The 57,671-nt window shown below is 68.2% G+C and carries 46 protein-coding genes and 1 pseudogene (1 of these 47 cut by a window edge); 21 read left to right on the top strand and 26 right to left on the bottom strand.

The genetic code is table 11. The features are described 5' to 3' along the window. Positions 1-151 precede the first annotated feature (151 nt). From G4X40_RS05200 to G4X40_RS05190, 3 genes are all read left to right on the top strand, one after another. Entirely contained in the window at positions 152-1,288 is a 1,137-nt protein-coding gene (locus tag G4X40_RS05200) for an alkane 1-monooxygenase (RefSeq protein WP_277830615.1), read from the top strand. A gap of 85 nt (positions 1,289-1,373) precedes the next feature. Continuing rightward, complete coding sequence (locus tag G4X40_RS05195) at positions 1,374-4,319, top strand: protein kinase domain-containing protein (RefSeq protein WP_277830613.1); 2,946 nt, start codon at positions 1,374-1,376, stop codon at positions 4,317-4,319. 173 nt (positions 4,320-4,492) lie between these two features. Next, the gene (locus G4X40_RS05190) at positions 4,493-7,699 is read left to right on the top strand and encodes a protein kinase domain-containing protein (RefSeq protein ID WP_277830612.1); all 3,207 of its coding nucleotides are present in this window, start codon (positions 4,493-4,495) and stop codon (positions 7,697-7,699) included. A 46-nt stretch (positions 7,700-7,745) separates the two neighbouring features. Here G4X40_RS05190 and G4X40_RS05185 read toward each other — a convergent pair whose 3' ends face one another. Next, positions 7,746-8,342: a class I SAM-dependent methyltransferase gene (locus tag G4X40_RS05185; protein WP_408642116.1), complete on the bottom strand. Its 597-nt coding sequence runs from the start codon at positions 8,340-8,342 to the stop codon at positions 7,746-7,748. 225 nt (positions 8,343-8,567) lie between these two features. Between G4X40_RS05185 and G4X40_RS05180 the strand changes: the two genes are divergently transcribed. After that, positions 8,568-9,359 carry a metallophosphoesterase gene (locus G4X40_RS05180; protein WP_277830610.1) on the top strand — a complete coding sequence of 264 codons (792 nt, stop codon included), beginning with the start codon at positions 8,568-8,570 and terminating at the stop codon, positions 9,357-9,359. Between the two features lie 43 nt (positions 9,360-9,402). Here the strand turns inward: G4X40_RS05180 and G4X40_RS05175 are convergent, their stop codons facing one another. The 5 genes from G4X40_RS05175 to G4X40_RS05155 all read right to left on the bottom strand — a co-directional run bounded on the left by G4X40_RS05175 (position 9,403) and on the right by G4X40_RS05155 (position 18,020). Then, positions 9,403-10,641, bottom strand: a complete 1,239-nt coding sequence (locus G4X40_RS05175; RefSeq protein ID WP_277830609.1) for an ABC transporter substrate-binding protein — start codon at positions 10,639-10,641, stop codon at positions 9,403-9,405. Between the two features lie 41 nt (positions 10,642-10,682). Further along, complete coding sequence (locus G4X40_RS05170; protein ID WP_277830608.1) at positions 10,683-13,025, bottom strand: arylsulfatase; 2,343 nt, start codon at positions 13,023-13,025, stop codon at positions 10,683-10,685. A gap of 173 nt (positions 13,026-13,198) precedes the next feature. Further along, the gene (locus G4X40_RS05165) at positions 13,199-14,689 is read right to left on the bottom strand and encodes an MFS transporter (RefSeq protein WP_277830606.1); all 1,491 of its coding nucleotides are present in this window, start codon (positions 14,687-14,689) and stop codon (positions 13,199-13,201) included. Between the two features lie 148 nt (positions 14,690-14,837). Next, positions 14,838-16,484, bottom strand: coding sequence for a glycoside hydrolase family 13 protein (locus G4X40_RS05160; RefSeq protein ID WP_277830604.1), 1,647 nt, complete (start codon positions 16,482-16,484; stop codon positions 14,838-14,840). Positions 16,485-16,517: 33 nt separating this feature from the next. Beyond that, on the bottom strand, positions 16,518-18,020 hold the full coding sequence (locus tag G4X40_RS05155; protein ID WP_277830602.1) for an MFS transporter: 1,503 nt from the start codon (positions 18,018-18,020) through the stop codon (positions 16,518-16,520). A 251-nt stretch (positions 18,021-18,271) separates the two neighbouring features. Between G4X40_RS05155 and G4X40_RS05150 the strand changes: the two genes are divergently transcribed. The 4 genes from G4X40_RS05150 to G4X40_RS05135 all read left to right on the top strand — a co-directional run bounded on the left by G4X40_RS05150 (position 18,272) and on the right by G4X40_RS05135 (position 22,662). Beyond that, complete coding sequence (locus tag G4X40_RS05150) at positions 18,272-18,922, top strand: TetR/AcrR family transcriptional regulator (protein ID WP_277830600.1); 651 nt, start codon at positions 18,272-18,274, stop codon at positions 18,920-18,922. A 22-nt stretch (positions 18,923-18,944) separates the two neighbouring features. After that, the gene (locus G4X40_RS05145; RefSeq protein ID WP_277830599.1) at positions 18,945-19,862 is read left to right on the top strand and encodes a TauD/TfdA dioxygenase family protein; all 918 of its coding nucleotides are present in this window, start codon (positions 18,945-18,947) and stop codon (positions 19,860-19,862) included. Between the two features lie 46 nt (positions 19,863-19,908). Further along, positions 19,909-22,164, top strand: coding sequence for a DNA polymerase III subunit gamma and tau (locus G4X40_RS05140; protein ID WP_277830598.1), 2,256 nt, complete (start codon positions 19,909-19,911; stop codon positions 22,162-22,164). 90 nt (positions 22,165-22,254) lie between these two features. Next, a complete protein-coding gene (locus G4X40_RS05135; protein ID WP_277830596.1) occupies positions 22,255-22,662 on the top strand; it encodes a YbjQ family protein in 408 nt (135 codons plus the stop codon). 10 nt (positions 22,663-22,672) lie between these two features. Here G4X40_RS05135 and G4X40_RS05130 read toward each other — a convergent pair whose 3' ends face one another. The 4 genes from G4X40_RS05130 to G4X40_RS05115 form a co-directional block, all read right to left on the bottom strand. Beyond that, positions 22,673-22,813 (bottom strand): hypothetical protein, encoded by a 141-nt coding sequence (locus tag G4X40_RS05130; protein ID WP_277830594.1) that lies wholly within the window; start codon positions 22,811-22,813, stop codon positions 22,673-22,675. Between the two features lie 139 nt (positions 22,814-22,952). Beyond that, a complete protein-coding gene (locus tag G4X40_RS05125; protein WP_408642139.1) occupies positions 22,953-23,966 on the bottom strand; it encodes an alpha/beta hydrolase in 1,014 nt (337 codons plus the stop codon). 117 nt (positions 23,967-24,083) lie between these two features. Further along, positions 24,084-24,761, bottom strand: coding sequence for a phosphatase PAP2 family protein (locus G4X40_RS05120; RefSeq protein ID WP_277830592.1), 678 nt, complete (start codon positions 24,759-24,761; stop codon positions 24,084-24,086). Positions 24,762-24,867: 106 nt separating this feature from the next. After that, positions 24,868-26,196 carry a family 1 glycosylhydrolase gene (locus G4X40_RS05115; protein WP_408642115.1) on the bottom strand — a complete coding sequence of 443 codons (1,329 nt, stop codon included), beginning with the start codon at positions 26,194-26,196 and terminating at the stop codon, positions 24,868-24,870. Positions 26,197-26,311: 115 nt separating this feature from the next. Between G4X40_RS05115 and G4X40_RS05110 the strand changes: the two genes are divergently transcribed. Together G4X40_RS05110 and G4X40_RS05105 are read left to right on the top strand one after the other, a co-directional pair. Next, positions 26,312-26,617 carry a hypothetical protein gene (locus G4X40_RS05110; protein ID WP_277830591.1) on the top strand — a complete coding sequence of 102 codons (306 nt, stop codon included), beginning with the start codon at positions 26,312-26,314 and terminating at the stop codon, positions 26,615-26,617. 96 nt (positions 26,618-26,713) lie between these two features. Continuing rightward, the gene (locus tag G4X40_RS05105; RefSeq protein WP_277830590.1) at positions 26,714-29,029 is read left to right on the top strand and encodes a TPR repeat region-containing protein; all 2,316 of its coding nucleotides are present in this window, start codon (positions 26,714-26,716) and stop codon (positions 29,027-29,029) included. An 807-nt stretch (positions 29,030-29,836) separates the two neighbouring features. Here the strand turns inward: G4X40_RS05105 and G4X40_RS05100 are convergent. From G4X40_RS05100 to G4X40_RS05090, 3 genes are all read right to left on the bottom strand, one after another. Beyond that, a complete protein-coding gene (locus tag G4X40_RS05100; protein ID WP_277830588.1) occupies positions 29,837-30,538 on the bottom strand; it encodes a dienelactone hydrolase family protein in 702 nt (233 codons plus the stop codon). Positions 30,539-30,637: 99 nt separating this feature from the next. After that, positions 30,638-31,936, bottom strand: coding sequence for a class I SAM-dependent methyltransferase (locus tag G4X40_RS05095; RefSeq protein WP_277830586.1), 1,299 nt, complete (start codon positions 31,934-31,936; stop codon positions 30,638-30,640). Between the two features lie 20 nt (positions 31,937-31,956). Continuing rightward, a complete protein-coding gene (locus tag G4X40_RS05090; protein ID WP_277831293.1) occupies positions 31,957-33,393 on the bottom strand; it encodes an FAD-binding protein in 1,437 nt (478 codons plus the stop codon). 279 nt (positions 33,394-33,672) lie between these two features. Between G4X40_RS05090 and G4X40_RS05085 the strand changes: the two genes are divergently transcribed. From G4X40_RS05085 to G4X40_RS05070, 4 genes are all read left to right on the top strand, one after another. Next, positions 33,673-34,110 carry an SRPBCC family protein gene (locus G4X40_RS05085; RefSeq protein ID WP_277830585.1) on the top strand — a complete coding sequence of 146 codons (438 nt, stop codon included), beginning with the start codon at positions 33,673-33,675 and terminating at the stop codon, positions 34,108-34,110. A 165-nt stretch (positions 34,111-34,275) separates the two neighbouring features. Continuing rightward, positions 34,276-34,611 (top strand): YbaB/EbfC family nucleoid-associated protein, encoded by a 336-nt coding sequence (locus tag G4X40_RS05080; RefSeq protein ID WP_277830583.1) that lies wholly within the window; start codon positions 34,276-34,278, stop codon positions 34,609-34,611. Between the two features lie 28 nt (positions 34,612-34,639). Next, the gene (gene recR / locus G4X40_RS05075; protein WP_277830580.1) at positions 34,640-35,251 is read left to right on the top strand and encodes a recombination mediator RecR; all 612 of its coding nucleotides are present in this window, start codon (positions 34,640-34,642) and stop codon (positions 35,249-35,251) included. Between the two features lie 208 nt (positions 35,252-35,459). Beyond that, positions 35,460-36,434, top strand: a complete 975-nt coding sequence (locus tag G4X40_RS05070; protein WP_277830578.1) for a phosphotriesterase family protein — start codon at positions 35,460-35,462, stop codon at positions 36,432-36,434. Between the two features lie 5 nt (positions 36,435-36,439). On the opposite strand, the gene G4X40_RS05065 is transcribed toward G4X40_RS05070, so the two are convergent. Then, the gene (locus G4X40_RS05065) at positions 36,440-37,144 is read right to left on the bottom strand and encodes a TetR/AcrR family transcriptional regulator (protein WP_277830577.1); all 705 of its coding nucleotides are present in this window, start codon (positions 37,142-37,144) and stop codon (positions 36,440-36,442) included. 52 nt (positions 37,145-37,196) lie between these two features. Between G4X40_RS05065 and G4X40_RS05060 the strand changes: the two genes are divergently transcribed. Continuing rightward, positions 37,197-38,993, top strand: coding sequence for an acyl-CoA dehydrogenase (locus G4X40_RS05060; protein WP_277830575.1), 1,797 nt, complete (start codon positions 37,197-37,199; stop codon positions 38,991-38,993). Positions 38,994-39,129: 136 nt separating this feature from the next. Here the strand turns inward: G4X40_RS05060 and G4X40_RS05055 are convergent, their stop codons facing one another. The 6 genes from G4X40_RS05055 to G4X40_RS05030 form a co-directional block, all read right to left on the bottom strand. Beyond that, positions 39,130-39,396 (bottom strand): type II toxin-antitoxin system Phd/YefM family antitoxin, encoded by a 267-nt coding sequence (locus tag G4X40_RS05055; RefSeq protein WP_277830574.1) that lies wholly within the window; start codon positions 39,394-39,396, stop codon positions 39,130-39,132. Positions 39,397-39,467: 71 nt separating this feature from the next. Next, positions 39,468-40,040, bottom strand: a complete 573-nt coding sequence (locus G4X40_RS05050; RefSeq protein ID WP_277830573.1) for a DUF4190 domain-containing protein — start codon at positions 40,038-40,040, stop codon at positions 39,468-39,470. A 109-nt stretch (positions 40,041-40,149) separates the two neighbouring features. After that, on the bottom strand, positions 40,150-40,653 hold the full coding sequence (locus tag G4X40_RS05045; protein ID WP_277830572.1) for a DUF4190 domain-containing protein: 504 nt from the start codon (positions 40,651-40,653) through the stop codon (positions 40,150-40,152). After that, positions 40,650-41,363, bottom strand: coding sequence for a type 1 glutamine amidotransferase (locus G4X40_RS05040; protein ID WP_277830571.1), 714 nt, complete (start codon positions 41,361-41,363; stop codon positions 40,650-40,652). Before G4X40_RS05040 ends, G4X40_RS05045 begins: the two co-directional genes overlap by 4 nt. After that, positions 41,356-42,633, bottom strand: coding sequence for a Mur ligase family protein (locus tag G4X40_RS05035; RefSeq protein WP_277830570.1), 1,278 nt, complete (start codon positions 42,631-42,633; stop codon positions 41,356-41,358). The genes G4X40_RS05040 and G4X40_RS05035 overlap by 8 nt, the downstream gene beginning before the upstream one ends. An 83-nt stretch (positions 42,634-42,716) precedes the next feature. Further along, on the bottom strand, positions 42,717-43,103 hold the full coding sequence (locus tag G4X40_RS05030; protein WP_277830569.1) for an SHOCT domain-containing protein: 387 nt from the start codon (positions 43,101-43,103) through the stop codon (positions 42,717-42,719). 184 nt (positions 43,104-43,287) lie between these two features. Here G4X40_RS05030 and G4X40_RS05025 point away from each other — a divergent pair, with 184 nt between their 5' ends. After that, the gene (locus tag G4X40_RS05025; protein WP_277830568.1) at positions 43,288-43,617 is read left to right on the top strand and encodes an SHOCT domain-containing protein; all 330 of its coding nucleotides are present in this window, start codon (positions 43,288-43,290) and stop codon (positions 43,615-43,617) included. A 9-nt stretch (positions 43,618-43,626) separates the two neighbouring features. Here the strand turns inward: G4X40_RS05025 and G4X40_RS05020 are convergent, their stop codons facing one another. The 5 genes from G4X40_RS05020 to G4X40_RS05000 all read right to left on the bottom strand — a co-directional run bounded on the left by G4X40_RS05020 (position 43,627) and on the right by G4X40_RS05000 (position 51,673). Further along, on the bottom strand, positions 43,627-44,502 hold the full coding sequence (locus G4X40_RS05020) for a universal stress protein (RefSeq protein WP_277830567.1): 876 nt from the start codon (positions 44,500-44,502) through the stop codon (positions 43,627-43,629). A 98-nt stretch (positions 44,503-44,600) separates the two neighbouring features. Continuing rightward, positions 44,601-46,952 (bottom strand): arylsulfatase, encoded by a 2,352-nt coding sequence (locus G4X40_RS05015; protein WP_277830566.1) that lies wholly within the window; start codon positions 46,950-46,952, stop codon positions 44,601-44,603. Positions 46,953-47,127: 175 nt separating this feature from the next. Next, entirely contained in the window at positions 47,128-49,512 is a 2,385-nt protein-coding gene (locus G4X40_RS05010; protein WP_277830564.1) for an arylsulfatase, read from the bottom strand. 83 nt (positions 49,513-49,595) lie between these two features. Then, positions 49,596-50,387, bottom strand: coding sequence for a trimeric intracellular cation channel family protein (locus G4X40_RS05005; RefSeq protein WP_277830563.1), 792 nt, complete (start codon positions 50,385-50,387; stop codon positions 49,596-49,598). After that, complete coding sequence (locus G4X40_RS05000; protein ID WP_277830562.1) at positions 50,384-51,673, bottom strand: ion channel protein; 1,290 nt, start codon at positions 51,671-51,673, stop codon at positions 50,384-50,386. The genes G4X40_RS05005 and G4X40_RS05000 overlap by 4 nt, the downstream gene beginning before the upstream one ends. Before the next feature lie 287 nt (positions 51,674-51,960). Between G4X40_RS05000 and G4X40_RS04995 the strand changes: the two genes are divergently transcribed. The 4 genes from G4X40_RS04995 to G4X40_RS04980 all read left to right on the top strand — a co-directional run bounded on the left by G4X40_RS04995 (position 51,961) and on the right by G4X40_RS04980 (position 56,614). Next, the gene (locus tag G4X40_RS04995) at positions 51,961-52,230 is read left to right on the top strand and encodes a hypothetical protein (protein ID WP_277830560.1); all 270 of its coding nucleotides are present in this window, start codon (positions 51,961-51,963) and stop codon (positions 52,228-52,230) included. Between the two features lie 70 nt (positions 52,231-52,300). Further along, a complete protein-coding gene (locus G4X40_RS04990; RefSeq protein WP_277830558.1) occupies positions 52,301-53,998 on the top strand; it encodes a SulP family inorganic anion transporter in 1,698 nt (565 codons plus the stop codon). A 53-nt stretch (positions 53,999-54,051) separates the two neighbouring features. After that, the gene (locus G4X40_RS04985) at positions 54,052-54,900 is read left to right on the top strand and encodes an HAD family hydrolase (protein ID WP_277830556.1); all 849 of its coding nucleotides are present in this window, start codon (positions 54,052-54,054) and stop codon (positions 54,898-54,900) included. 7 nt (positions 54,901-54,907) lie between these two features. Further along, positions 54,908-56,614: a SulP family inorganic anion transporter gene (locus G4X40_RS04980; protein ID WP_277830555.1), complete on the top strand. Its 1,707-nt coding sequence runs from the start codon at positions 54,908-54,910 to the stop codon at positions 56,612-56,614. 230 nt (positions 56,615-56,844) lie between these two features. Here the strand turns inward: G4X40_RS04980 and G4X40_RS04975 are convergent. Beyond that, positions 56,845-57,411: pseudogene (locus G4X40_RS04975) on the bottom strand (pirin family protein); the annotation flags it as partial. Positions 57,412-57,528: 117 nt separating this feature from the next. On the opposite strand from G4X40_RS04975, the gene G4X40_RS04970 reads away from it, so the two are divergent. Next, positions 57,529-57,671, top strand: the start of a protein-coding gene (locus G4X40_RS04970; protein WP_277830554.1) for an acyl-CoA dehydrogenase family protein. 1,492 nt of this gene lie beyond the right edge of the window; 143 of the gene's 1,635 nt are visible here — the first part of the coding sequence; it begins with the start codon at positions 57,529-57,531; the stop codon falls past the right edge of the window.

Here is a 57,671-nt window from a genome sequence, read left to right as displayed (position 1 = left end):
ATGGATTCGGTCGGTAACCCTGACCATGGCATACGCAAGCGGAACCGGGGGCTTGCGGTGGTGACGATCGAGGGCCTGTGATCTGGGCTGATGCGTACCTTCGATGTTCAGGAGGGCGTCGGGTAGCCGATACGTGGCTGGGAGCACCGCCATGGCGTCATCCGCACCCGCCCGATGGCGGGACAACAAACGTTATCTGTGGCCGTTGAGCCTGGTCGCGCCGTTGAGCCCATTCCTCGGATGGGGCGCGGTGAGGGAATTCCGGCTCGGCCTGTTCTGGGCCGCGGGGGCCATCGTGATCGGTGTGCTGGTGCCACTGGTCGACCTGCTCACCCGCGCGGACAAGACGAACCCGCCCGAGGCGATGGTCGAGGCGCTGGAGAACGATCGCTACTACCGGTACTGCGTCTACGCGTACTTGCCGCTGCAATACGCGGGCCTGGTGTTCGCCTGCTTTCTGTGGGTGCACGCCCCGATGGGCATCCCCGAACGCCTCGCGCTGGCCTCGACCGTCGGCGTCGTCGGGGGCATCGGTATCAATGCCGCTCACGAGTTGGGGCACAAGCGCACCAAGCTGGAGCGGCGGCTGTCCAAGATCGCGTTGGCGCAAACCTTTTACGGCCACTTCTATGTGGAACACAACCACGGCCACCACCTTCGGGTCGCGACGCCCGAGGATCCGGCCAGCGCCCGCTACGGCGAGTCCTACTGGTTCTTCCTGCCGCGCAGTGTGATCGGCTCGCTTCGGTCGGCGTGGCGGATCGAGTCCGGACGACTGCGCCGCCGAGGCCAGCGGATCATCGGCCGGCACAACAACATCCTCAATGCCTGGGCGCTCAGTGTCGTGCTGTTCACCGTGCTGATCGCGGGCTTCGGTTGGTCGATCGCGCCGTACCTGATGGTCCAGGCTGGACTCGGGTTCTCACTGCTCGAGGCCGCGAACTACTTGGAGCACTATGGGCTGCTACGGGCGCGGCGACCCGACGGCACCTACCGCAAGACGTCGTTCCGGGACAGCTGGAACAGCGATCATGTGTGCAGCAATCTGTTCCTCTACCAGTTGCAGCGGCACAGTGACCATCACGCGAACCCGCTGCGCCGTTACCAGACGTTGCGCACGTCCGAGGTGTCACCGCAGCTGCCGGCCGGGTACGCGGTGATGTTCTGGTGCGCGTTCATTCCGCCGTTGTGGCGGCGGGTGATGGACCATCGGCTGCTCGACTATTACGACCATGACCTGACCCGAATCAACGTCAAGCCGAGGTTCGCGCGCCGACTGGCCGCCTGACGCCGGCTGAGGCCGAACAGGCATGCATGGATGGCGCCAAATGTGCGATCCTGTAGTCGCTCAAGGATCTGGGGGTGATCCGCAGGTGGCAGTACGGTCGGGGATGGCTGCAGAGTTGGCTGCGGCCGGGTTCTCCGATGCTGTGAAACTCGGGCGCAGTGGGCTCGGCGCGGTATACCGCTGTACCCAGACCGAGTTGGGTCGCACGGTGGCGGTCAAGGTCCTCACCGAATGGGATGGGCCGAACCGCGCACGGTTCATGCGCGAGTGGCGTGCAATGGGCCGGCTGACCGGGCACCCCAACATCGCCACCGTGCTACAGGTCGGCCAGACCGAATCAGGACGGCCGTTGCTGGTGAGGGAGTACTACCGTGGGGGGAGCCTTGAGCAGCGTATCCAGGACGACGGGCCGTTGCCGGCGGCGGAGGTGTCGGAGTCGGGGGCGGCGCTGGCCGGCGCGCTGGAGGCGGCGCATCAGCTGGGGGTCATCCACCGCGACGTCACGCCGTCGAACATCCTGTTCACCGACTACGGCCGGCCTGCCTTGACGGATTTCGGTGTCGCGCACATCTCTGGCGGCTTTCGCACCGGCGCCGGACAGGTTGCCGGCTCGCCGGCGTACACCGCCCCCGAGGTACTCGGCGGCGACCCGGCGACCGCCGCCTCGGACGTCTATGCGCTCGGCGCCACCTTGTTTTGCGCGTTGGCCGGACATGCGGCGTTCGAACGCCGCAGCGGTGAGGGGGTTCTTGCCCAGTTTCTACGCATCATCTGTGAGCCGGTGCCGGATCTGCGCGTGCTGGGGGTCCCGGACCCGGTGTGCACGGTCATCGAGCGGGCGATGGCCCGCGATCCCCGGGCGCGCCCGTCGGCGGCGGCGCTGGCCGCGCAGTTGCAACGCGTCCACATCTCACCCGGGACTGTCGACAGTGTCGGCGGGGGTGCCGTGCGGGGGCCGCTCACGGCGTTGCCGGCGTGGGGAGCATTGCCTGCGGACCGGACGAGCTTCGTCGGCCGCCGCACCGAACTGGCCGAGGTGCGTGATGCGCTGCATGCGTCGCGGCTGGTGACATTGACCGGTATCGGCGGGGTGGGCAAGACCAGGCTTGCGCTGCGGGCGGCCGGGGCTGCGGCGCAGGCATTTCCAGACGGGGTGTGGCTGGCCGAACTCGGCGCATTGCGCGACCCCGCCGCGGTGCTCGACCTGGTCGCCGCCATCGTGGGTGTTCGCGACCGCACGAGCACACCGCTGCGCGAGCAACTGATCGCCGCGGTGTCTCGGCGCACAGGGCTGTTGGTGCTCGACAATTGTGAGCAGGTGATCGACGCGGTCGCCGAGTTGGCGGGGGCGTTGCTGCGGCGGTGCCCGAACCTGCAGATCCTGGTCACCAACCGAGAAGCGCTCGAAGTGACCTGGGAAGCTGTCGTGCCGGTCTCGCCGATGGCGACACCACCTGCCGATGGAGACGTCTCACTGCGCAGCCTGCCCCGATTCGACGCGATCGCGTTGTTCCTCGAACGGGCCGCCGCGGTGCTGCCGGGCTTCGAGCTGACCGCGGACAACAGTTCGACGATCACGCAGATCTGCGGGCGGCTCGAGGGGCTGCCGTTGGCGATCGAGCTGGCCGCGGCACGGCTGCGGGTGCTCTCGCCCGAGCAGATCCTGGCGCGGGTGACCGACCTGTCCGCGCTTGCCACCCACGGCGGCCGGGACGTGCTGGCCAGCCAGCGGTCGCTGTGGTGGTCGATCGGGTGGAGCTTTGACCTGTGCACGCCGGACGACCAGCGCGTGTGGGGCCAATTGTCGCTGTTTCCCGGCGGGTTCGATCTCGATGCCGCGGAACACGTGTGCGGGATTGACACGCCAATTCTGCTCGATGCGCTGGCGTCGCTGGTGGACAAATCGATCCTGATTCGGGAGGAAACCCGCGGCGAGGTCCGGTTCAGGATGCTCGACGCGGTCCGCGCATACGGCCGCGGCAAGGTCGCGCGCACCGGCGCGTATGCGGAGCTGCGCAGGCGTCGGCGCGACTGGTACACGCGCCTGGCGCTCGGCGCGGAGGCCGATTGGGTCAGTCCCCGGCAAATCGACTGGATCGCGCGGCTGCGACAGGAGTTGCCGAACCTGCGCGAAGCGTTCGAGGACGGCCTGACCGAGTCCGGCGAGGATGCGCTGGCAATCGCTGCCGGGCTGGGGCCGTTCTGGCTTGCCTGCGGATTGCTCGAGAAGGGACGGCGCTGGCTCGACAGTGCCCTTCAGCAGCGCCCCCAGCGCTGCGCGCTGTCTGCCAGGGCCTTGTACGCCCTGTGCGTACTGGCGGCGATTCAGGGGGACGTGGTGGCGGCACAGTCCTGCGTCGAGCGGGGCCGGCGCCTCGATGCCCCGGTCGATCCTGCATCGCATGCCTTCCTGGCCTGCGCCGAGGGATTCGCCGCCCTGTACAGCGGCGATGCGAGTCGAGCCCAGGCATGCCTGCAGGAGGCCGCCGATGCGGCCGGTGCACACGGGCTGCCCCGGTTGCAGATCGAGTCGACGCTGTTCCTTGGATGGGCATGCCACCTGCGCGGCCACCACGAGCAGGCACTGGCCGACCACAAGTGGGCGCTGGCCCTTGCGCGAATGCGCGGCGACTACGTGTATCGGACGTATGCGTTGTGGGCCGGCGGCATGGACGTGTGGGGTACAGGAGAACGTGAGCGTGCCACGCAGTTGGTGAAAGCGGCGCTGCGGCTGACCCGGCGCACCGGCGATCCGCTGATGGCGTTCGCCTGCCTGCAGGCATTGGCCTGGATCGATGCGGACACCTCTCCGCAGCGAGCCGCGGTGATCATGGGCGCCGCCGAGGCGCGCCGTCGCCAAGTAGGCAGCCTCCCGGCGTTCTTCCCCGACCTCGCGGTCCACCAACGCGACTTCGAACAGATCGTCGGCCGGCTCGGTCCGGCGAGCATCGACGCGGCGCACCGCGAAGGTCAGGCGTTGAATGCCGACGACGCCATCGACTATGCGCTCGCCGGGCCGGCGCAATGGTGAACCGGCTCCCGTCTGCGACCGCCGCAGGGCGGGCTCGGCCTCGTCGACGCGGTTGGTGTCCGCGCTGGCGGGGTAGCCTCGACGTATTGACCGGTACGTCACACCGATCTGCCCACCGGCAGGGAGCCGAGCAGTTCTGGCGGTGATTCCGATGAGCTGATGCAGGTGACCGGATGGTCGAGGGCGACTCATTCACGACCCAACGCGACCTGGGTCCGGCGCTGGCCGCGGAACTGGCTGAAGTCGGGTTCACAGATGCCGAGGAAATCGGCCGCGGCGGGGTCGGCGTCGTCTTTCGCGCCATCCAGCCTGAGCTGGACCGCACCGTCGCGGTCAAAGTCCTCACCACTGAGTCGGACGAGCCGAATCGGACGCCGTTTGTCCGTGAGCAGCGCGCCATGGGCCGGCTGATCGGGCATCCGAACATCGTCGGTGTCCTGCAGACCGGCATCACCAGATCCGGGCGCCCGTTCCTGGTGATGCCGTACTACCGGCGTGGCAGCCTGGACGCGCGGATCCACGACGAGGGCGCCCTGCCGACGCCCGAGGTGGTGAAGCTGGGGATCACGATGGCCGGAGCCCTCGAGGCAGCGCATCGACTCCGAATCGTGCACCGCGACATCAAACCCGCGAACATCTTGTTCACCGACTACCGCGAACCTGCCCTGGCCGATTTCGGTATCGCCCAGGCCGGCGGTGCATTCACGACCGACAGGATGTTCGCTCCGCCCGCGTTCACCGCCCCTGAGGCACTCGGTGGCGCGACGCCGACACCGGCCTCGGACATCTACGGTCTCGGAGCCACCTTGTTCTACGCACTGACCGGACATGCCGCGTTCGAACGGTACAGCGGCGAGCGGACCCCCGCTCAATTCCTCAGCATCACCTCCGAACCGGCACCCGACCTGCGCGAGACCGGCGTGCCGGAGCCGTTGTGCACAGTGATCGAGCAGGCAATGGCCCATAACCCGCGTGATCGGCCCTCCGCAGCCGCACTCGTCGAGCAACTCCGTCAGGTCCAGGACGGTCTCGTCCAGGCCGGTGCCCCCACCGGCCCGCAGGAGGCTCCCGGTCATCGACGGGAGTTTCCGGTCGGCGGCGGTGAGCTCCCGGTCGAGGTGACCAGTTTCGTCGGCCGGACACGCGAGTTGACCGAGGTCCGCAACGCACTCTCGGGCGGCCGATTGGTGACGTTGACCGGTCTCGGCGGGGTCGGTAAGACCCGGCTCGCGCTGGCCGCGGCAAGGGCTGCGGCGCGCACCTTCCCTGACGGGGTGCGGCTGGTCGAACTCGCCGAGATACACGACCCGGACCTGGTGGTCGACGTGGTCGCCGCCACCCTCGGGGTGCGCTCCTACGCTGGCCGACCGCTGGCCGAGGCGCTGGTCGAGGTGCTGTCGCCGCGTACGACGCTGCTGGTGCTCGACAACTGTGAACAAGTGATCGAGGCTGCGGCAGAACTCGTCTCCGCGCTTGTGACGCAATGCCCTGACCTGACCGTCCTGGCCACCAGTCGAGAGCCCCTCGAGCTCGCCGGCGAAACGGTGGTGCCCGTCCGGCCCCTGACCACCGCCCCGAATGGCGCGACCGCTTCACTGAAGGCACTGTCGCGGGTCGATGCGATCGCGTTGTTCCTCGACCGGGCCGCCGCCGCGGCGCCGGGCTTCGAACTGACAGAGGAGAACAAGGCGACCGTCGCCGCGATCTGCCGACGGCTCGACGGACTGCCCTTGGCGATCGAGCTCGCCGCAGCGCGCCTACGGGTGCTCACCCCCGAACAGATCCTCGACCGCATGAGCGACCGTTTCGCGTTGCTCACCCGCAACAATCGGGGCGCCCCGACCCGCCAGCAGACCCTGCGCTGGTCCATCGACTGGAGTTACCAGCTGTGCACACCGGAAGAACAGCACCTGTGGTCCCAGCTGTCGGTGTTCGCCGCCTTCGACCTGCGCGACGCCGAGCATGTGTGCGATGTCGGAGAGCATGATCTGCTCGACGTGCTGGCCTCGTTGGTCGACAAGTCGATCGTCATCCGAGAGGAGCCGGGCGGACGGGTTCGGTTCCGGTTGCTCGAAACCATCCGCGAGTACGGCCGCGAGAAGATCGAAGAAGCCGGCGCCTACCCGGATTTACACCGCCGACACCGCGAATGGCACGAGCAGTTGACGCTCGACGCGGAGGCCGACTGGACCAGCCCCCGCCAGCTCGACTGGGTCGCCCGCCTGAAACTGGAACTGCCGGACCTGCGTGAGGCGTTCGAATACAGCCTCACCGAACCCGGTGACGACGCCCTGCAGATCGCCGCCGCGATGTACCCGTTCTGGGGTGCGCGCAGTCTGGTCGGCGAGGGACGCCGCTGGCTCGAAAGCGCACTCGACCGACCCGCCCTCGGGTCATCCCTTCCGCGCATCAAAGCGCTGCACGCCGCCTGCCTGCTGGCCGGGGCGCAGGGAGATCTGGTGGCGGTCGCCGCCTACGCCGCCGGGGCCCGCGGCCTCGATCCGCCCGACGCGGATCCGGCGATCCGCGCCTATGCCGCGGCCACCGAGGGTGCGGCCGCCCTCTACAGCGGGGATGCCGGCCGCGCGCAGGTCCGGTTGTCCGACGCCATCGACGCCGCCCGGTCCGGCGGCGAGCCCCTTGTGCAGCTCACACTCGAAGCGCTGATGCTGGCCGGCTGGTCCCACGTCGACGGCGACCCGGCGCGTGCATTGGACTACCACGAGCGGGCCCTGACTCTTGCGCGGTCTCGGGGAGAATTCCTGCTACGTGGATACGGATTGTGGGCCACCGGGGTCGCCGCGTGGCGTGGGGGAGATGCCGACCGCGCCACCGGGCTTCTCGAGGAAGGGCTCGATTTGACCCGGCGAACCGGTGACCCGCTGATGGTGTTCACCTGTCTGCAGGCGCTCGCCTGGATCACGGCCGGGAACCCACGCCAGTTGCGGCGCGCCGCTGTCCTCATGGCCGCGGCCGAGGCGCCCCGCCGGCTCACCGGCAGCCCCCCGGTTCTGTTCCCCAATTTGGCTGTGCACCAACGCGACTTCGAACAAGCCATCCGCAAGGGGCTCGGCGCGGCGACGCAGCATTCCGCACACCGGGAAGGCACTGCGATGACCACCGAGGCGGCAATCGCCTACGCACTCCGCGAGCAACCCCCACAGCAGGCCGTCGCCGATCAATCCCCGACGAGCCTGACCAGACGGGAACGCCAGGTCGCCGACCTGGTAGCCGAGGGCCTGACCAACCAGGCGATCGCCGCGAAGTTGGTGATCTCTAGGCGCACCGCCGAAGGGCACGTCGACCGCATCCTCACCAAGCTCGGCTTCACCTCCCGCACCCAGGTCGCCGCCTGGATCAGCAAACAGGCAAGGCGGTAGCCACGACAGCGCGGTGTTCTGTCCGTAGCCCCCGCGCGGATCGGGACTATTTGATCATCGTGAACTGTTGGACGTCGATCAGGCCACGGCGGAAGTTCCGCGCGCACCCGGTCAGATACTTCATGTACTTCTCGTAGGTTTCCGCCGAGGCGAGCGCGATCGCTTGCTCACGGTGGTCGGACAGCGACGCGGCCCAGTGGTCGAGTGTGTGGGCGTAGTGGGGTTGGAGCGATTCGATCTTCTGGATCCAGAAACCGTGCTTGCGTCCGGTCTGGGTCACCATTTCGCGGAGCGGAAGCTGACCGCCGGGAAAGATCTCCCTCATGATGAACCGCAGGAACAGGGCGTCCTCGCGCGTGACAGCGATCCCCATGTGCTGGAGATCTTCGCGGGTGTAGGTGGTGATCGAGTGCAGCAGCATCCTGCCGTCGTCCGGCAGGATGCTGCGACACCGCTCGAAGAAGGCGTCGTAGCGTTGCCGACGGAAGTGTTCGAATGCGCCGATGCTGACAATCCGATCCACCGGCTCGTCGAACTCTTCCCAGCCCTGCAACCGGACCTCGGCGTCGCCGGCGATGGGACGACGGCGGTCCCGGCATCGAAATACATCGCCCAGCGTCTTGACAGGATCCGCACAAGGCAACTACATCGATCCGGGCAAACGATGAAACCCGCTGCCCCGGTGGTACTCACGTGCAGGCGAGGAACCTTGAGTCATCCAAAATGGACTTCCTTCGCGAATCGGGCGGGTACGCGTGCTCACTGTCTGACGGCGACGGCCCAACCCTTGCCTTCGGCAACTGCCAGGTGACCGCGCCGCGAATCCGGGTGACAATGGTCGCGAGGGGTGTGTGAAAGAAGGTTCGTGGTGGCCAGTGTCGACGGTCTGTTTCTTCGAACTCCTGCGCGGGTCGCGATCGCGGGAGACTGGCACGCGAACACCGAGTACGGCCTGGACGCGATAGCGCACGCCGCCCGCCGCAGCGCCGACGTGGTCGTCCACCTGGGCGACTTCGGCTACCACTTCATGGACAGCTACCTCGACGCGCTCGACGCGGCGCTGTCCGCGCACGACATGGTGCTGGGCTTCGTCGAGGGCAACCACGAGGACTTCGACTGGCTGCTGGCGCAGCCCATCGCCGACGACGGGCTGCGCTACCTGCGTCCGCGCGTGGTGCACCTGCCCCGCGGGCTGCGGTGGACCTGGGGCGACGTTGAGTGCCTGGCACTCGGCGGCGCCTATTCGATCGACCGGTTCCTGCGGGTGCCCGGCACCTCATGGTGGCCGCAGGAGGTCATCGGCCCCGGCGACGTCGAACTGGTGGTCGGGGCCGGTCGGGCCGACGTCATGTTCTGTCACGACTGCCCGGCCGGAGTCGACGTCCCGGGCATGGCCCGCGACCGGTTCGGCTTCCCCGAGGACGAGCTGGCGGCTTCAGAGGCCAACCGCGACCGGCTGCGGTTCATCGTCGACAACGTGCAGCCGCATCGCCTGTGGCACGGGCACTTTCATCATCGACACCGGGCGATCCTGGAGGGCTCCGACTATCGCACGGTGATCGACGGGCTGGGGCGGGACAAGGAACCGATCGACAACAACATGGTCGTCGTCAAGCTGTCCGAACTCGGCGCGCACCACGCCAGCCGCCGGCTGTCCTAGCCGGCGACCGGCGCGGTCACGGGAATCCAGCGGCCGCGGGAACTCAGCTGCCGTTGGTTGCCGGATGGCCGAACTGGCCGTTCACCAGCGGGCCGGGCTTGATGAACTCGAAGGTCGACGCATCGACGTTCGCCGCGTGGGTGGTGGCGTCGAAGTGGTATCGCGGCAGATATGCCGTCTGCGCATTCTGCTGCACCACAGGAGATTCCAGCGCCGTGGCGAGCTTCGCCGCATCGGTCGTCGTCCCGGCCTGCTTCGCCGCCGAGGCGAGCAGCGGGAAGGCGTCGTAGTTCGCGGCGAGCTCCACCGAACCGGGGATGGCGCCGAGAGAGGCCATCGTGTCGACCATGGTGTTGACGGCCTTGTCGTTCGGGTCGTACACGTTGCTGCGCAGCACCTGGGTGACCATGTTGGCAACCTGCGGGGTGCCGAGCACTCCGTCGGGTGGATTCTTGGTGATCAGGCCGGTCGCCGAGGCGGAGATGCCGCCGATCAGCGGCACGTTCCAGCCCAGTCGCTGCACGTTCTGCAGGATGTAGCCGAGCGAGGCGCCGTAGGCGTCGATGAAGACCGCCGAGGCCCCGGCGTTCTTCAGGGCCTGCAGCTGCGCCGTCATGTCGAGCGCGGTCGCGTCGTAGGACTCGTTGCCGGCCGAGCGCACCCCGGTCTGCTGCAACGCGGACTGCAGCGTGGACCCGATGGTCTCGCCGGAACTCGTGCTGGAGTGGATGATGCCGACCGACTCGTAGCCCTTGCCCTTGGCGTACTGCGCGACGGCGAGGCTGGTCGCGTCCGGGCTCGTGGTCAGGTCGAAGTTCAGCGGGAACTTCTTCGGATCGGAGGTGTCGGCGGTGGGGCTGACGTTGAACGAGAGGATCTTGTTCTGCTTGAGGATCGGCAGCACCGCCGTCGGCACCGACGACGGGCCGGTGTCGAGGAACAGGTCCGGCTTCTGGCCGGAGTTGATCGCCTCGCGGACCTTCGTCACCGCGGTCGTGGCGTCGCCGCCGTCGTCGACGACGGTGATCTCGATCTGCCGTCCGCCGATGCCGCCGGCCTTGTTGATCACCTCGGCACCGGCCTTCGCGGCGAGCACCTCGGTCTGGGCGTTCGCGGTCAACGGGCCGGGACCGCTCAGGCCGGCCGCGAGAAGCACCCGGTACGGGCCGGACGCGGAGTCGGACTGGGCGCCGGACGACGAGCACGCGGCGACCGTCGCCACGGACACGGCGAGCACGGCGAACAGGCCGACAGTCTTTCGATTGAGCGAACTACGGGCCATCTGAGGACCTTTCGGGAGAAGGACGGTGCAGACTGGGACGTTCAGTGGACGGCGAGCGCGATGCGCTGCTGTTCGGCGAGCGGTACCCCGACCCCGCCGGCGGGCAGGTCGACGCGTACGTGGTGCAACGTTCCGGTGAAGGCGAAGCGGCCGCGGTCGGCGAACTCCTCGGCGACCGGGCTGCCCCGGTTCACGCCGATGTCGAACTGCTCGTTCATGCTGAAGATCGCGCGGGTGGTCCGCTCGATGCGGCCCTGCGCGACGACCACGCCGTCGACGGACAGGGTCGCGGTGGCGCCCTTGCCCATTCCGCCACCGTCATAGGCGAATTCGACACTCACCTCGTGGCTGTCCGCGGTCAGCGCGACACCGGACCGCACGAAGGTGTGCCCGCCGCCGCTGAAGTTGTAGCAGAACACCGGTTTCGAGTCGATCACGTACAACGCGAGCCCGCCGAAGCGCCCGCCGACCGAGGCGAGCATGCCCTCGCACGGCTTCCCGTCGGTCTCCAGTGTCGCCGTGAACGTGAAGGACCGGTTGAACAGCGGCGGCGCCGCCTTCTCCGGCAAACCGTTCATGTGCGGGTACAGCGTGATCGACTTGCGGCCGCGCAGCGGGTGCGGCGGACGGTCCTCCGGTGCGGCGTTGCGGGTGACCGTGCGGTCGTCGAGCGGGAGCACCTGGTGCTTGGCGGCCTCGATCAGAAAGCGCGCCTTGAGCTTCTCCAGAATCTCCGGGTGCTCGTCGGCGAGGTCGCGGGACTGCGACCAGTCGACGGTGGTGTCGTAGAGCTCCCAGCGGTCCTCGTCGAGTGGGGGCAGCTGCAGGCCGGGCGTCGCCATCAGCCACGGTGCGCGGTGCAGCGTGACGGCGGTCCAGCCGTGGTGGTAGATGCCGCGGTTGCCGTAGATCTCGAAGTACTGGGTGGTGTGACGGTCGGCGGCGGCGGCGGCGAAGGTGTAGTTCATCGCCACGCCCTCCATCGGCTGCTGCGGCACGCCGTCGACGGTCTGCGGGGCCGGGATGCCGGCGGCCGCGAGGATCGTCGGGGTGATGTCAACGCAGTGATGCCACTGGTGGCGCAGCCCGGTGTCGGTGATTCCCTTGGGCCAGTGCGCGATCAGTCCGTTGCGGGTGCCGCCGTAGTGGGACGCGGCCTGCTTGGTCCACTGGTACGGGGTGTCGAGCGCCATCGCCCAGGAGGCGGGGTAGTGCGGGTAGCTGGTGGGGGTGCCGAGCTCGTCGAAACGTTCGAGCACCTCCGCGGCGGTACTGGTGTAGCCGTTGAGCCCGGCGAGGTAGTTGAACGAGCCCTCCATGCCGCCCTCGGCGGAGGCGCCGTTGTCGCCGACCACGTACAGCACCAGGGTGTTGTCGAGCGTGCCGGACAATTCGAGGTGGTCGATCAGCCGGCCGACCTGGTCGTCGGTGTGCTCGAGGAAGGCGGCGTACAGCTCCATCAACCGCGCGGAGACCTTCTGGTGGTCGCCGTCGAGTTCGTCCCAGTGCGGCAGCCCGGGCGCCCACGGGGCGAGCGCGGTGTCCGCGGGCACGACGCCGAGCTGCTTCTGCTTGGCGAGGGTGAGCTCGCGCTGGCGGTCCCAGCCGTGGTCGAACTCGCCGCGGTACTTGTCGAGGTAGTCGTCGGGCACCTGCAGCGGGGCGTGGCAGGCGCCGAACGGCAGGTAGGCGAACCAGGGCTTGTCGGGATCCATCGTCTGCACCGAGTCGATCCAGGAGATCGTCTGGTCGACGAGGTCCTCGGACAGGTGGTAGCCCTGCTCGGGGGTGCGCGGCGGATCGACGACGGTGAAATCGCGGTAGAGCACCGGCGAGAACTGGTCGGACTCGGCGCCGAGGAAGCCGTAGAAGCGGTCGAAGCCTTCGCGGGTGGGCCAGCGGTCGAACGGCCCGGCCTCGCTGATCTCCCACGTCGGGGTCTGGTGCATCTTGCCGAACGCGCCGGTCGCATAGCCGTTGCCCTGCAGGACCCGGGCGACCGTGGCCGCCGAGGCCGGTCGGGTGCCGTTGTAACCCGGTGCTGCCGTTGCCTGTTCGGCGATGACCCCGAATCCGACGCTGTGATGATTACGGCCGGTGAGCATCGCCGCGCGGGTCGGCGAGCACAGTGCGGTGGTGTGGAACCGGGTGTACTTCACCCCGCCGTCGGCGAGCCGCTCGGCGGTCGGCATCCGGCACGGGCCGCCGAAGGCGGAGGACGCCCCGAACCCGACGTCGTCGAGCAGGACGAGCAGCACGTTGGGCGCGCCGGCGGGCGGGCGGACCGGCTCGGGACGGTGGAACGGTTCGGACTGGTCGCGGTGGTCGACCGCGGGGGCGGGCTGCTGCTGCTCGGCGACGATGGGGATCGAGTGACGGTTCATCTCTGCTCCGTGTCTTGTCCGGGGGATGTTCCGTCACCGTATAAAGCAGCGTCTTAATCAGTCAATAGTGTTGCCGCACAATGGGATATTCCGAAACTGTGCGGAATGCGAAACGGATCCCCGCCCTCCTGTCGGGGAGGGCGGGGATCCGTTCGTCGACGTGCGAACCGACGTCAGCGGGACATGGCGGGCTCGGTGAGCGCGGCGTCGTCACCTTCGCCCTCGACCAGGCCGCCCTGTGCCGGCTTGCGGCCGTGCTTCATGACCAGCGCGATGATCAGGCCGATCACGCCCACGGCGATCGCGACGTAGTAGCCCTGGACGAGCGCCTCGTCCTTGTAGATCACCGAGTGCGTCTTCGGAACGACCATGAGCACCTGCTGCGCCATCACCACGCCGGTGAGGGTGGAGGCGATGCCGCTGGCGAGCAGCGCGAGCATGCCGCCGATGGAGTTGCCGATGCCGCCGAGCTGCTTGGGCAGCGCGTCCTGCACGAGGTTGCTGTTCGAGGAGTGCAGGAAGCCGATCGCGAAGCCGGCGAGGAAGCTGATGCCGCCGATCTGCCACTGGGTGACGGGCAGCGTCGACATCGAGAACATGATGATCAGGAACAGCGCCGCTGAGGCGATCAGCACGTAGCGGGCGCCGATCTTCTTGGACAGGTAGCCGCCGAGCGGGCCGGCGAACATGCCGAGCACGCCCATCGGGAAGGTCCAGATCGCGAAGTCGAGTGCGGAGAGGCCCGCGCCGTAGGTGATGCCCGGCATGTGCGGCATCTCCAGCATGGTCGGGCGGATGATCGCGTCAGCGTTCATCATGTAGGACACGCAGGCGACGGCGAGGACGGTCGGGCCGAACTTGCGGCCGAACAGGATCTTCAGGTCCATCAGCGGGTTCGGGGTGATCCGCTGCCAGACCACGAAGCCGACCAGCATGATCGCGCCGACGGCGAACAGGCCGAGCGTGCCCGCGGACGTCCAGCCCCAGTCCGTGCTCTGCGTCGCGCCGAGCAGGAGCAGGCCGATTCCGGGGCCGAGCAGGACGATGCCGAGGTAGTCGATCGGCTTGTCCACGCGGACATCACTCTCGGGCACGACCGCAACGTAGATCGGCAGCAGCACGACCACATAGATGGCCATGAACCAGAAGATCGACTGCGAGCCGAACGCGTCGATGAGCCAGCCCGCGAGGAACGGTCCGGCCAGGGCGGACATGCCGATGCCGGTGACCACCGCACCGAGCGCGATCGGCACGGTCTCGCGCGGGATGATGTCGCGGACCAGGCTGTAGGAGACACTGACGGCGCCGACCAGCGAGCCCTGCAGGGCCCGTCCGAGCAGCAGCATCCCGAAGCTGCCCGCAGTCGCGGCGATGATGCTGCCGATCACGAAGATCACGGCCAGCGCGACGATGGTGTTCCGCTTGCCCCACTTGTCCGAGGCCTTGCCGACCAGAGGCTGGATGGTCGCACCGACCAACGACACGATGCCGAACACCCAGGCGATGTTCAGCGTGCGGAACTGCGCAGCCAGGTGCGGCAGGTCCGGGATGACGAGCATGAACTCGAAGCTTGCGATCTCGGACAGCAGGATGATCATCGCCAGTACGGCAAAGATCCGGGACTTGGGGACCGGCCCGTGGGCCGGATTCAGGTTGAGCGCCATCGGTTTCCTTCAGAGGCGAGGGGGCCGTCGCGTTTTCGGGCGCGAGGGACCACGCGGGGGTACTTCGGGGGTCGTAGCGGGAAGTGGACGTGACGCTAATCACGCCCGAGTGCGTGACCGCGATCACTCCCGGTGAGTGAGACCGAGATCAGTCCAGCCAGACGGCGCAGTCCGGGGCCAGGGCTGCCTCGCAGGTGAGCGGGGAACTGGCGAGCACCACGCGGCCCTGCGGCAGCGCGACGGGCTCCGGCGACAGGTTGACGACGCAGCGCAGCGCGTCCCCGCGACGGAAGTCGAGCACGTCCGCGGCGGAGGGCTGCCATTCGAGGCCGGCATCGGCGGGCACCGTGCGGCGCAGGCGCAGGGCGCGGCGGTACAGCTCGAGCATCGACGACGGATCTCCGTCCTGGGCGGCGGCGGTGCGCGGCCCCCAGCCGGTCGGCTGCGGCAGCCACGTCTCGGCGCCGCCGTCGGGGCCGAACCCGTACGGGGCGGCGTCGCCGGACCACGGCAGCGGGACCCGGCAGCCGTCGCGTCCCCGCTCGGTGTGCCCGGAACGCTCCCACATCGGGTCGCGGAGGCGGTCGTCGGGAATGTCCTCCACCTCCGGCAGCCCGAGCTCCTCGCCCTGGTAGACGTACACGCCGCCGGGTAGCGCGAACGTGAGCATCATGGCGGCGCGGGCCCGGCGCTCGCCCAGTTCGAGGTCCGCCGGGACATCCCGGACCTGGCTCAGGAACGACACCCGCCTGCCCGTCTGCGGGCGCGCGTACTTCGACAGGTGCCGGATGCCGTCGTGATTGGACAGCACCCAGGTGGGGGCGGCGCCGACGGTGGCGTGCGAGGCGACGGTGCGGTCGACGACCGTGCGCAGCGTCGGACCGTCCCACGGGGACAGCATGAAGTCGAAGTTGAACGCGCTGTGCAGCTCGTCGGGTCGCAGGTAGCGCACCAGCCGGTCGGCGCGGCCCACCCACGCCTCGGCGACGAACACCCGCGGCGGGTCGTAGCCGTCGGCGATCGCCCGCCACGATCGGTAGACGTCGTGGACCTCGTCGCGGTCGAAGTGCGGGTGCTGCGCGGGCGCCGACCCGTCCGCCGGCACGGGGGTGGGGAAGGTCAGGCCGTTCAGGTCCGGCAGCGCCGGATCCTTCGCGAGGGCCTGCGCCACGTCGATCCGGAAGCCGTCGACGCCGCGATCGAACCAGAATCGCAGCGTCTTCTCGAAGTCGGCGCGGACGTCGGCGTTGCGCCAGTCCACATCCGGCTGCTGCGGGGTGAACAGGTGCAGATACCACTGTCCGGGGGTGCCGTCGGCCTCGACGACCCGGGTCCAGGCGGGGCCGCCGAAGGAGCCGGCCCAGTCGTTCGGCGGCTCGTCACCGTTCGTGCCGCGACCGGGCCGGAACAGGAACCGGTCGCGTTCCGGGGAACCGGGGGCGGCGGCGAGCGCCTCCCGGAACCACGGGTGCGCGTCCGACACGTGGTTGGGGACGAGGTCCAGCAGCACCCGGATACCGAGCGCGTGCGCCTCCGCGATCATCGCCTCCGCCTCGGCGAGGGTGCCGAACGCTGGTTCGATGTCGCGGAAGTCGGCGACGTCGTAGCCGGCGTCCGCCATCGGCGACGGATACCACGGGTTCACCCAGATCGCGTCGACGCCCAGCTCCGCCAGATACGGCAGCCGGGAACGGATGCCGGCGATGTCGCCGACACCGTCGCCGTTGCCGTCCGCGAAGCTGCGGATGTACAGCTGGTAGATCGCGGCGGACCGCCACCAATCCGGTGCTGCCACGGGGTGCCCCTCGCCTGTGTCGGTGCGCCGCTGTCAGTGCGCCATCGCGTCCGTGGGTGCGGCGGATGTCTTCTCCCCGCCTTCCCCTTCGCCCTCGACCAGGCCACCCCGTGCCGGCTTGCTGCCGTGCCTCATGACCAGCGCGATGACCAGGCCGACCACGCCGATCGCGACGGCGACGTAGTAACCCTGGGTCAGCGCCTCGTCCTTGTAGATCACGGTGTGTGTGGTCGGGACGACCATGAGCACGTGCTGGGCCATCACCACGCCGGTGACGGCGGTGGCGATGCTCCCGGCGAGCAGTCCGGACATGCCGGCGATGGTGTTGCCGATGCCGCCCTGTTCCTTGGGCAGCGCGTCCTGCGTGAGGTTGCCGTTTGAGGAGTGCAGGAAGCCGATCGCGAAACCGGCGAGGAAGCTGATCGCCGAGATCTGCCACTGGGTGACGGGCAGAGCCGACATCGTGAGCATCACGATCAGGAACAGCACGGCCGAGGCGATCAGCACGTACTTGGCGCCGATCTTCTTGGACAGGTAGCCGCCGAGCGGGCCGGCGAACATGCCGACGACGCCCATCGGGACGGTCCAGATGGCGAAGTCGAGCACCGACAGCCCTGCGCCGTACGAGATGCCCGGCATGTGCGGCATCTCCAGCATGGTCGGCCGGATCATGGAGTCCGCGTTCATCATGTACGAGATGCAGGCGACGGCGAGGACGGTGGGGCCGAACTTGCGGCCGAACAGGATCTTCAGGTCGAGGACCGGGTTCGGGGTCCTTCGCTCCCAGATGACGAAGGCGATCAGCATCACGGCACCGAGCAGGAACAGACCGAGCGTGCCCGCGGCCGACCAGCCCCAGTCGGCGCCCTCGGTCAGCGCCAGCAGCAGCACACCGATGCCCGGGCCGAGCAGCGCGATGCCCAGGTAGTCGACCGGCTTGTCGACGCGGACGTCGCTCTCGGGCACGATCGCGATGTAGATCGGCAGCAGCACGACGACATAGATCGCCATGAACCAGAACACGGACTGCGGACCGAATCCGTCGATGAGCCAACCGGCGATGAACGGTCCGGCGACCGCGGACATGCCGATGCCGGTGACCACCGCGCCGAGCGCGACCGGGACGGTCTCACGCGGGATGATGTCGCGGACCAGGCCGTACGAGACGCCGACGGCGCCGATCAGCGACCCCTGCAGCGCGCGGCCCACCAGCAGCATCGAGAAGTCGGTGGCCAGCGCGCAGAGGACGCTGCCGGCCACGAAGACGACGCTGAGCGCGACGATCGTGTTTTTCTTGCCCCACTTGTCGGACGCCTTGCCGACCAGCGGCTGGATGGTCGCGCCCACGAGCAGCACGATCGTGAACGCCCAGGCGATGTTGAGGGTCCGGAAATGTTGCGCGAGATGTGGCAGGTCCGGGATCACGAGCATGAACTCGAAGCTTGCGATCTCGGACAGCAGGATGATCATCGCCAGCACGGCGAAGATCCGGGACTTGGGGACCGGCCCGTGGACGGGATTCAGGTTGAGCGCCATCGGTTTCCTTCAGAACTGCGTTGCGGGGCCGTCGCGATCCCGGGCGGGACGGTCCACGCGGGCACTTCGGGGGGAAGCTGAAATCGGACGTGACGTTAGGAGCCTTCGCACGGTCGACACCGATCACTCTCGTTGAGTGGGACTTGTGCTGGCGACCGGCCGAGCGTGCGCCTAGTCGCGGCAGATCGAGCGGAATGCCTGTGGACCGCAATACCATTGACGATTAAGTCACTGACTTATACGGTGGTGCCATGCCCAGTTCCGAGGACGCCCGCGGCGCACTGATCGACGTCGCCGAACGACTGTTCGCCGAACGGGGCATCGACGGTGTGTCGATGCGCGACGTCGCGGCCGCCGCAGGCCAGCGCAACAACTCCGCCGTGGCGTATCACTTCGGTGGTCGCGACGGGCTGGTGCTGGCGGTGCTGCGCCGCCGGATGGGCGAGATCAACACGGCCCGGCGCGCGTTGCTCGCCGACGTCGACGCGCGCGGGCGCGGCAACGAGGTGCGGGCGCTGGTCGAGGTGGCGCTGGTGCCGCTCGCCGACTATGTGCGCAGCACCGAGGAGGTCTCGCACTACGCGCAGTTCCTCGCCCGGGTCGCGCCCGCGGTCGACTTCTCGACCGGCGGATTCGCCGACGTCTCGGACGCCAACGCCGAGGTGCTCGCCAGGCTGACCCGCGTGCTCGACCACCTGGACAGACGCACCGCCGTCGAGCGCATCGACCTGATGTTCAGCATGGCCGTCGCCGCCCTCGCGGTCTTCGAGCAGCGCAAGACCGCGGGCATCCCGGTGGTCGCCGCGTCGTTCGACCAGACCGTCGCCCACGTGCTCGACATGTCCGTCGGCGCCCTGCTCGCCCCCGAATCCCGACGCGGCCCCACCCCGCCGTCTTGTTGACCCCGAACCAAGGAGAACGCCCATGTCAGTGCTGACCACCTCCCGAACCGTGGAGATCGGCGACCACACCATCGAGTTCGGCCCGCGCGGCATGCGCCGGCTGGCCGACGGCATGACGGACGCGCCGTACACCACCTTCGACCTGCGGCCGGTCACCCCGTACATCGGCGCCGAGTGCCTCGGCGTGGATCTGCGTGAGCCGAGTGAGGAGCTGATCGTCGAGCTGCGGCGTGCGCTGCTCGAGTGGAAGGTGCTGTTCTTCCGCGACCAGCAGCTGACCGCGCATCAGCACCGGGACTTCGCCGCGCACTGGGGCGAGCTCGAGGTGCACCCGCTGCTGCCCAAGGGCGATCTGCCCGAGGTGGTGCACTTCGACCGCGGCGCCGACAACCCCGGCACCGAGAACATCTGGCACGTCGATGTGACCTGGACCAAGACCCCGCCGCTCGGCTCGGTGCTGCGGGCCCTCGAGGTGCCGCCCGTCGGCGGGGACACCTTGTGGGCCGACATGGGCAACGCCTACGACTGCCTGCCCGACGAGATCAAGGCGCGCATCGACCCGCTCGAGGCCGTGCACGACTTCGTACCGTCGTTCGGGCGGAGCATGGACCCGGAGCGGCTGGCCAAGATGCGTGAGCAGTACCCGCCGGTGCGGCACCCGGTGGTCCGCACGCACCCGGAGACCGGCCGCAAGCTGCTGTTCGTCAACAGCCTGTTCACCACGCACATCGCCGACATCGACCCGGTCGAGGGCGCCGAACTGCTCCGGCTGCTCATCGAGCAGGCGAAGGTGCCGGACTTCCAGTGCCGGCTGCGCTGGCAGCCGGGCACCATCGCCTTCTGGGACAACCGTGCGACCCAGCACTACGCGGCCAGCGACTACTTCCCGCACCGCCGCGTGATGGAGCGGGTGACGGTCCTCGGCGACGTCCCGCGCTGACCGGTTGGCCGAGCCACGTGTCGGGGTGTCCCGGTACCCTCGGCGCGTGGCCCTCTACCGGAAGTATCGACCGGCGACGTTCGCCGAGGTGGTGGGGCAGGAGCATGTCACCGAGCCCCTGAGCACGGCGCTCGAGGCAGGTCGGATCAACCACGCCTACCTCTTCTCCGGACCGCGCGGATGCGGCAAGACGTCGTCGGCGCGCATCCTCGCCCGCTCGCTCAACTGCGTCGAGGGCCCGACGGCCACCCCGTGCGGCACCTGCCGGTCGTGTGTCGCGCTGGGGCCGGGCGGTCCGGGCAACCTCGACGTGATCGAGCTCGACGCGGCCAGTCACGGCGGCGTCGACGACACCCGTGACCTGCGGGACAAGGCCTTCTATGCGCCCGCCGAGTCGCGGTATCGGGTGTTCATCATCGACGAGGCCCACATGGTCACCAGCGCGGGCTTCAACGCGCTGCTGAAGATCGTCGAGGAGCCGCCGGAGCACCTCATCTTCATCTTCGCCACCACCGAGCCGGAGAAGGTGCTGCCGACGATCCGGTCGCGCACCCACCACTATCCGTTCCGGCTGCTGCCGCCGTCGGTCATGCGCGGCCTGCTCGAGAAGATCTGCGCGCAGGAGACCGTGCAGGTCGAGGCGCCGGTGTACCCGCTGGTCATCCGGGCCGGTGGTGGGTCGCCCCGCGACTCGCTGAGCGTGCTCGACCAGCTGCTCGCGGGAGCCGGCGACGAGGGCGTGACGTACGCGCGGGCGCTGGCGCTGCTCGGTGTCACCGACGTCGCGCTGATCGACGACGCCGTGGACGCGCTGGCGGCCGCCGACGCGTCCGCGCTGTTCGGCACCGTCGACCGGGTGATGGAGGCCGGTCACGATCCGCGGCGCTTCGCCACCGACCTGCTCGAGCGGGTGCGCGACCTGATCCTGCTCGAGGCGGTACTCGACGCGGGCGAGCGGGGTCTGGTCGACGCGCCGGGCGACATGCTCGAGCGGATGCGCGAGGAGGTCGCGCACATCGGGCCGGCCACGCTGACCCGCTATGCCGAGGTGCTGCACGCCGGTCTGGGCGAGATGCGCGGTGCCACGGCCCCCCGCCTGCTGCTCGAGGTGATGTGCGCGCGGATGCTGCTGCCCGCCGCCTCGGAGGCGGAATCGGCTGTGCTGCAGCGTCTCGAGCGACTGGAGCGCGGTGTCGCGGTCAATCCGCCGGCCGCGCGGTCGGCCGGTTCCGGGGACGCGGGCGCTGCCGCGGCGGCAGTCCCGGGGGTCCCCGGAACCGCGGCAGCTCCCGCCGCACCGGCGGAGAATCCGAGCGGTCCGGTGTACCAGCGGCCGTCGCAGCGCAAGGCCGCCGCGGACGAGACCGCGACCCCGGCTCGGCCGGCGACTCCGCCGCAGCAGTCGGCCCCGCCGCAACCGGCGGCAGCCCCGGCTCCCGCGGCTCCGGCTCCCGTGGCTCCGGCTCGCGAGGTGTCGGCTCCCGAAACCTCGGCGGCCGCTGCGGAATCGGCGGCCGCCGAGCAGCAGCCGGCCGCGGCACAGCCCGCTCCCGCCCAGCCCGCTGCCGCGGAGCCTGTTGACGAGCGTCCGGCCGTTCCCGCAGAGGTGCCCGAACCCGTCGCCGAACCAGCCGCGGATCTTCAGCCCGCCGCCGGAGGGCCCGAGCCTGCGGCGGAGGGCCCGGACGCGGCGGCGGTGCGGGCCGCATGGTCCGAGGTGCGCGCGCGGGTCCGCCAGGCCAGCCGGGCGCTCGAGGTGATGCTCTCCGGTGCGGTGGTGCGGTCGGTCAGCGGCCAGGTCCTGACGATGAGCCACGATTCGGCGCCGCTCGCCAAGCGGCTCGCCGAACCGCACAATCTCGAGGTGGTCCGCGGGGCGCTCGAGGATGTGTTCGGCGTCGACTGGCAGGTGCAGTTCGAGGTCGGGTCCGGCCCGGCCCCGGCCGGCGGTGCGGGTGCACCCGCGGGACGACAGGGCCAGGCGCGCACCCAGCCGAAGTCACCGCCGCGGTACCAGCGGCCGAGTCGTGCGGCCAAGCCGGCCGATGATGATGCGGCGCAGTCACGTTCGCAGTCTCCTGGAGTTTCGGGTCCGGAAGTCCCGCCGCCGGACGAGCCGGATCTCCCCGACGACCCGTACGACCACATGGGTTCTCCGCCGGTCGACACCGCCGAGGACGAGGAGGCGATGCTCGCGGAGGCCGCAGCCGACACCGGCCGGCCGGTCGAGCGGCGCGACCCGCACGAGGCGAGTATCGAACTGGTCCGGGACGAACTCGGCGGCGTCGTCATCGACGGCTGATCCGTCCGGCTCCGCTTCCGGTTCGATGCCGCCCCGTGTTCGAGATGTTGCCCGGCAGTTGACGACAACCCCGAAAGGCACGTGAATCAGATGCTCGTCGTGACCACCAACGACCTTCCCGGCTGGGAGATCCAGCGGGTGTGCGGAGAGGTGTTCGGGTTGACCGTGCGGTCTCGAAACGCCTTCTCGCAGATGGGTGCCGGGTTCAAGTCGATGTTCGGCGGCGAGTTGCAGGGCATGACCAAGAACCTCGCCGAGAGTCGCAACGAGGCGATGGGCCGGCTCATCGGCGAGGCCGCGTCCCGCGGTGGCAACGCGATTGTGTGCATGCGGTTCGACACCACCGAACTCGGTGACACCTGGACCGAGATCTGCGCCTACGGCACCGCCGTCTATGCGGTGCCGGTCACCGAGGCGGCGAAGCACACTGCGGCGCAACTCGGATACGGGCAACCGCAGGGCCAAGCTCCCGGCCAGCAGCCACCGCAGTACCGCTGAGCCGGATCAGTCAGTCACCGAGTCTGCGCACGTCACGCTTGATGGTCGCGTCACTGAGCAACAGTCCGAGCCCGAGGCCGAGCGCGCTGCTGCCGAGGCCGAGTCCGATGCCGATGACACTGCTGCCGAGGCCGAGGACGAGTCCTAGCATGATGTCCTACCTCCTGTGGGGGCTTCGCCGTACTGGGGAAGCCCCCCGGGTTCTTCTGTGGAGCACCTTCCATTCTGGACCCGGCATCGGGTGAGGAGTAGGTCCCCGAGGGTGGGAGTTACGCACCCTCGGTCCGGGCTCAGGCGCCGATCGACGCCGCGAGCAGAGGCCAGGACCGGTGCAGGTCGTCCTGCCAGTAGCCCCACGAGTGGGTGCCGGGCGTGTCGACGCTGACGGTGGCGGGGATGTGCAGGGCACTCAGCTTCGCGGCGAGCTGGCGCGTGCACTGGTCGACGGCCGCCTCGATGGCACCGCCGACGGCCATCTGGTCGGCCAACGCGACCGGGCTGCCCTCCAGACCGGGGCCACCGAGATTGTCGTGCGGTCCAGGCAATCCGGTGCGGCTCGAAATGTACAGGGCCAGCCCGCGCAAGCGGTCGGCGTGCAGGTACGCGTCGTTGGCCGCCCAGTCGGGACCGGACTGCGGGCCCCACATGTTCGCGGTGTCGCCGCCGCCGACGCCGACGACCAGATCGACATACTGCTGGCCGGGCGGGGTGCTGGTCGCAGCGCAGCCGCTGTAGGCGCCTACCCCCTGGTACAGCCCGGGAGCCTGTTCGGCGAGTGCGAGCACCGCACTGCCCGAGGTCGACAGCCCCGCGATCGCGTTACGGCCGTCGGCGCCGAGCGTCGCGTTCATGATCGGCGGCAGTTCACGGGTCAGGAAGGTGGTCCACTTGTTGACGCCCAGCACGGGATCGGGTCGGAGCCAGTCGGTGTAGTAGGTGAACCGTCCGCCGATCGGCGTGATCACGTTGACGTTCTTGTCGGCGAAGAAGGACAGCACGTCGGATTGGGAGTGCCAGTTGGCGCTGTCCTCGCCGCCGCCGGCTCCGTTGAGCAGATACAGCGACGGGCGCGCCGCCGACGTGTTCGCCGGGCGGATCACCTTGAACTCGATCGTGCGCCGCATGGCCGCCGAGTACACGTAGACGTTCCACTGCCGGGCATCCAGCTTGTCGATGTGGTCCAGATGCGAGCCGTCGCCGGTCGCGGCGGCCGCGGGTGCGGCCAGCGTCAGCGAGGCGCCGGTCAGCGCGGCGGCGACGGCCAGCGCACACGTCCCGAGCCACCGCCGGGCCGGCGCCGTCACTCGGTCACGAGCCGATCTGTTGCTGGGCACGGCATCACTTCCCTCGTGGACCCCCGTGGTCCCACGGTAGAAGACGTGCCACCGGCCGCGGCGGAAAACGCCGGAGGCCGGATCGGATCAGTCTCCGACGCCCGCGGGATCGACCCGGTGCGCCGCGGCCTCGGAGCCGTCGCGGTCGGGGGCGCCGAGGACCGGCTGCAGCGGTCCGCCGCGCATACGGTCGACCAGCCCGGTCGCGTAGCGCTGCGCGAGCAGGGTGACCGCCAGGCTGACGAGCACGCCGACCAACAGCCCGACCAGCACGTCGTGCGGATAGTGCGCGCCGACGTAGACGCGGGAGAAGCCCATCAGCAGTGCCGCGATCGCCGACACCACGCCGAGCCGGATGCTCGCGAAGAACAGGGACACCGTGACCGCCGCAACCACCACGGAGTGGTTGCTCGGGAAGGAGTAGTCGCTCAACGGCGGGCACTTCTCGATCAGGAACGTGCCGGGGTAGGCGTAGCAGGGCCGAGCCTCGGCCACCACCGACTTGATCGCATCGTTGATCACGTACGCCACCACCGCGCTGACCGGCGCGGCGATCAGCGCGGTCATCACCGACGACCGCGCCGAGCGGGCGATCCACCAGCCGATCACGATGAACACCGCGAACAACACGACACCGATGCTGGTGTAGACGTTCATGAACCCGTTGAGCCAGCTCGTGTCATGCGCGAAGCGGGTGGTGTCGAGGTACCAGGAACCGTCGATGGTCGATCCGTCGAACGCCAGGTCGGTGATGATGTCGGCCACGCGGGGTCAGCTTCCTGTCGAGGGGAGGCCGGGCAGGGGCCGGCGTCACGGTCGCATCCGAAAATACTCGACGGACCTGGCAGCCGCCGACGTCCTCAGCGGGCTCTCAGCCGGTGACCGGGTGCAGGCAGCTCTCCGGCGGGTCGACCAGCGAGCACGGGGCCGGCGCGCGCGTCGGCCGGTAGCCGGTCGGGACGCCCCCGGCCCGGGTGATCGCGGTGTACGCGGGCACCGCGTCGGTGGGACGGCGGGTCAGGGTGGGGTCGGTGAGCACGTCGACGGTGTAGAGGCCGAAGCGGGGGCGGTAGCTGCCCCACTCGTAGTTGTCGGTGACGCTCCAGTAGTTGTAGCCGATCAGGTTCATCCCGGCGGCCTTCGCGCGCTGGAGCCAGTAGACGGTGTCGCGCAGGTTGTCGGCGCGGGTGTAGCCGTCCGGCCGGGGTGCGCCGTTGTCGGTCGGCATGCCGTTCTCGACGACATACAGTGGCTTGCCCGGGAACTTGCGGGCATAGAAGCCCAGTGCGTAGTAGATGCCCTCGAGCTGCAGCGTCGCCTTCCAGGGCTGTCCGGTCAGCGCGGCCACCGCGGACAGCGGATCGGTCAGCGAGGCGCCGTAGTAGTAGTCGATGCCGACGAAATCGAGCCGGGAGGCGATCCGGTCCTCGAACAGCCGGTCGGCCGCGGCCTCGGCACCGGTGATGTACGCGACGTTGCTGGTGACCATCGCGCGCGGCTGCACCCGGTGGATGTAGTCGTAGATCCCGTCGTGCGCGGCGACGAGCCGGTCGAGCATCGCGGGTGCGTCCGTCGGCGCGATTCCGCCGTTGCGCAATTCCATGCCCACGTAGGCGGTCGGCTCGTTGATCGTCACCCACAGCGGGTCGTCGCCTGCGTACCGGTCGACGACCTTGCGGGCGTTGATGACCCAGTCGTCGACCATGCCGGGGTTGCGCCAGCCGCCGCGGTCGACCTCCCAACCGGGATAGACCCAGTGATCGAGGGTGATCATCGGCCGCATGCCGGACGCACGGATGTCGTCGATGACGTTGTCGTAGAAGCGGAATGCGTCCTCATCCCACACGTCCGGTCGGGGTTCGATCCGCGCCCACTCCACGCTGATGCGATACACCTTGACGCCCAGGCCCTTCGCTCGTGCGATGTCGGCGGCGTAGCGGTGCCGGAAGTCCACGGAGTTGCGGTACGGGTCCTCGGACCGGCCTTGGGCGATGTAGCGTGTCCAGTTGCTGTCGGGCGCGTAGCCCTCCGACTGGAAGCCGGAACTGGCGACGCCCCAGAGGAAGTCGTGGCCCAGCGGGGGCAGGGCCGTCGCGGGCGAGGCGGCGGCGGGCGCCGTGACACCCAGGCAGAGCGCCAGGGCGGCGACGAGCGTCGGCAACACCACTCTGGGGCGACGATACGATCCGGCTTCGTTCACGACGGGCTCCTGCCGCTTCGCGGGCACCTTCTCGAGTGAGTATGTGCTACCGCTAGGCTCTACGGTCGGTTGTTCAATAGGTTTGTTTGTTCAACATCAGGGGTGGGGTTTCTCGGTGGGCGATAAGACGCTGCAGGTCGATCGGGACGTGTTGCAGGGGTTGTCGAATGTGTTGGCGGCGATCGCGGAGACGGTGAAGGGTTTGCCGTCGACCGGGTTGTTCGAGCCGGCGGCGAAGTGGGTCGGTGTGTCGGCGGTCGGGGCGGCGGGTAAGGAGATCGACGGTGTCGTGGGCGCCGCGGTGGGGCTGATGCGCGGGCGGGTCTCGGACATGTCGCAGATCGCCGCGCAGAATCGTGACGACTACGCGGCCGCGGAGGCACGGTTCGAGGCCGAGTTGCGTAAGCTGCGGGGTGCCTGATGCGGCCGAGTATCGCGCAGTTGCAGATCAATTGGGATCCGGTCGATCGGGCCGCGGACGGGTGGAAGGGTCAGGCCGCCGATGCGGCCGCGGAGCGTGCCTAACGGCGAGAAGATCGCGGGCATCACCCTGGCCGATGCGATCCTGGTGGTCGGCGGGGCGCTCGACCGGGCGGCTGCGACGCTGGGGCCGTTGCGGCAGCAGGCGTTGAGCATCGTGGACGCGGCCGAAGCGGTCGGGTGCGCGGTTGCCGACACGGGAGCCGTGACCGCGCCGACACCGCAGACCGCCCGCGGCGCGCTGGCCGTGCAGGCGCAGCTGCTGCTCGACAACCCGGCCGCGGCGCAGTCGTTGTGCAACACGGCCGCCGCGCAGTATGCCGAGCGGCTCACTCACGCGCTGGATCTGCTTGATCAGCAGGACACGGCGGCGGGTGTGGAGATCGGTAAGGCGCTGCAGGCGTTGACGCAGACCTCGCGATTCGAGAAGGTCACGGCGGTTGCGGCACCGAATCTCAGTGCGGAGCAAGGCAAGCGAGACTTCGAGGCGCTCGCGTCCGGGAACCTGTCGCCGCAGGAGCGCCGCGCCATCGAGGAACGGCTCGCGCAGGCGCAGCTCACGTCGAGCCAGAACGAGGACCGGCGAAACGCGGTCGGAGACCGGCCGGCGTTGGTACTGCCGGCCGGGCAGTTCGACTATCTCAAGTCGTTCTATGCGTCGGCCGGCAAGGACGGACTGCTTTCGCTCGACGACAAGCTCGGTCAGGGGCCGACGATTCACGGGGAGAGCCCTAACCAGATCATCAGGTCGAACATCGCCAGTGGGTTGTTCACGCTGTCGTCGCCGAATGTGGGCTCGTCCAGTGGTGAGACCGGCGGGATGGGCCAGCTGCCGAAATCGGTGCAGGACTTGGTGGGCCCGGGTGTTTCCCGTACGACGATGGGTGCGGCGTCGGGGTTTCCGGTGTCGGTGACAGAGATCACGAATGTCGACCAGGTGCGTCAGTTCGCGGGCCTGCTGGATACGGCGGATCCGTCGGTGCAGCAGGGCAGTCAGCTCAGCGCGTCGCTGGTGACCAAGGCGTCGGAACTCGCACGGTACGAGCCGGAGTTTCAGCAGAAGCTGCCCACCACGTTGATCGAGGACAGTCGTGGCGTGCCGGTCGGCACGGGCATGCTCAACGACACGATCGCCGAGCTCACGCAGGTCGGCGGCCGTGATCACCTGGCCGATGCCGCGCTGTTGACCGGCAAGGGGATGCCGGCGGGGTATGACCCGTCGGCGACGATGTATGCGCTCACGCACAATGAGTGGCAGACCGATGCGGGTACGAAGGCGAAGAATTCGTTGTGGTCGTGGATCGGTGGGGACATTCAGACGCCGGGGCCGGTGGGGGACAACGCGCGGTCGGCGTTCGCGGGGCTGCCGGGGGTGTTCGCGCCGACGCAGGGCCATGTCGGTGACGGTGCGTTGGTGACGATGTCCGGTGGCACGTCGTATGTGCAGGGGTTCAACGAGGATTTCGCGGAGCATCCCGAGTATGCGACGTCGATGAGCCGGTTGCTCGGTTCGCATCTGGATGTACTGGCGGGGCCGGGTGCGCCCCTCGGTTTCGAGAAGCCGTCGAGCACCGAGCCGAGCTCAGGTGCGGTTCAGTTGAATGTCGTTGACGGAAACCGGCTGTTGATGCTCGCCAGCGAGTCCGGTCAGGGGCGTATCACGCTCGAGAGTGCGCAGGGCATCGCGCAGCAGCAGCTGCTTGGTCAGGCCGTGCGAGAGGGGGGTGCAGATCCTTCGGTTTGGCTGCGCGACAATGCTGGTCACTTGCCGGACCTGTCGGCGCGCATCGACGTAGCCGGGCAGAACGCGATCACGTTCCAGAACACGCAGCAGGCGACCGAGTACAACGACCATCAGATCTCGGTGCACGATGCGAAGGTCAAAGCACTGGAGATCGCGGGTTCGGTGCTCACCGCGCCGTTGGAGGTCTCTGAGGCGGTGCCCGGCGCGGGAATGCTGGGCGCTGGGCTGGACGCGGGAAAGGAAGCGCTGACCAGTTCGCTTATCGAGCAGGCGGTCAACGACCCAGACCTGCACAGTGTGACTGTTGCACAGCCCGATCAGATGGCCGTTGTCAAACAGAACGAGTTGATGACCCAGGCGCTGCGCGCGTACGACCAGAACGGGCAGGTTCCTGCCGGACTACATGATGGTGATGCGCAGATTGACTTTTCGAGAGACTCGATGCCCGGCCGTTCGCGGGATGCTCGGGAGTTCTTGGATGACCGGGGCATCTACGCCTGGATCAACGAATACCAGCAGGATTACGCGTCGAAGCTGCAGTCAATCCCGCAGACAAATGATGAACTGGCGTCGCTTCTCGGCGGCGGATACGTGCCGAGGTCGAGTTGATGGGCGCGCGCAGGGTGTTTCACACGAAATTGCTTGGTGCCGCAGCGGCCGCTGGCATCATCATCGCGGCTGTAGGTGGGTGCGGGGCGGGACAGCAGGACTCACCGGGCGGTACACCGACGGCCTCACCGTCCGTGCGGTATCCCGCTCTGCACAACGGTTGGGATGTCTCCAGCGCGATACCGCAAGCGGAGGCCGAGGCCGCACGTTTCGCGGCAGAGACCACGGCGATGCTGGCTCAAGGCCGGTCGGACATCGGGGCGGCGCGCGCCGTTCGCTCGAGAATCGCGCCTCGGCTAGATGAGTGGCTCAGTGATCTGAGCACCATTCGGCAAACTCGGAACCACACGGGTGGTGAACTCTTCCGCGCTGTGTCGGCGACGCCGATGGGTGGCGGAAGCGCGCACAACGTGACGATCTGCATCTATCCGACACCTGGTGAGTATGCCGTATTCCCCGACGGGGAACTGGAGGGGCTGTCTGGAACCGGGGCCTTCTGGTTTGCGTTCGACTCGACGGTTCAGCTGACGACAGGGCCTGCAGCGGACGGGAGTACCTCGGAGACCCCGCGCCGGCTTCTGGTCGATTCGGGACGGGCGGGCTCTTCGGCGCAGGAACGGGCTGATCAGCAAGCGCACTGTGAAAAGTACGCGCCGGATCCGTTGGTGCAGCACCCGCCGGCGCCGTTGTCGCCGCGGTGATGCGCCTATCCGCACACAGGTAGGCCGGGCTTCGGGTAGATGCCGGATCTGTGCCGACTTGTGTGGGGAAAAGCGCGCGACGACGGCACGCCGCGGCTCTCGTCGCTCACGCCCGCAGGTGGTCCGCGAAGAACTCTCGCGTGCGAATCCAGGCGTCCTCGGCCGCGTCGGCGACGTGCCGCGGGGAGTCGGGATCGGTCGCGAACGCGTGGCCGGCATCCGCGTAGCGCACGATCTGGGTCGGCGCGTTCACCGGTTCGAGCGCCGTACGCAACTCCTCTACCTGGTCGATCGGGATCGACTTGTCGAGGTCGCCGTACAGCCCGAGCCACGGCACGCGGACCTTGGCGGCCAGTTCGAGTCCGGACGGTATCCCGCGCCAGCGTGACTTCGCGATGCCGCTGCCGTAGAACGTGACCGCCGCGTCGACGTGCGCGCTCGCCGCGGCCCACAGGGCGATGGTGCCGCCCATGCAGAACCCGACGATGCCGACCTGTCGCACCCCCTGCGCGTGCACGTAGTCGATCGCCGCGTTCACGTCGGCGGAGATGCCGGACCCGGTCAGCCCCTGCAGGAGCGGGCGGGCGCGCTGGAAGTCGTGGTCCTCGACGACCGGATCGCCCTGCCGGTGGTACAGGTGCGGGGCAACAGCCAGGTAGCCCTCGGCCGCCAGCGGTCCGGTGAGGCCTGCGAGGTGGCGGGTGATGCCCCATGCCTCCTGGATGACCACGATCCCGGCCCGGATGTCCCCGGTGGGCCGGCTGAAGGTCAACGGAGTGCCCTCGTGCTCGGTGCGTTCGATAGTCACCCGCACATCATGCTCCGAACCCGCCCCGCACGGCGGATGTGACACGGCCCCGGACGCGGAAGGCGCGTCCGGGGCCGTGATCGGTCTTCTTGTCGGAGCTCAGCGGCTCCACCAGGGCCGCAGCGGCACCTGGGCGTCGCCGTCCTCGCCGGGCTTGACCGCAAGCACCTGGTGCAGCTGGATCCCGTTGCGCTCGAAGCCGAGTCGCGAGCCGGCCATGTACAGTCCCCACACCCGCGCGGTGCCCTCGCCGACCTCGTTCACGCAGAAGTCCCAGTTCTCGACCAGGTTCCGGCACCAGTCACGCAGGGTCAGCGCGTAGTGCTCGCGCAGGTTCTCCTCGTGGCGGACATCGAAGCCGATGTTCTGCATCTCGGTGATGATCCGGCCCGAGCCGGTCAGCTCACCGTCCGGGAACACGTACCGATCGATGAAAGCGCCGGCCTTGACCTTGGCGTGGTTGTCCGGCCGGGTGATGCAGTGGTTCAGCAGGCGACCGCCCGGGCGCAACCGGTCGAACAGCGTCGCGAAGTACGACGGGTAGTTCGCCACGCCGATGTGCTCGGTCATGCCGATCGAGGAGATGCAGTCGAATCCGCGCTCGGGCACGTCGCGGTAGTCGGAGAAGCGCACCTCGGCGAGCTCACTCAGGCCCTCGTCGGCGATGGCCTTCTGCGCCCACTCGGCCTGCTCGCGGGACAGCGTCGCGCCGATCACCTTCACCCCGCGACGGGCCGCGAACCGGACCATCCCGCCCCAGCCGCAGCCGACGTCGAGCAGTCGCATGCCCGACTCCAGTCCCAGCTTGTCGAAGACCAACTGGTACTTGGCCTCCTGTGCCTCCTCGAGAGTGGAGTCGGCCGTCGGGTAGGCCGCGCAGGTGTAGGTCATCGACGGCCCGAGCACCTTCTCGTAGAAGGCGTTCGAGACGTCGTAGTGGTGATGGATCGACTCGGCGTCGCGGGTCTTGGAGTGCCGCAGACCCTCGGCGACGCGCCGCCAGCGGGGCAGGGTCTCCTGCGGGGGCGGGGCGATCGGGCGCAGGCGCTCCCAGCCCAGCGAACGCATGATGCTCGCGACCGTCATGGCCGGCGGGCGGTGCAGGTGCATGTCCTCGCTGAGCACCTTGAACAGCTCGTAGGGGTCGCCGGGGTGCACGCCGGTGATGTCGAGATCGCCCGAGACATAGGCGCGGGCCATACCCAGATCGCCTGGGGCGGTGGCGATGTAGGTCGCGCCACGCGGCGTCTTCAGATCGAGGCCGTAGGGGGCGTCGTCGGGTCCGGTGCTGCTGCCGTCGTACGCGGTGAACCGCAGCGGCATCTCGCCCCGCGTGAGCACGTCGATGATCTCGGCCAGCGACATCTTGCCGGGGGTGGTGGGGGTGGTGGTGTTCATGGAGGCTTCCTTGAACGTCGTCACTGTCGTCGTACCGCCTTGGAATATAGGTCGAGCAATCGGGAATCCTGGTCGTAGCGGCGCTTGATGTCGGTGTACCGATCGGCGCCGTACAGCTTGGCGAACTCGTCTTCGGAATAGAAGGAGTCGGAATAGAGCGATTTGTGTCCGTCCAACTCGGTGACCTTGCCTTCGATCATCCGGTTGGCGGCGCCCTCGATCTCGCCGGGAACGATCGGCACCGAGGACCAGAAGCCGATGTTCACGTAGGTGCGCTTGGGCTCGAGCGGATACAGCGACCAGGGCCGGGCGGGATCCGGCGCAACGGTGGCCGAATCGCGAAGCCGCAACGGACACAGCCAGATCGGCTCGATCGGGGTGTTCTCCAGGAACCAGTGGACGAATTCGGTGGTGCGCTCGATCGGCACCTCGACGTCCTGGACGACACGCTCACGCGGCGGATTGCCCTTGCGCTTCTCGAGGCGGTCGCCGATGTCGTACTTCTGGTCGAGTCCGATGAGCTTCCAGTAGAAGCTGCTGCGGCGCAGCGGCTTCGGCCAGAACCGGCGGATCTTCGGGTTCTGTGTGCCGAAGGCCCGCGAGCACCAGAACCAGTCGGTGTCCCAGCGCCACAGGTAGTCGTGGATGGTCAGCCGGTCGATCTTCGGGCTCTGGGCGACCGGGTGCTGGATCGACCGGTAGTAGATGTCCATGCCGGTGTAGTCGCTGACCGGCCCCGGGCTGTCGGTCTGGGTTCCGAGGGTCAGATACGCCTCGTCGGCGGAGAAGACCACGCCGTCGAGGTAGTCGACCTCCACGCCGTCGTACCGGCGCTCGGTGGCGATCCGGTCCATCGTCTCCTGCAGCCTGTCGATGCTGGTGAAACGCAGGTGCCGCAGCTCGACGTAGGGCTTGACCTGCTCGAGCTGAATCTTGAGTCGGGTCGAGTAGCCCAGCGTGCCATAAGAATTCGGGAACCCGCGGTACAGGTCGGCGTGCTCGGCGGAATCCGGTCCGGTGGTGACGACCTCGCCCGCGCCGGTGAGCACGTCGAGTTCGGACACCGACTCGTGCGGCAGACCGCTGCGGAACGAGGTGGACTCGATGCCCAGCCCGGTCACGGCGCCGCCGAGCGTGATGGTCTTCAGCTGCGGCACGACCATCGGTGCGAGACCGTGGCGCAGGGTCGCGGCCACCAGGTTCTCGTAGGTGCACATGCCCTGCACATCCGCGGTGCGCGCCGCCGGGTCGACCGCGATCACACCGTCCAGCCCGGACACGTCCAGCCCCGGTGCGTTGGTCGCCGCCCGTGCACGGAACAGGTTGGAGGTCTTCTTCGCCAGCCGGACCGTGGCGTTCGACGGGATCGCGCGGTAGCTGTCCAGCAGTCGCTGCACGCCCGCGCGGTGCGCTTCCCATCCGACCTCGCGCCCGAGTGGTTCACCCCCTCCCCACAGGCTCGACCCGAGACGTCCCACACTCACTCGATTCAAGAACCCAGCCACCTCCTGACCGTATCTGCTCCGCGAACCGTCGACCATTCGCCGTCCCGCTCGCCCGGAAACCTGATCGGATCCGGCAGGGCCGAAGCAGGCAGGATGGAAGTGCTGAACATCGACCCCCATCGTGAGAGGACAGTCCATCACGGCGGGGCGGACATTTACGGCAGATCGGTGTAAACAGGACGGTCGGTGTCACGACGGCACCCGAGGTCCACCAGGTCAGAGGAGACGACAGTGGGACAGGTAAGCGCAAGCAGTTCGGTGACCGTCGCCGCCGCGCCGGACAAGGTGCTCGCGGCCCTCGCCGACTACCAGGAGGTTCGTCCGCGCATCCTCACCGAGCAGTACCTGGACTACCGGGTGCTCGAGGGCGGTCAGGGCGACGGCACGGTGGCGCAGTGGACGCTGCAGGCGACGCAGAAGCGCTCACGCGACATCAAGGCCACCGTGAGCGTGAGCGGGTCGACGATCACCGAGACGGACGCCAACTCGACGCTGGTGACGACCTGGCAGGTCGCGCCTGCCGGTGCTGGGTCGACCGTGACGACCACCACGGCCTGGAAGGGTGCGGGCGGGATCGGCGGCTTCTTCGAGAAGACCTTCGCGCCGCTGGGGCTGCGCAAGATCCAGGAGCAGGTGCTGGCCAAGCTCAAGGCCGCGGTCGAGGCCTGACAGGCGGCTGCCGGTTCGCCGGGCGCCTGTCGGGCGGAGACCCGAGCCCGGCGCGCGCCCGGCGCCGCGCACTAGACTGACCGCACGGTGCGACTGTTCGTGCCCCGTGCTTCTGACCCCGTGCTTCTGACCACTGTGTTCAGACAAACGAGAGGACCGCGTCCGATGCAACCCGGCGGCCAGCCCGACATGCAGCAGATTCTCCAGCAGGCGCAGCAGATGCAGCAGCAGCTGATGCAGGCCCAGGCCGAACTGGCCCAGGAAGAGGTCACCGGGCAGGCCGGTGGCGGTCTGGTCACCGCGACCGTCAAGGGCACCGGCGAGGTCGTCGCGCTCGCGATCGATCCGAAGGTGATCGATCCCGAGGACGCGGAGACCCTCCAGGACCTGGTGATCGGCGCCATCGCGGACGCGTCGACGAAGTCGCAGCAGCTCGCCGCCTCGAAGCTCGGCCCGCTCGCCGGCGGCATGGGCGGCGGCATGGGCCTGCCCGGATTCTGAGCGACGGGCCTAGGCGAAGGGGACCGGAATGTACGAGGGTCCGGTTCAGGATCTGATCGACGAGCTCGGCAAGCTGCCCGGCATCGGGCCGAAGAGCGCGCAGCGCATCGCTTTTCACCTGCTGGGTGTCGAGCCCACGGACATCGAACGGCTGCAGAACGCACTGCAGCGGGTGCGCGACGGCGTGCAGTTCTGCACGGTCTGCGGCACGGTCGCGGACAACGAGCTGTGCCGCATCTGTGCGGACCCGCGCCGCGACCGCACGTTGATCTGCGTGGTCGAAGAGCCCAAGGATGTGCAGGCCGTCGAGCGCACCCGTGAGTTCCGTGGCCGCTACCACGTGCTCGGCGGCGCCCTGGACCCCCTGAACGGGATCGGTCCGGACCAGCTGCGGATCCGCGAGCTGCTGGCCCGGATCGGCAACCAGGTCGACGGCGTCGACGTGTCCGAGGTGATCATCGCGACCGATCCGAACACCGAGGGCGAGGCCACCGCCACCTATCTGGTCCGGATGCTGCGCGACTTCCCGGGCCTGACGGTCACCCGGCTCGCATCGGGCCTGCCGATGGGCGGGGACCTCGAATTCGCCGACGAGCTGACGCTGGGGCGGGCGTTGTCGGGACGCCGCGAACTGCGCTGAGCATCCCCGCGGCCTCCCCGAAATTGCCCCGGAATCCGCACGTCAAACCTCTTGTCGAGGGGTGTGGGGAGGTCTAGCATCAGTAGTGCGGATCGAACAAGAGAAGTGGTAACAATTCAAAAGTTCGAGAAGCAGAGATCAGGCCGAGGATGCGAATACATCCCCGGCCCGACCCCTGTCTGGGGACCCCTTCGGCGCAGGAGTGGGCATGTCGGCAGTCGAGACCATCCGCGGTCCCATCGATTCCTCGGCGCTCGGCCGGGTGCTGATGCACGAGCACATCTTCGTCCTCGGCACCGAGCTGCAGCAGAACTATCCCGACTTCCCGGATCGCTGGGACGAGCAGGCGCGCATCGACGACGCCGTCGCCAAGCTGCGTGACTGCAAGGCGCGGGGGATCGACACGATCGTCGACCCGACGGTGATCGGGCTCGGCCGCTACATCCCGCGGATCCAGCGTGTCGCCGAACAGGTCGACATCAACATCATCGCGGCGACCGGCATCTACACCTACAACGAACTGCCCTTCCAGTTCCATTACATGGGCCCGGGCATGCTCTTCGACGCGCCGGAGCCGATGGTCGAGTTGTTCGTCCGTGACATCCGCGAGGGCATCGCCGGCACCGGCGTCAAGGCAGCTTTCCTCAAGTGCGCCATCGAGGCGCAGGGGCTGACACCCGGCGTGGAACGGGTGATGCGCGCGGTCGGGCAGGCGCACGTCGAGACCGGACTGCCGATCACGGTGCACACCAACCCGCACACCGGTTCCGGGCTCGTCGCGCAACGGGTGCTCGCCGAGGAGGGGGTCGACCTGGGCAGGGTGGTCATCGGGCACTGCGGCGACTCGACGGACCTCGACCAGCTGTGCCGGATCGCCGACGCCGGCTCCTACCTCGGCATGGACCGGTTCGGTCTGGACCTGTTGCTGCCCTTCGAGAATCGGGTCGACACCGTGGTCGAGCTGGCCCGGCGCGGATACGCCGAGAGAATGGTGCTCGCGCACGACGCCGCGTGCTTCATCGACTGGTTCCCGGAGCGGGCCAAGGCGCAGGCCGTGCCGAACTGGAACTTCACCCACATCAGCGACGACGTCCTGCCCGCACTGCTCGGGCGCGGCGTCACCGAGGACCAGATCACCACGATGCTGGTCGACAATCCGTGTCGGTACTTCGAGGCGGCCTGACCTGCTCAGCTGCGCGGCCGGGTGCGGAGCATCGACGCCGCGAGCTCGGCATACCGGTCCGCCAGTTGCTCGGCATCGACCGACCGGCCCGGCAGGTACCAGCGTGCGACGTCGATGCCCATCGACAGCACCGCCAGTGCCGCGGTCGTCACGTCGGGTACGACGAAGGCGCCCGAGTCGACCCCGCGCCGGATCTCCTCGCGGACGAAGTGCTCGGTCTGCCGGCGGATCTCCGCGATGATCGCATGGTGTTCGGGTGAGAGCGCGGCCAATTCGTACTGCGCGACCCGGCACATCGTGTGATGGCGCGCATGCCACAGGGTGAAGGCGCGCACCAGCTCGCGCATCCGGTCGCGCGGGTCGGTGTGCTCGGCGACGGCCTCCCGGATGGCCGCGAGCACGCCCTCGTGACCGACCTTGCCGGCCTCGAAGAGCACCTGTTCCTTGGTCGGGAAGTGGACGTACATGGCCGCCGAGCTCAGTCCCGCGCCCTCGGAGATGTGCCGCGTCGTCGTCGCGTGATAGCCGCGCTCGGCGAACGATGCGACGGCCGAGATGATCAGCCGTCGTGCCGCGTCGGAGGTCACGTCCGGGAACAGGTCGGCCACCGTCGGGCCGAGGTCGGCGGTGGGCCGTTCGGGGGCGGGCTGGTCGGTCGCGCGGGTCATCGGCGGGCGCTCCTGCGGCTCGGGAACCTTGACAGGCCTCACGATACCCGCTCTACTAAGTGAGCGCTTAGTAACCTCGTCGAAGGATCAGTTGATGCCCGCACCCGTCCTGTCCCGCCGCGACCTCGACTTCCTGCTCTACGAGTGGCTCGACGTGACCGCGCTGACCGCGCGCAAGCGCTTCGCCGAGCACTCGAGGGAGACCTTCGATGCGGTGCTCGACCTCAGTGCCGAGATGGCGACGAAGCACTTCGCCACCCACAACAAGCTGGCGGACGCGAATGAGCCGCACATGCTCCCCGACGGCACGGTCGAGACGATCCCCGAGGTCAAGGCGGCCCTCGAGGTGTTCGCCCGGGCCGGGCTGATCGCCGGACAGTTCGACGAGTCGCTCGGCGGCATGCAACTGCCGACCGTTCTCGCCCGCGCCTCGATGGCGTGGTTCCAGGCGGCCAACGCAAGCACATCCTCGTACCCTTTCCTGACCATCGGCAACGCGAATCTCATTGTCGCGCACGGAAATGCCGAGCAGGTCGACACCTATGTGCGCCCCATGCTCGAGGGTCGATGGTTCGGCACCATGTGCCTGTCCGAACCGCAGGCGGGGTCCTCGCTGGCCGACATCACCACCCGCGCCGTGCCGCAGGACGACGGCAGCTTCCGGCTCACCGGCACCAAGATGTGGATCTCGGGCGGCGACCACGAACTGACCGAGAACATCGTGCACCTGGTGCTGGCGAAGATCCCCGGCGGTCCGGCCGGGGTCAAGGGCATCTCGCTGTTCATCGTGCCGAAGGTGCTGCCGGACGTTGCCGGCCTCGGCGAGCGCAACGACGTGACGCTGGTCGGCCTGAACCACAAGATGGGCAACCGGGGCACCACCAACACGCTACTGAACTTCGGCGACGGCACCCACACCCCGGGCGGGCAGGCCGGCGCGGTCGGCTATCTGGTCGGCGAGCCGCACAAGGGCCTGTCGTACATGTTCCACATGATGAACGAGGCGCGGATCGGCGTCGGATTCCTTGCGATCTCGCTGGGCTACGCCGGATACCTGCAGTCGGTGGAGTACGCGCGCACGCGGTCCCAGGGCCGCGCCGCCGGCGACAAGGACCCGACCTCGCCGCCGGTGCCGCTGATACGGCACACGGACATCCGGCGGATGCTGTTGGCGCAGAAGGCCTATGTGGAGGGTGCGCTGGCGCTGGGCCTGTACTGCTCGAAGCTGGTCGACGAGCAGGTCACCGCGGACGACGAGGACGCGGCGGCGCGTACGACGCTGCTGCTCGACGTGCTCACTCCGATTGCCAAGAGCTGGCCGTCGCAGTGGTGCCTGGAGGCCAACAGCCTCGCGATCCAGGTGCACGGCGGCTATGGATACACCCGCGACTACGACGTCGAGCAGTTCTACCGGGACAACCGGCTCAACCCGATCCACGAGGGCACCCACGGCATCCAGGGCCTGGACCTGTTGGGCCGCAAGGTGATCATGAACGGCGGCGCCGGGCTCGCGCTGCTCGCCGAGACCGTCGGCGCCACCATCGACCGGGCGGTCGCCGCGGGTGGCGACGCCGCCGACCATGCGGGTGAACTACGGGCCGCGCTGGAGCGCATTGTCGCGACCACCGCCCGGCTGTGGGGCACAGGGAATCCGTCGGTGGCGCTGGCCAACTCGTCGATCTACCTCGAGTCGATGGGGCACATCGTGATCGCGTGGATCTGGCTCGAGCAGCTGCTCGCGGTCGGTGACCAGGACGGGGCGTTCTACGACGGCAAGCGCCAGGCCGCGCGGTACTTCTACCGCTTCGAGCTGCCGCGCACCGGGTCGCAGCTGGACCTGCTCGACAGCCTGGACCGCACCACGTTGGACATGGACCCTGACTGGTTCTGAGGCGCAGGCGGTTTCGGCTGGCGCGCTTGGCTCAGCCACCGATGACGCGTGCTGTGATGCCGGGGAGGACTTCGAGGACCGCGTCGAGGAAGGAGCGTTGCGCGGACGCCGGCGATCAGGACGCCGGTGTCGAGGATCAGTCTCGCCACGGGTCGGTGTCCAACTCTGCGGCGGCCGCCTCACGCGCTGCGTGAACGTGCGATTCAAAGGCTCCGTCGAGTGCCGAGTTGTCGCGCCAGCGGTCGAACACCGCACGCAGTGCGGCGCCATTCGACTGTGGCGCCGGCGCGATCACCGCGACTCGTCGACCGGCCCGGGTGACCACGATGGTCTCGCCGCGCTCGGCGGAGTCCAGCACGGCGGAAAAGCACCGCGACGCCTCGGACGCCGACATCTCCCGCATGAATTCAGATTATCGGAATCGTGAGCGCGCGTCCGTGTCGGAAGTCGACTGGCAACGCACGTTGTTGCAGGTCACGGTGTCGTCGAGGTGTATCCGGGGATCCGGTTCTCGAACTCGCGCATGCACTGGTCGATCCGTGCCTGGTCGCCGTTCGCGTCCCGGACGCAGGTGACGTAGTCGCCGATGCCGGCGTGCCGGAACACCGTGATCAGCAGCACGATCGCGAGGATCGCGAGCAGCACGCCGATGATGCCGGTGACGATGCCGGCGATCGCGATGCCGCGGTTGGTGGCCTCGCCGCGGGTGGACCTGCGGTAGCCGACGACGCCGAAGATGATCGCCAGCACGCCGGGAATGATGCCCAGGCCGAGGATGAACGCGCCGACGATCGAGACCAGTCCGAGGATCAGCGCAGTGATGCCCATGCCGTTGCGCGGCGGCGGGCCGCCGTAGTAGCCGGGTGCCGGCGGATACGGGCCGGGCGGGTAGCTCCCGGGCGGATAGCCGGCAGGCGGGTAGGAGCCGGGTGGGTACGACCCGGGAGGGTACTGGCCGGACGGATAGGAGCCCTGCGGATGGTCGCCCGACGGATAGGGCTCGGGTGGTTCGGAACCGGGAGGGGGTGGAGCGGGCGGATAGCTCATCGGTTGCTCCCTGCGGTACCTGGTTCCGGACGGCCGGCCCGCGCGGACCCGGCGCTACCGCTAAGCCTAGGCGAGAACGAGGCGGATCCGCCGACTGAAGGGCCGGCCGTCAGACCGGGCGACCGCCGTCGCCGGTGCCGCTGTAGTCGAGGTGGCACTGCATGACGGCGGCGGGGTCGCCCTGCGCGCGGTCCAGGCACGACCGCAGCCCGGACGAGTCGCTGTTGTGCATCGCCGCCGAGATGAACAGGACCAGCATCAGGATCGCTCCGAGGATGCCGAGCGCGCCGGAGACCATCCCGCCGATCGCGATGCCCGGGTTGTTCGCCTCGCCGCGGCGGGTGCGCAGGTACGCGGCGATGCCGAGCCCGATCCCGACCAGCGCGGCCGGGATGCCGAGCACGATGGTCGGCGCGAGCACGATCGACACCAGGCCGATCGTCAGCGCGGCGATGCCGAGCCCGTTGCGGGGCTGTGCCGGCGGGTGGTAGCCGGGCGGACCGTACGGCGGCGGATAGGGGCCGGCCGGGTAGGGCTGGGGCGGGTACGGCTGTTGCGGGTACTGCTGATGCGGATATTGCTGGTCGGGGCCGGGCGCGGGGTAGTAGCTCACCGCACGGCCAGTCGCTCGCGCCGCAGCCGGGTGACCTCGTCGATCTCCAACGGCGCGAGAGTGTCCACGCCGAGCGCGCGGGCGATGAGCAGGTCGGCGAGTTCCGGGTTGCGGGCCAGCGCGGGACCGTGCATGTAGGTCGCGACGACCGAGCCCTGCAGCACGCCCTCGGTGCCCTCGCCGGCTCCGTTGCCGACACCGTGGGTCACGCGGCCGAGCGGGGCGGCATCCGGTCCCAGTGCGGTGCCGCCGCGATGGTTCTCGAAACCTGTCAGTGCGCAGGTCAGGGCGTCGGTCAGGGGCTCGGAGATCACTTCCCCGATGGTACGCACGGCCTGCGGCGAGGTGGTGACGTCGAGCATGCCGATGCCATCGACCCGCCGCCCGTCCGAGGTCTCGTACCAGCGCCCCAGCACCTGCAGGCCGGCGCAGATGGCCAGCACCGGCGCACCCCGCTCGGCGGCCCGCTGCAGGCCGGGGTAGCGGGTCAGGTGACGCGAGGCCAGGGTCTGCGCCGCGTCCTCGCCGCCGCCGAGCGTGTAGAGGTCGAGCGAGTCGGGGACGGGATCGTCGAGGGTGATCTCGACGACCTCGGCGTCGATCCCGCGCATCCGCATGCGCCGGCGCAGCACCACGGAGTTGCCGCCGTCGCCGTAGGTGCCCATGACGTCGGGCAGGATCAGCCCGATCCGGACCGTCGATTCAGCCACGGCGTGCCTCCTTGGCGAGTGCGGTGTTCAGATCCCGGAAGGCGGTGTAGTTGGCCAGCACCTCGACCCGGCCGGGTGGGCACTTTTCGATGGCGCGCAGGGTGTCGGCCTCGAGGTCGTGCTCGACGCCCGCGTAGGTCAGGCGTACGGCCAGGTCGGTGCCGCGCTCGCCGGCGGCGATCACCTTCACGCCCTCGAAGTGCTCGAAGCGCACGTCCCACAGCCAGGACAGGTCCTCGCCGTCGGGCACCTGGCCGTTCACCGCGATCACCAGGCCGTCGACCGTGTGGTCGACCATCGACAGCGCCTCCTGCCAGCCCGCCGGGTTCTTCGCCAGCAGCAACCGGAGTTGGTGGGGTCCGCGCTGCACGGTCCGGTAGCGGCCCGCGACCTCGCTGACCCCGCCGGCGGCCTCGGCCGCGGCGGCCGGGTCGGCGCCGAGCGCGACCGCTGCGGCGACGGCCTGCGCGGCGTTGCCGCGGTTGGCACGGCCCGGCAGCGACAGCGTCAGCGGCAGGTGAAGGCCGCCGGGGCCGGACAGGTGGGTGTCGTCGACGGTCCAGGTGGGGGTGGGTCGGCCGAACTCGCAGCCGGAGCAGCGCCAGTCCTGCCCGTCCCGCAGAATCGGCTCGCCGCAACGGGGGCAGCCGACCGAGTCGTTTGCCCAGCCGCCGCCGGCCGCGATCCACACGGTGTTCGGGCAGTCGAAGGCGACGGAGGTGACCAGGACGTCGTCGCAGTTGGCGATGACGGTGGCGTCGGGGTGCCGGCTCAGGCCCGCGCGCAGGCGTCGCTCGATCGTGTTGATCTCGCCGACCCGGTCGAGCTGGTCTCGGGTCAGGTTGAGCAGCACCACCGCGGCCGGGTTCACCGCGTCCGCCACATGCGGCACGTGCAGTTCGTCGACCTCGAGCACCGCGAGCGGAGCGTCCAGTCCCTCGCCGAGCGCCGCGACCAGGCCGGCATCCATGTTGGCGCCGTCGGCGTTGGTGGCGACCGCCCCGACCGTGCGCAGCGCGGCCGCGACCATCCGCGTGGTTGTCGACTTGCCGTTGGTGCCGGTGATCAGCACCGTCCGCTTGCCCGCGGCCAGCTGGCCCATCAGTGAACCGTCGATCTTGAGCGCGATCAGCCCGCCGATCATCGAGCCCTTGCCGCGACCGGCGGCACGCGACGCCCAGGCGGCCGCACCGGCCGCGCCCATCGCGAGGCGCCCGCGGCGCGACAGACGGGGCACGCCCCGCGAGGTGCTGTTACCGACGCTGACCATGCGGAAAGTCTGGCACAGCGCGGAAACGGGAGGGGCGCGGCACCGAGGTCGGTGCCGCGCCCGTGATGAGCCGTCCGGAGTGGCTAGTGGGCGATGGCCTTCGCCTTCAGTGCCGCGAACTCCTCGGGGGTGATGCTGCCCCCATCCAGCAGCTTCTGCGCGTCGGCGATCTGCTGGGCAGGGGAGGTGCCCGCGGTCTGCTTGATGTACTGGTCCTGTATGTCCTTCATGTGCTGCGCCTCGGCGACCGATCGCTTGGTCATGTCGCCGCCCTTGGCGATCAGATACACCAGCGCGGTGATCAGCGGGAAGATGAACAGGCAGATCACCCAGACGGCCTTGGCCCAGCCGGAGCTCTTGTGGTCACGGAACAGGTCACTGATGATGGACCACAGCACGATCAGGTACGCGACGAACGCGAAGCTGATGATGATCAGCCACACCACATCCCAGAACGATGACGACGACATGTCGATACTCCCTTTCCCGCGGGCGATCTCCCCGAGACGGGGAGTGTCGACTGTGAGCGTCGCAGGGTTCGAGTCCGCGGACCTCACCCTTGCCGGGTGAATCGGGTGCTCCGAGCGAGTTGGGGATGGCATGGCCGCGGCTGATCGGCCCACACTGGACACACCGACCTACAGGAGCGTGATCATGGTGTTCAGGCCTGGACCGTTTGCTCGACCGTTTGCTCGGCCCTTCGTGCGACCCGGACTGCTCGGTACCGTCGCCCGCAGCGCCGTCGTCGCCGGGACCGCCGCGGCCACCGTCAACGCGGTGAATCGACGGTCTCAGCGCCGTGCCGCGGAACAGCAGGCCTACGAAGCTCGGCAGCAGGAGACCACCTATGAGCCGGAGCCGGCGGCGTCGAACTCCGATGCCGACGAGATGATCGCAAAGCTCAAGGAACTCGGACAGCTACACGAGTCCGGCGTGCTCAGCGACGACGAATTCGCTGCGGCGAAGGCGAAACTGCTCGGCTGAGCCGGCATCTCAGCCGCGGGGGCGCACGACCATCACGGGGCACTCGGCGACATGCAGCAGTGATCGGCTGGTCGAACCGAGCAGCATCCCGCGGAATCCGCCGCGGCCACGGCTGCCGACCACCACCAGTTGGGCGTCGGTGGTCAGATGCTTCAGCATCTGGACCGGACGGTCGGGGTCGACCGCCTCGGTGACCTCGACGTCCGGATAGCGCTCGCGGCGTCCCGCCAAGCTCTCGGCGAGCACCGCCGCCTCCTCGGCCTTGATGTCCGGCCATTCCAGGTCTTTGTGAAACCCGAACGCCTGGCGGAGCGACAGGTCGTTCCATGCGTGCGCGGCGACCAACGGTGCCCCGCGCAGAGACGCTTCCTCGAAGGCGTGGTCGATCGCGAATTCGCTCAAGGGCGAGCCGTCGACACCCACCACCACCGGACCTGTGGTGGGTGCCGGTCCCCGTAGTGCCACGACCGGGCAGTCGGCGTGGGCGGCGACCGAGGCGCTGACCGAGCCGAGAAATCCACCGGCAAGCTGGCCGAGCCCCCGGGATCCGAGCACGATCATGTGCGCCGACTCCGACCAGGTCAGCAGCACCCGTGCCGGCGGCGCGGTGTGAAACTCGCGGCGTACCTCCAGCGGGTGCTCGCCGACGGCGTCCTTGGCGAGTTCGGTTGCCTCCGTGAGGAGTTTCTTACCGACTTCAAGCCGGTCCTCGTAGAAATCCTGCGGCAGCGCCGTCGCCACACCGAACGGTGGTGGCGGGGGAGAAGCGCAGACCAGTTGCAGCGGCGCCGTCCGCCGGGCAGCGGTCTCGGCCGCCCACCTCGTCGCAATGCGCGCGTGGTCTGATCCGTCGACACCGACGACGATCGGGGGATTGATGTCCATGACATTTCTCCTCACGGCCTGCACGCTCCACGCTACGGTGCCCGGACGGGGTGGAGAACCCTGTCCGGGCACCGTAAGCGACGAAGTGGACCGGTTGCTCAGTCCCTGGCGAACCCGGCCGCGAGCGTCTGTTCGAGATCGACCCACTCGTCGTCACCGCGCTTGAGCGTCACCTTCGACAACGTGCCGCCGGAGAACTCGAACGGCACCGGGTAGTCGCCGACCGGCTGCCCGCCGTCCCTGCCCGCGTTCAGGCCCTCGCCGGCCAGCGAGAAGTGACCCTGCTGGGTCTTGATCTTCGCCGACCCGACCGCCGACTCGTCGATGTAGAGCGTCGCCGTGCCGGTGGGGGACACCCCGTCCTTGCCTTCGATGACGTACTTCACGCCGAGCACGTGCTTGCCGGACGTCGGCAGCGGACCGTCGGACACGATCTCCTGCCGGAGCTTCCCGAGCCAGTTGTAGACGTAGTGCAGCTTCCCGCCCTTGATGTACAGCGAGTGGCCGCCGAAGCGCCCGCCGTGCGCGAATAGCACTCCCTGAGAGTCCGCGGCCAGTTCGACCTCGGCCAGAATCTCGAACGGGCGCCCGAAATACGGCATGGCCGTGCGCTCGGGAACCTCGGACTGACCGGGGTAGAACACCTGCTCATCGGTCGGCGGCATCAGTGTGGGGGTCGGGTACTTCGGCAGGTACGCGAAGATCTCGACCCCGTTCCGGTCGTCCAGCGGCAGGCCGTGGAACTCGTCGGCGAGCTGGAACCAGAGCTTCTTGAGCTCCTCGAGCTTCTCCGGCATCTCGGCGGCCAGGTTCTTGGTCTGGTTCCGGTCGATCTCGAGGTGGTACAGCTCCCACGTGTCCTGGTCGAAGTGTCCCCAGCCGGCCGACATCGGCGGGTGGTTCGTGTTGGCGAACCAGCCGTCCTGCCAGACGCCGCGGGTGCCGAGCATGGCGTAGAACTGGGTGTGGCGGGCATTCGGCGTGCCGGCCTCGCGCAGCGCCGGCAGCAGCGACGCGCCGTGTAGCGGTTCCTGTTTGACGTCGTTCATGTGCTCGGGCGGGGTGATGCCGATGGCGTCGTAGATCGTCGGTACGACGTCGATCGCATGGCAGTACTGATGCCGGAACTGTCCGCCGTTCTTCAACTGGGCAGGCCAGGAGAAGAACATCGGGTCCGCGGTGCCGCCCTCGTACCCGGCGTAGCGCTTGAACATCTTGAACGGCGTGCAGAACGCGACCGCCCAGCCCACCGCGTAGTGGTTGTACGTCTCTACGGTGCCGAGCTTCGGCGCCATCCGCAGCTGCTCCTCCGGTCCGTCGATGACGGAGTTGAAGAAGTTGTTCTCGTTCCAGGTCCCGTTCGGGCCGCCCTCGCCGGACGCTCCGTTGTCGGAGACGAACACGATGATGGTGTTCTCGTACTGGCCCGTTTCGTCGAGGTAGTCGAGGAGCCGGCCGATCTGGGCGTCGGTGTAGGTCGAGAACCCGGCGTACACCTCCGCCTGCCGGGCGAAGACCTTCTTCTCGTCGTCGGTGAGCGTGTCCCATTCGCGGGCGGTGTCGTTCTCCGGCCACGGCTCACCGTTGGGCCCGGTGACATCGATGTAGGGGTTCAGCGGCGGCAGCTCAGTGTCCTGCGGCACCAGACCGAGCCGCTTCTGGTTCTCGAGCACGACCTCGCGGTACTTCTCGTACCCCATGTCGAACACGCCCTTGTACTGGTCCGCCCATTCGGTCGGGACCTGATGGGGTGCATGGTTCGCGCCGGGGCAGAAGTAGGTGAACCACGGCTTGTTCGGGGCGGTGGCCTTCACGTCCTGGATGAAGGAGATCGCCTTGTCGGCGAGGTCCTTCGACAGGTGATACCCCTCCTCCGGCGTGTACGGCGGGTCGATCAGGTGGTTGTCCGAAACCAGGTCCGGGTAGTACTGGTCGGTCTCACCACCGAGGAATCCGTAGTACCGCTCGAACCCGCGCCCAAGTGGCCAGGTGCGCCGCCGAGCTCCGAGCGACCCCTCCTCGGCCGGTGTGAGGTGCCACTTGCCCACCGCCAGCGTCGAGTAGCCGTTGCGGAGGAGTACCTCGGCGATGGTGCCGTTCTCCATCGGGATGCGGCCATTCGATCCGGGGAAGCCGGTGGTGATCTCCTCGATGCACGCCATACCGTTCGAGGTGGCGTTGCGGCCGGTGAGCAGGCACGACCGCGTCGGCGAGCAGAACGCGACGGTGTGGAACTGGGTGAACGCCGCGCCGTCGTCGGCGATGCGCTTCAGGTTCGGCATCTTGATGAGGCCGCCGTAGTGGTCCCAGGCGCCGAATCCGGTGTCGTCCATCACGATGTAGAGCACGTTCGGCGAGTTCTCCGGCGCCGAGGGCTCGATGTACGGCGACCAGTCGGGCGTGGAATCCCGAATGTCTTCCTTGATCACGCCGTTGAAGCTCTTAGTCATCAACCCTCCCAGTTCAGCTATGCCGTGTTCGAGGTGGCAACCCGATCATCGGCCGGGAAGGACCATTCGGCCTCACCCCATTGGGATGAATGTGGCCCGGAAACCGCGGGTTCAGGGCCCTGGAGACCGATCAACCCACCGAGCGCATCCTCGGCGGGTTGATCGGGAGCCCCCGTCAGTCGCGCGACATGGCCGCCGCGAGGTGCGCTTCGACGTCGACGTACCCGTCGTCGGCGATGTCGAAGACGACCTGCTTGATCTCGCCGCCGCGGAACTCGAACCGCGGCTCGGGGTAGGCGCCCGACACCGGGTCGGCGCTGTCGTAGCCGATGCACAGCCCCTCACCGCAGAGCGAGAAATGGCCGAGCACAGTGCGGATCTGCTGCTCGGCGACCTGCTTGTCGTCGATGTACAGCTTCAGCGGTCCGACGCCCTCGCGGTACTTGCCCATCGACTCCTTGGTGAACTCGACGCCGATGATGTGCTTGCCGGACGTCGGCACCGGTGCCGAGATGCGGTCCTCCGGCGGGATGCCGAGGAAGTTGTACGCGTAGGTGACGACACCCTCCTTGATGAACAGTGAATGGCCACCGAACCGCGAACCCTGCGCGAAGATCACGCCCTGCGAATCCGCCGTGAGATCGACCTCGGCGAGGATCTTGTACGACACGCCGTGCACGTTCGCGGAGGACCGTTCCGGGACCTCACTGGTGCCGGGGTAGTAGACGTACTGCCCGCTCGGCGGTGCCGGCTGGTGGAACTCCATCGTCAGGAAGGTCTCGTAGTCCTTCGGGTTGCCGATGATCTGGAGGTCGTTGAGCGGCAGGACCTTGTTCGCCTTGGCCTCCGCCATCCACAGCGACTTGAGCTCCTCGAGCTTGCCGGGATGTTCGGCGGCCAGGTTGTGAGCCTCGGCGCGGTCGATGTCGGTGTGGTACAGCTGCCACTCGTCCTTGTCGAAGTTGCTGAGGCCCGACACCGGGCCGTGCATCGAGACGGCCTTCCAACCTCGGTGCCACAGGCCGCGCTGGCCGAACATCTCGTAGTACTGGGTTTCCTTCGTGGTCGGCCCGTCGGCCGGTGCGTCGAAGGAGTACTTCATCGACACGCCGGACAGCGGGGTCTGTTCGACTCCGTGGTACGTGTCGGGGAACTCGACGCCGCACGCCTCGAGGATCGTCGGCACGATGTCGGTGGAGTGGTGGTACTGGTGGCGCACCTCGCCCTTGGCCTTGATGCCGGCAGGCCAGTGGATCACCAGCGGGTCGCAGACTCCGCCCTGGTAGGTGTAGCGCTTGAACATCTTGTAGGGCGTCGAAAATGCCGCGGCCCAGCCCGTCGGGTAATGGTTGTACGTGTCGGGGCTGCCGAGCTGGTCGACCATCGTGAGGTTCTGTGTCTCGTCGTCGGGGTAGCCGCCGAAGATCTTGCCTTCGTTCACCGAACCGTTGGGGCTGCCCTCGCCGGAGGCTCCGTTGTCGGCGCAGTAGATGATCAGCGTGTTGTCGAGCTGACCGGACTCCTCGAGGTAGTCGACGATCCGGCCGACCTGGGAGTCGGTGTACTCGGAGAAGCCGGCGAACACCTCTGCCATGCGCGAGAACATGCGCTTCTCGTCGTCGTTCAGCTCGGCCCAGGGGCGGACCTCGTCGGATGGGGAGAAGGTTCCCTCCGGCATCGGGTTCAACGGCGTGAGTTCGGTGTCCGCGGGGAGGATGCCCTTCTCGACCATGCGGCCGAGCGCCCACTCGCGGTAGGCCTCGTAGCCGTCGTCGAACATGCCCTTGTACTTGGCGATGTACTCCTCGGGAGCGTGATGCGGCGCATGGTTCGCGCCGGGGCAGAACCACAGGTACCAGGGCTTCTCCGGCTCGGTCTGCTTGACGTCGCGGATCATCTTCAGCGCCTGGTCCGCGAGGTCCTTGGAGAGGTGGTAACCCTCTTCCGGCGTATACGGCTGGTCGATGTAGTGGTTGTCTTCGGCGAGCGAGGGGTACCAGTTGTTGGTCTCGCCGCCGATGAACCCGTAGAAGCGGTCGTAGCCCTGCGCGAGCGGCCAGTTCTTCTTCGACGCTCCCGCGGTCCACTCGTCGATCGGGACGTTGTGGTTCTTGCCCACCCAGAACGTCGCCCATCCCGCGTCCCGCAGCACGTTCGCCATCGTGGCGTTCGACGGCGGGATGTGCGAGTTGTATCCGGGATACCCGGTCGACGACTCGGAGATCGTCGCGAAGCCGTTGAGGTGATGGTTGCGGCCGGTCAGGAACGTCGAGCGGGTCGGCGAGCACAGCGCGGTCGTGTGCCACTGGGTGTAGGTCAGGCCGTTCTCGGCGAGCCGGTCCATGGTCGGCATGTTGATCCGGCCGCCGTAGGGCGACCACGACGCCTGGCCGGTGTCGTCGTACAGCACGACCAGTACGTTCGGAGCGCCCTGCGGCGGCTTCTCGGGGAGGAAAGCATCCCAGTCCGCGACGGAGTCACGGACATCGAGTTTGATGGATCCCTTGAATTCCTTGGCCACGATCGCTCCTTGTCGCGAAGAGGTCAGATCGCTGTCCATCGTGAGATCCTGGCGTGCGCGTCGCCTCATCCTTCGTAGGTGAAGTCGTGTCGGAGCGGTCCCGTTTCGGTTGCCGAGTTCGGTCAGTGCTGGTCCGGATCCAGGCCCAGCATCCGTAGCTCGGTCTCGGACTTGCCCTTGAGCTTGCGGCCCAGCAGTGGCCGCTTGTCCTCATGCAGATACACGCCCTTCGGGACTGATGCCAGTGGCTCCTCCCAGCCGCGGTACAGAGCGGTGAGCCGGAAGGCGAAACCGAAAGCGAAGGCGATCAATGCCGACCAGAGATTACCGGCCCCGGCGGCGTCGGCGATCAACCATGCGATGGACGTGAGGATTGCGGTGGTGACGAACAGTTCGCCGCGGATGAACTGTTTCGGGGTGACCCCGCAGCTGACGTCGATGATGTAGCGGCCGGCCGTCGGGCCGATGACGCCGATCGCGATGGCACCGAGCACCGGGATGTCGTGCTCGCTCGCTTTCGACACGCCGACGATCGTATACCAGGGCAGCGACAGTGACGTCATGAACTGGAACAGCCCCTCGCGGAACAGTTGTCCTCTCGCGAAACTGACGCAGTAGCCGACGAGTCCGCATACGAGGCACAAGACGATGAACGCCGAATTCGTGAACGCGGAAGGGATTTCGCCCAGCAGTACGTCCCGGCTGACGCCGCCGCCGATCCCGCCGATCAGCGCCATCAGCATGATCCCGATGATCGTGAAGTTGCGGAAGTGGTCGGGCCGACGCGCCAGCAGCGCGCCGTTGAGCGCGTTCGTACCGGCGGCGATCAGGTCGAACATCGTGTGCTCGCCCGTGAACTTGAACGAGCCGAAGCCGACGTCGGGTGTGGTCAAGGCGGTGATCAGGGTGCTCATGCTGGGGCCGTCTCCTCGGTCGGCTGGGGGTCGGGTTTCGGTTTGGGTTTGACGATCATTTCGGGGCGCGCAGCCACCAGCAGCCACAGCGGCAGGATGACCAGGCAGAGCACCGGCAGCACACTGACGTCACCGACCACGGTGGCGCCCATGAACAGCGCCAGCCAGCCATCGCGGGAGACGACGAGGACGAGTGCGAGCACTCCGGAGGCGATCGCCAGGCCGACCGGGATGCTGGGGAACAGGCTGGTGGCCACCAGTCCCGCGCCCACTCCGATGAACACCGCCGGGAAGATGCGGCCACCGCGGAATCCGCAGGCACCGGCGACGACGAGGGCCACCAGTTTGACGACGGTGATCAACACCAGCCCCTGCGTGGTGTGTTGACTTGCGGTGGAGGCGAGTTCCTTCATCTCGTCGAGGCCCTTGAACAGGGTGATCTTGCCGCCGATCGCGCCCAGCACGCCGAGGACGACACCGCCGAGTGTGATCGCGACGAACGGGTTGGGCAGTTTGTGGAAGAGCCAGTGCAGGGGCTCGAACGCGTAGAGCGCCACGAACCCCAGCAGCATGGCGGCGATCCCGATCACGGTGGCGCTGACCAGGTCCATCCAGTGCGGGGTGCCGTAGGCCGGGACGTTGACCGAGAGAACCGGACTCGCCAGCAGGTACATCGTGAGTGACCCGGAGCCAGCGGCGACCAACGGACCGAACAGCTTGTCCCACAGCTGGCCGTCGGAGTGCATCTCCTTCATCTCTGTGAACAGCAGCGCCGCGGCGACCGGCGTGCCGAACATGGCACCGATGGTGCCGGCGGCGGCGAGCATGAGCCCGAACATCGGGGGCAACTTCGGCCACGCCTTGCTGAGCACCCAGACGGCGAGCGCGACGTTGATCGCGACAATCGGGTTCTCCGGTCCCAGGCTCACGCCGCCGGCCAGTCCGATGATCAGTGTGAGCGCGAGACTCGGCAGGATCCGCGGTTTGAGCGGCGTCGCAACCAGGCCGGTGGTTGCGGGATCGGGACCGGCATGACCGGACATCTTCCAGACGATCAGTCCGACCAAGATGCCGGTGACCGTGAGTGTGCCGAAGATCCACCAGCGGTTGTCCTCGGCCAGGCCGCATTCGTCGGGTAGCCAGTTCCACAGGAAGTGCTCGATCTTGTTCGCCACCACCGACACGGCGATGAGAACCAGCGCGGACCCGACACCGACGAGCAACGCGGGAATGGCCTGCTTCGCAACGGTACGGGTGCTGCGCGGAGGGGAAAGCGTCGTGGTCACACTCACCTCCGGGGATGCGGTCACGGCGACGGTAAGCCGGCCCGGTGATCCGGCGCGTCGCCCGAAGCGGGTGAGCCGCGTCCGCGAGTGCCATATCATCCGTCACGGAAGAGCCGCGGACGCCGACATTGCGCCACGCTCATCGGCATGAGCGCCGAGGCTGCGGACAGATCCGACACGCGTTGGGCGATGCCGAGTGGGCTGATCGTCGTTCTGGGTGTCGCCGGAGCGGTGGTCTCCGTCGCCGGGATGAAGGCGTTCGCGAGCGTGCTCGGTCCCATCTTTTTGTGGCGCTCGCGATCGCCACCGTCAACGCGATCCTCATCGGACTGGTGCTGGCTCTGGCCGTCTCCATCGAGCAACTGGTCACGATCCTGCCCAACTACACCGACAGGGCCCAGGAACTGCTGAGCGGTCTGCACGGTCAGTTGACCAGTTGGGGTGTGGGCGCCGGGCAGGCCCACGACCTGCTGTGGAAAATCGACCCGCGACGATTCGGGCCCCGAGTCGCCGCAGGAAGCGGTAGCGGACGCCGGTGGTTCGCCCGTTTCGGGTGAGCCGGAGGTGCGCGACTGGGTGCGACACTTCGCCTCTGGTGGAAAACGGTCGCAGGAAGGACCCGGTGCGGTGGCCGAGAAGGCGCGAAACTGGTGGATCTTTGCCTCGCTGCAGGGGTATCAGTCCTCATGGCTACGGCCGGACATCATCGCGGGGCTGACTGTCTGGGCAGTGCTGGTGCCGGAGTCGCTCGCCTACGCCACCATCGCCGGGGTCACCCCGGTCGTCGGCCTGTATGCCGCGGTTCCCTCGCTGGTGCTCTACGCTGCGGCCGGCAGTTCTCGGCACCTGGTGGTGGGGCCGATGTCGGCGACCGCGGCGCTGTCGGCGGCGATCATCGCGCCGGTGGCCGGGCAGGACGGCGGGCACTACCTCACGCTCACCGCGGTGCTGGCCATCGTGACCGGCATCGCCGGACTGCTGGCCGGACTGTGCCGGCTGGGTTTCGCGGCGTCGTTCATCTCCGAGCCGGTGCTGAAGGGATTCATCGTCGGTCTGGCGTTGACGATCATCATCGGCCAGGTCCCGAAGTTGTTTGGCGTCAAGAAGTCCGAGGGTGACTTCTTCGAGCAGACATGGGGAGTGATCCGGCACCTCGGCGACACGCAGTGGCGCACCTTGCTCATCGGCGCGATCAGCCTCGCGCTGGTGCTGCTGCTCAAACGGTGGATGCCGCTGATCCCCGGCTCGCTCGTCGTGGTGCTGCTGAGCATCGCCGCGGTCAGCGTGCTCTCGCTCGACCAGCACGGGGTGGAGATCGTCGGGCACATCGACGCCGGCCTCCCATCGATCGGATTGCCGCACGGACGCAGCTGGCACGACTACTACGACCTGGCGGGACCCGCCTTCGGCGTGCTGTTGATCGGGTTCGCAGAGGGCCTGGGAGCGGCGAAGACCTATGCGGCCAAGGCCGGCTACGAGGTGGACCCCAACCGGGAGTTGGTCGGGCTCGGCGCGGCGAACCTCGGCGCCGGGCTGTGTTCCGGCATGGTCGTCAACGGCAGTCTGTCGAAGACGGCAGTCAACGGCAGCGCGGGAGCCAAGTCCCAAGTCAGTGGGCTCGTGGTCGCGGTACTGACGATCCTCACCCTGCTGTTCCTCACCGGGTTGTTCGAGAAACTCCCGGAGGCGACGCTCGCCGCGGTGGTGATCGCCGCGGTGATCGAACTCGTCGACGTCGCGGCACTGCGGCGGCTGTACCGGGTGTGGACGAACCGGCTCGGCAGCATCTACGGGATCGCCGCCCGGGCGGACTTCCTCGCCGCCGTCGCCGCCATGCTCGGCGTCCTGTTCTTCGACACGCTGCCGGGTCTGGTGATCGGGATCGCCGTGTCGATGTTGCTCCTGCTGTACCGGTCGTCGCGTCCACACGTGGCCCGGTTGGGTGATCTGGGCGGTTCGTGGGTCGACGTCGACCGTCATACCGGCGCGCGGGTGTCCGACGAGACGGTGGTCGTCCGGGTCGAGTCGGGACTGTACTTCGCCAATTCCGACGCCGTCCGCAAGGAGATCGAAGCGATGTGCACCGACCGCACACGTGTCGTGGTGCTCGACGCAGAGACCACGCCGTCGATCGACGTCAGCGCCACCCAGATGCTCGGTGAACTGCAGAATGCACTGAAACGCCAGGGAATCGAGCTGAGAATCGCGCGTGACATCGGGCAGGTGCGAGATGTGCTCGAGGGCGCGGGAAGTGGCGGCTTCCGGGTGTATCCGACGGTGACGGACGCGACGGCCGCGTCCGACGCAGAAGGGACACAGCCTTGACGACGTTGAACTCCTGGCGGGACACCGCAACACGGACGGCGATAGTCGACTTCGTGGACGGGGTGGAATCGCGCGGTGTGCCGGTGGACGAGCGGGTCGCGGTGTTCGACAACGACGGAACGCTGTGGACCGAGAAGCCCGTGCAGATCCAGATGCAGTTCGTGCTCGAGCAGTGGGCGCGGATGGCAGCGCACCACCCGACGCTGCGTTTGCGGCAGCCGTTCAAGGCGGTCGTCGACAAAGATTTGGGCTGGCTGTCGGCCGCGATCGACAAGCACTACTCCGGAGACGACTCCGACATGAAGGTGCTGGCCGGGGCGGTGGCGCAGGCGTCTGCCGGGCAGGAGGTGGAGTCCTACTCGGCGTTGGCGAAGTATTTCCTGGACAGCGGGATGCATCCGCTGCTGCGCCGGCCCTACGCCGACTGCGTGTACGCGCCGATGATCGAGTTGCTCCGCTACCTGGAGGCGCACGGCTTCACCACCTACATCGCCTCCGGGGGCGACCGCGACTTCATGCGGCCGGCAGGGGACATGCTCTACGACATACCGAGGGAACGGGTCATCGGCAGCAGCCTCGGCCTCACCTACGCCGACGGCGCTCTGCGGTACGCCTCCACGATGGCCTTCCTCGACGACGGCCCCGAGAAGCCGGCACGGATCTGGAGTCGGATCGGTCGGCGACCGCTGCTGGTGGGCGGCAACGCGAACGGCGACCTGCCGATGCTCGAGTTCGCCCGGGAAGACGGGCTCCGACTGATCATCCGTCACGACGACGCCGACCGGGAGTTCGCCTACGACACCGGCGCCGAGGACGCGCTCAAACGCGCCGCCGCGGAACGATGGACGACGGTGAGCGTGCGGGACGACTGGACTCGAGTGTTCCCCGATTCGAAGCAGTGAGGTCTCGATGTCACGGTTGATCGCGCCGACGCTGGCGGGCTATCGCAAGTCGTGGTTGCGCGCCGACGTCGTCGCGGGGCTGAGCGCCGGCGCCGTGGTGATCCCGCAGGCGATGGCCTACGCGACCATCGCCGACATGCCGGTGCAGATCGGTCTGTACACGTGCATGGTCCCGATGGTCGTCTATGCGCTGCTCGGCGGGTCCCGCACGACCAGCGTGAGCACCACCTCGACCATCGCCACGCTCACGGCATCAACCCTGATCGGCGCCGGAGTGGCGGCCGGCTCGGACCAGGCGCAGTCGGATCTGATCACGCTGACGTTGATGGTGGGTGTGCTGCTGTTGCTGGCCAGGGTGCTGCGCCTCGGCGCGATCATCGAGAACATCTCGGAGGCCACGCTCACCGGGATCAAGGCCGGCGTCGGGCTGACCGTTGCGGCCGGTCAGTTGCCGAAGTTGCTCGGGGTGCCGCCGGACAATACCGCCACAGGTTTCTTTCAGGTGCTGTGGTCCGCGCTCAAGCAGATCGGTGACGCCAATGGGGCCACGATCCTGCTTGCCGCGGGCAGTATCGCCGTGCTCTACGCGATGAAGAAGTTCGTGCCGAGGATCCCGGGTCCGCTGGTGGTGGTGGCGGCCGGGATTCTGCTGGTCGCCTTCGCCGGAATCGACGACCACGGTGTCGCGCTGATTTCGCCGGTGCCGCACGGAATTCCGTTGCCTGCCCTGCCGAGCTTCGAACATGCCGGATCGCTGGTGCCGGGTGCGCTTGCGATCGCGGTGATGGCGTTCCTGGAAACCGTGTCGGTGGGTCGGGGCGTCCGTCGGCCCGACGAGCCGCAGATCGACACCAACCAGGAACTGCTGGCCAACGGTGTTGCCGCAACGCTCGGTTCGTTCTTTCACACGCTGGCACCCGCCGGCGGCTTCTCCCAGACCGCGGTCAATCAGGGTGCGGGTGCGCGAACCCAGTTGAGCAGCATCGTGACCGCGGTTCTTGCGGTGCTGGTTGCGCTGTTCCTCGCGCCGGTGCTCGACGACCTGCCGCAAGCTGCGCTCGGTGCGATGGTGGTGGTGGCCGTGCTGGGCCTGATCAATCTGCGGGAGTTCAAGACGCTCTGGCAGATCGACCGGATCGAGTTCTGGGTGGCACTGGTCACCGCGCTCGTGGGGCTGGCCGCCGGGCTGCTGCCGGCGGTTGCGGTGGGCGTGATCTTCACGCTGTACCTCGTTCTGCGCGAGCTTGACCGGGCACACATCGTGCAACTGCATCGCAACGAGCGGGGCCACTGGCGCCCCGGCGGCGAGTCGGATCCGACGGTCGCGGCGGACCCGTTGGTGCTCCGGATCAACTCGGCGCTGTACACCGCCAACGTGCGGACGACCGTGCGGGCGATCGAATCTCGCTCCGGCATCGGCGAGGACGCGGAGAGTTCCCGGCCACGCGCGCTGGTGCTCGACGCCTCCCGCGCCTACAAGGTGTCCACGACGGTCATGCACGGCATCCGTGACATGCTCAAGGAACTGTCCGACGCCGGAGTGACGCTCTACATCGTCGACCTGCCGGAGTCGGAGAAGCCGAAGCTGCGCACGACCCCCTGGTGGCGAGAGTTCGGGGGCCGACGCTACTTCGACCACATCGACGACGCGGTGGACGCTGCCGAAAACGATTGCGCCACTGCTGCGAAGGTTCAGGAGAGCAGCAACGAGTGACCTGATCGCCGGCTCATCCCCGAGATCATCGGGCTGGTCATCACGCCTGCCGTCATCGCCGCGTGGATCCTGCCTGGACTGCGCCCTCCCGATCGCATCAACCTCGTGCGGGTGTGCTCGCGTCCACCTGAGGCGTGTCACCCGTTGTCGACATGGGGCAGCCTCTCAGCGGGAACGACGCAGAACCGGTCGGCCTGGTAGTCCTCGAACGCCTCGATCAAGTTCTTGGGATCCCAGGGAAGGCGCAACTGCGCACCCGGGCTGACCGTCGCGTGCAGGAACGTGATCGGGTGAATGTCGAACCCGGCCCGGCATACCCGCCGACTTCGCCGGCGATCACCCGCAGCAAGGCGCCGCCGTCGTCGGACGACAGCCAGGCGTGCCTGCGCCGCCCTGATGTCCTGATAGTGGGGTTGGTTGAACTTGTTGGCGCGCGGCAGGTTCACCCACAATCGGATGCCGTGGAACAGTCCACCGGAGACCACGAGGTGCTCCAGCGGTCGTTCGATGTGCAGGATCCCGCTGCCGGCCGTCATCCACTGGGTGTCGCCGTTGGTGATCGTCCCTCTGCCGCCGTGCGAGTCCTGGTGCTCGAAGACCCCGTCGATCATGTAGGTGACGGCCTCGAAGCCACGGTGCGGGTGCCACGACGTGCCCTGGGGTTCGCCCGGTGCGTATTCGACCTCGCCCATCTGGTCCATGTGGACGAACGGGTCGAGTGCGTCGAGCGGGACGCCGACAACGGCGCGGCGCACGGGGAAGCCGTCTCCCTCGAGTCCCGGCGGCGCGCTGGTCACCCGGTGTGCAGCCCTGATTGAGTGACGACGATTCATTACATGCTATCGGAAAGTGGCGATTAGTTGTAATGTCCCGTGGAGCTGAGGCCAACGATTATCGAGGCGGTGTGAGAGACGATGTCCACCCACGATGTGCTCAACCAGGCCGTTCAGCCGGTCGGGGTCAACCCGGCCGACTATCCGCCGATTGCGGAATCGCTGGCCCGTGCGGATGCGATGGGTCGATTCGAGGAGGTTCGAGAGGCGGGGGCGCTGGCCGG

Source organism: Speluncibacter jeojiensis, assembly GCF_029589495.1.
GTDB classification, from domain to species: Bacteria; Actinomycetota; Actinomycetes; order Mycobacteriales; family Mycobacteriaceae; genus Speluncibacter; species Speluncibacter jeojiensis.
Note: the sequence above shows the minus strand (reverse complement) of the source record. Positions and strands in the feature narration are given on the sequence as shown.

What these genes read in the sequence shown, in the direction of transcription:
- G4X40_RS05200 (WP_277830615.1), top strand. Translation starts at nt 152, where the DNA reads ATGGCGTCATCCGCACCCGCCCGATGGCGGGACAACAAACGTTATCTG.
- G4X40_RS05145 (WP_277830599.1), top strand. Translation starts at nt 18,945, where the DNA reads ATGTCAGTGCTGACCACCTCCCGAACCGTGGAGATCGGCGACCACACC.
- G4X40_RS05015 (WP_277830566.1), bottom strand. Translation starts at nt 46,952, where the DNA reads ATGACTAAGAGCTTCAACGGCGTGATCAAGGAAGACATTCGGGATTCC.
- G4X40_RS04980 (WP_277830555.1), top strand. Translation starts at nt 54,908, where the DNA reads ATGTCACGGTTGATCGCGCCGACGCTGGCGGGCTATCGCAAGTCGTGG.
- G4X40_RS05035 (WP_277830570.1), bottom strand. Translation starts at nt 42,633, where the DNA reads ATGGTCAGCGTCGGTAACAGCACCTCGCGGGGCGTGCCCCGTCTGTCG.
- G4X40_RS05155 (WP_277830602.1), bottom strand. Translation starts at nt 18,020, where the DNA reads ATGGCGCTCAACCTGAATCCCGTCCACGGGCCGGTCCCCAAGTCCCGG.
- G4X40_RS05170 (WP_277830608.1), bottom strand. Translation starts at nt 13,025, where the DNA reads ATGAACCGTCACTCGATCCCCATCGTCGCCGAGCAGCAGCAGCCCGCC.
- G4X40_RS05080 (WP_277830583.1), top strand. Translation starts at nt 34,276, where the DNA reads ATGCAACCCGGCGGCCAGCCCGACATGCAGCAGATTCTCCAGCAGGCG.
- recR (WP_277830580.1), top strand. Translation starts at nt 34,640, where the DNA reads ATGTACGAGGGTCCGGTTCAGGATCTGATCGACGAGCTCGGCAAGCTG.
- G4X40_RS05050 (WP_277830573.1), bottom strand. Translation starts at nt 40,040, where the DNA reads ATGAGCTATCCGCCCGCTCCACCCCCTCCCGGTTCCGAACCACCCGAG.
- G4X40_RS05130 (WP_277830594.1), bottom strand. Translation starts at nt 22,813, where the DNA reads ATGCTAGGACTCGTCCTCGGCCTCGGCAGCAGTGTCATCGGCATCGGA.
- G4X40_RS05025 (WP_277830568.1), top strand. Translation starts at nt 43,288, where the DNA reads ATGGTGTTCAGGCCTGGACCGTTTGCTCGACCGTTTGCTCGGCCCTTC.
- G4X40_RS05190 (WP_277830612.1), top strand. Translation starts at nt 4,493, where the DNA reads ATGGTCGAGGGCGACTCATTCACGACCCAACGCGACCTGGGTCCGGCG.
- G4X40_RS05055 (WP_277830574.1), bottom strand. Translation starts at nt 39,396, where the DNA reads ATGCGGGAGATGTCGGCGTCCGAGGCGTCGCGGTGCTTTTCCGCCGTG.
- G4X40_RS05060 (WP_277830575.1), top strand. Translation starts at nt 37,197, where the DNA reads ATGCCCGCACCCGTCCTGTCCCGCCGCGACCTCGACTTCCTGCTCTAC.
- G4X40_RS05135 (WP_277830596.1), top strand. Translation starts at nt 22,255, where the DNA reads ATGCTCGTCGTGACCACCAACGACCTTCCCGGCTGGGAGATCCAGCGG.
- G4X40_RS05150 (WP_277830600.1), top strand. Translation starts at nt 18,272, where the DNA reads ATGCCCAGTTCCGAGGACGCCCGCGGCGCACTGATCGACGTCGCCGAA.
- G4X40_RS05005 (WP_277830563.1), bottom strand. Translation starts at nt 50,387, where the DNA reads ATGAGCACCCTGATCACCGCCTTGACCACACCCGACGTCGGCTTCGGC.
- G4X40_RS05165 (WP_277830606.1), bottom strand. Translation starts at nt 14,689, where the DNA reads ATGGCGCTCAACCTGAATCCGGCCCACGGGCCGGTCCCCAAGTCCCGG.
- G4X40_RS05095 (WP_277830586.1), bottom strand. Translation starts at nt 31,936, where the DNA reads ATGAACACCACCACCCCCACCACCCCCGGCAAGATGTCGCTGGCCGAG.
- G4X40_RS05175 (WP_277830609.1), bottom strand. Translation starts at nt 10,641, where the DNA reads ATGGCCCGTAGTTCGCTCAATCGAAAGACTGTCGGCCTGTTCGCCGTG.
- G4X40_RS05020 (WP_277830567.1), bottom strand. Translation starts at nt 44,502, where the DNA reads ATGGACATCAATCCCCCGATCGTCGTCGGTGTCGACGGATCAGACCAC.
- G4X40_RS05030 (WP_277830569.1), bottom strand. Translation starts at nt 43,103, where the DNA reads ATGTCGTCGTCATCGTTCTGGGATGTGGTGTGGCTGATCATCATCAGC.
- G4X40_RS05010 (WP_277830564.1), bottom strand. Translation starts at nt 49,512, where the DNA reads ATGGACAGCGATCTGACCTCTTCGCGACAAGGAGCGATCGTGGCCAAG.
- G4X40_RS05070 (WP_277830578.1), top strand. Translation starts at nt 35,460, where the DNA reads ATGTCGGCAGTCGAGACCATCCGCGGTCCCATCGATTCCTCGGCGCTC.